General features: G+C 39.1%; 46 protein-coding genes, 1 rRNA gene and 1 other annotated feature. Of the genes, 43 read left to right on the plus strand and 4 right to left on the minus strand.

Features of this window, described 5'->3' with window-relative positions; all coding sequences use genetic code 11:
* Positions 1 to 147 precede the first annotated feature (147 nt).
* Positions 148 to 262: ribosomal RNA gene (rrf, locus tag CD138_RS10065) — 5S ribosomal RNA — on the plus strand.
* 100 nt (positions 263 to 362) lie between these two features.
* Complete coding sequence (locus CD138_RS10070; RefSeq protein WP_019169096.1) at positions 363 to 2,291, plus strand: FUSC family protein; 1,929 nt, start codon at positions 363 to 365, stop codon at positions 2,289 to 2,291.
* 64 nt (positions 2,292 to 2,355) lie between these two features.
* Here CD138_RS10070 and pdxR read toward each other — a convergent pair whose 3' ends face one another.
* Complete coding sequence (gene pdxR, locus CD138_RS10075; protein ID WP_019169095.1) at positions 2,356 to 3,756, minus strand: MocR-like pyridoxine biosynthesis transcription factor PdxR; 1,401 nt, start codon at positions 3,754 to 3,756, stop codon at positions 2,356 to 2,358.
* Positions 3,757 to 3,864: 108 nt separating this feature from the next.
* Here pdxR and pdxS point away from each other — a divergent pair, with 108 nt between their 5' ends.
* Both pdxS and pdxT read left to right on the plus strand, forming a co-directional pair.
* Positions 3,865 to 4,752, plus strand: coding sequence for a pyridoxal 5'-phosphate synthase lyase subunit PdxS (gene pdxS / locus CD138_RS10080; protein WP_019169094.1), 888 nt, complete (start codon positions 3,865 to 3,867; stop codon positions 4,750 to 4,752).
* 1 nt (position 4,753) lies between these two features.
* Positions 4,754 to 5,311 (plus strand): pyridoxal 5'-phosphate synthase glutaminase subunit PdxT, encoded by a 558-nt coding sequence (pdxT, locus tag CD138_RS10085; protein WP_019169093.1) that lies wholly within the window; start codon positions 4,754 to 4,756, stop codon positions 5,309 to 5,311.
* A 71-nt stretch (positions 5,312 to 5,382) separates the two neighbouring features.
* Here pdxT and CD138_RS10090 read toward each other — a convergent pair whose 3' ends face one another.
* Positions 5,383 to 6,588, minus strand: a complete 1,206-nt coding sequence (locus CD138_RS10090; RefSeq protein WP_019169092.1) for a NupC/NupG family nucleoside CNT transporter — start codon at positions 6,586 to 6,588, stop codon at positions 5,383 to 5,385.
* A gap of 164 nt (positions 6,589 to 6,752) precedes the next feature.
* On the opposite strand from CD138_RS10090, the gene CD138_RS10095 reads away from it, so the two are divergent.
* From CD138_RS10095 to tuf, 36 genes are all read left to right on the plus strand, one after another.
* Positions 6,753 to 7,214: a CtsR family transcriptional regulator gene (locus CD138_RS10095; protein WP_014614779.1), complete on the plus strand. Its 462-nt coding sequence runs from the start codon at positions 6,753 to 6,755 to the stop codon at positions 7,212 to 7,214.
* A gap of 14 nt (positions 7,215 to 7,228) precedes the next feature.
* Positions 7,229 to 7,759 (plus strand): UvrB/UvrC motif-containing protein, encoded by a 531-nt coding sequence (locus CD138_RS10100; RefSeq protein ID WP_019169091.1) that lies wholly within the window; start codon positions 7,229 to 7,231, stop codon positions 7,757 to 7,759.
* Complete coding sequence (locus CD138_RS10105; protein ID WP_019169090.1) at positions 7,749 to 8,753, plus strand: protein arginine kinase; 1,005 nt, start codon at positions 7,749 to 7,751, stop codon at positions 8,751 to 8,753. The genes CD138_RS10100 and CD138_RS10105 overlap by 11 nt, the downstream gene beginning before the upstream one ends.
* Positions 8,754 to 8,768: 15 nt before the next feature.
* On the plus strand, positions 8,769 to 11,228 hold the full coding sequence (locus CD138_RS10110) for an ATP-dependent Clp protease ATP-binding subunit (RefSeq protein ID WP_019169089.1): 2,460 nt from the start codon (positions 8,769 to 8,771) through the stop codon (positions 11,226 to 11,228).
* A 1,060-nt stretch (positions 11,229 to 12,288) separates the two neighbouring features.
* Complete coding sequence (locus CD138_RS10115) at positions 12,289 to 13,140, plus strand: hypothetical protein (RefSeq protein WP_019169088.1); 852 nt, start codon at positions 12,289 to 12,291, stop codon at positions 13,138 to 13,140.
* On the plus strand, positions 13,137 to 14,357 hold the full coding sequence (locus tag CD138_RS10120) for a YcaO-like family protein (protein WP_019169087.1): 1,221 nt from the start codon (positions 13,137 to 13,139) through the stop codon (positions 14,355 to 14,357). Before CD138_RS10115 ends, CD138_RS10120 begins: the two co-directional genes overlap by 4 nt.
* A 19-nt stretch (positions 14,358 to 14,376) precedes the next feature.
* Entirely contained in the window at positions 14,377 to 15,189 is an 813-nt protein-coding gene (locus CD138_RS10125) for a SagB family peptide dehydrogenase (RefSeq protein ID WP_019169086.1), read from the plus strand.
* On the plus strand, positions 15,186 to 16,145 hold the full coding sequence (locus CD138_RS10130) for a hypothetical protein (RefSeq protein WP_019169085.1): 960 nt from the start codon (positions 15,186 to 15,188) through the stop codon (positions 16,143 to 16,145). The genes CD138_RS10125 and CD138_RS10130 overlap by 4 nt, the downstream gene beginning before the upstream one ends.
* Before the next feature lie 11 nt (positions 16,146 to 16,156).
* Complete coding sequence (locus CD138_RS10135) at positions 16,157 to 16,864, plus strand: ABC transporter ATP-binding protein (RefSeq protein WP_019169084.1); 708 nt, start codon at positions 16,157 to 16,159, stop codon at positions 16,862 to 16,864.
* Positions 16,851 to 17,597, plus strand: a complete 747-nt coding sequence (locus CD138_RS10140; RefSeq protein WP_019169083.1) for an ABC transporter permease — start codon at positions 16,851 to 16,853, stop codon at positions 17,595 to 17,597. Before CD138_RS10135 ends, CD138_RS10140 begins: the two co-directional genes overlap by 14 nt.
* Positions 17,598 to 17,978: 381 nt before the next feature.
* The gene (radA, locus tag CD138_RS10145) at positions 17,979 to 19,349 is read left to right on the plus strand and encodes a DNA repair protein RadA (RefSeq protein WP_019169081.1); all 1,371 of its coding nucleotides are present in this window, start codon (positions 17,979 to 17,981) and stop codon (positions 19,347 to 19,349) included.
* 18 nt (positions 19,350 to 19,367) lie between these two features.
* A complete protein-coding gene (locus CD138_RS10150) occupies positions 19,368 to 20,429 on the plus strand; it encodes a PIN/TRAM domain-containing protein (protein ID WP_019169080.1) in 1,062 nt (353 codons plus the stop codon).
* Complete coding sequence (ispD, locus tag CD138_RS10155) at positions 20,430 to 21,128, plus strand: 2-C-methyl-D-erythritol 4-phosphate cytidylyltransferase (protein WP_019169079.1); 699 nt, start codon at positions 20,430 to 20,432, stop codon at positions 21,126 to 21,128.
* Entirely contained in the window at positions 21,121 to 21,612 is a 492-nt protein-coding gene (ispF, locus tag CD138_RS10160) for a 2-C-methyl-D-erythritol 2,4-cyclodiphosphate synthase (RefSeq protein WP_019169078.1), read from the plus strand. The genes ispD and ispF overlap by 8 nt, the downstream gene beginning before the upstream one ends.
* 64 nt (positions 21,613 to 21,676) lie before the next feature.
* Positions 21,677 to 23,131: a glutamate--tRNA ligase gene (gene gltX / locus CD138_RS10165; protein WP_019169077.1), complete on the plus strand. Its 1,455-nt coding sequence runs from the start codon at positions 21,677 to 21,679 to the stop codon at positions 23,129 to 23,131.
* Between the two features lie 383 nt (positions 23,132 to 23,514).
* Positions 23,515 to 24,180 (plus strand): serine O-acetyltransferase, encoded by a 666-nt coding sequence (gene cysE / locus CD138_RS10170; protein ID WP_172425792.1) that lies wholly within the window; start codon positions 23,515 to 23,517, stop codon positions 24,178 to 24,180.
* Complete coding sequence (gene cysS / locus CD138_RS10175) at positions 24,164 to 25,564, plus strand: cysteine--tRNA ligase (protein ID WP_019169076.1); 1,401 nt, start codon at positions 24,164 to 24,166, stop codon at positions 25,562 to 25,564. The genes cysE and cysS overlap by 17 nt, the downstream gene beginning before the upstream one ends.
* Positions 25,557 to 25,958 carry a Mini-ribonuclease 3 gene (locus CD138_RS10180; protein WP_019169075.1) on the plus strand — a complete coding sequence of 134 codons (402 nt, stop codon included), beginning with the start codon at positions 25,557 to 25,559 and terminating at the stop codon, positions 25,956 to 25,958. The genes cysS and CD138_RS10180 overlap by 8 nt, the downstream gene beginning before the upstream one ends.
* Positions 25,959 to 25,963: 5 nt before the next feature.
* Positions 25,964 to 26,713, plus strand: coding sequence for a 23S rRNA (guanosine(2251)-2'-O)-methyltransferase RlmB (gene rlmB, locus CD138_RS10185; protein ID WP_019169074.1), 750 nt, complete (start codon positions 25,964 to 25,966; stop codon positions 26,711 to 26,713).
* Between the two features lie 3 nt (positions 26,714 to 26,716).
* The gene (locus tag CD138_RS10190) at positions 26,717 to 27,241 is read left to right on the plus strand and encodes an NYN domain-containing protein (RefSeq protein WP_026066894.1); all 525 of its coding nucleotides are present in this window, start codon (positions 26,717 to 26,719) and stop codon (positions 27,239 to 27,241) included.
* Between the two features lie 76 nt (positions 27,242 to 27,317).
* The gene (locus tag CD138_RS10195) at positions 27,318 to 27,890 is read left to right on the plus strand and encodes a sigma-70 family RNA polymerase sigma factor (RefSeq protein WP_019169072.1); all 573 of its coding nucleotides are present in this window, start codon (positions 27,318 to 27,320) and stop codon (positions 27,888 to 27,890) included.
* A gap of 71 nt (positions 27,891 to 27,961) precedes the next feature.
* Positions 27,962 to 28,105 (plus strand): 50S ribosomal protein L33, encoded by a 144-nt coding sequence (gene rpmG / locus CD138_RS10200; protein ID WP_019166678.1) that lies wholly within the window; start codon positions 27,962 to 27,964, stop codon positions 28,103 to 28,105.
* A gap of 17 nt (positions 28,106 to 28,122) precedes the next feature.
* Entirely contained in the window at positions 28,123 to 28,302 is a 180-nt protein-coding gene (gene secE / locus CD138_RS10205; RefSeq protein ID WP_019169070.1) for a preprotein translocase subunit SecE, read from the plus strand.
* Positions 28,303 to 28,320: 18 nt separating this feature from the next.
* Positions 28,321 to 28,869, plus strand: a complete 549-nt coding sequence (gene nusG, locus CD138_RS10210; protein ID WP_019169069.1) for a transcription termination/antitermination protein NusG — start codon at positions 28,321 to 28,323, stop codon at positions 28,867 to 28,869.
* A 164-nt stretch (positions 28,870 to 29,033) separates the two neighbouring features.
* Entirely contained in the window at positions 29,034 to 29,456 is a 423-nt protein-coding gene (gene rplK / locus CD138_RS10215; protein ID WP_014614755.1) for a 50S ribosomal protein L11, read from the plus strand.
* Between the two features lie 191 nt (positions 29,457 to 29,647).
* Positions 29,648 to 30,343, plus strand: coding sequence for a 50S ribosomal protein L1 (rplA, locus tag CD138_RS10220; protein ID WP_019169068.1), 696 nt, complete (start codon positions 29,648 to 29,650; stop codon positions 30,341 to 30,343).
* A 98-nt stretch (positions 30,344 to 30,441) separates the two neighbouring features.
* Positions 30,442 to 30,584, plus strand: a sequence feature (ribosomal protein L10 leader region).
* A gap of 49 nt (positions 30,585 to 30,633) precedes the next feature.
* A complete protein-coding gene (rplJ, locus tag CD138_RS10225; RefSeq protein ID WP_019169067.1) occupies positions 30,634 to 31,134 on the plus strand; it encodes a 50S ribosomal protein L10 in 501 nt (166 codons plus the stop codon).
* Between the two features lie 39 nt (positions 31,135 to 31,173).
* Complete coding sequence (gene rplL, locus CD138_RS10230; RefSeq protein WP_019169066.1) at positions 31,174 to 31,539, plus strand: 50S ribosomal protein L7/L12; 366 nt, start codon at positions 31,174 to 31,176, stop codon at positions 31,537 to 31,539.
* A 78-nt stretch (positions 31,540 to 31,617) separates the two neighbouring features.
* Entirely contained in the window at positions 31,618 to 32,226 is a 609-nt protein-coding gene (locus CD138_RS10235; protein WP_019169065.1) for a class I SAM-dependent methyltransferase, read from the plus strand.
* Positions 32,227 to 32,438: 212 nt separating this feature from the next.
* Positions 32,439 to 35,990, plus strand: a complete 3,552-nt coding sequence (gene rpoB / locus CD138_RS10240) for a DNA-directed RNA polymerase subunit beta (protein WP_019169064.1) — start codon at positions 32,439 to 32,441, stop codon at positions 35,988 to 35,990.
* Positions 35,991 to 36,228: 238 nt separating this feature from the next.
* Positions 36,229 to 39,849: a DNA-directed RNA polymerase subunit beta' gene (gene rpoC, locus CD138_RS10245; RefSeq protein WP_019169063.1), complete on the plus strand. Its 3,621-nt coding sequence runs from the start codon at positions 36,229 to 36,231 to the stop codon at positions 39,847 to 39,849.
* A 177-nt stretch (positions 39,850 to 40,026) separates the two neighbouring features.
* Entirely contained in the window at positions 40,027 to 40,281 is a 255-nt protein-coding gene (locus CD138_RS10250; protein WP_019169062.1) for a ribosomal L7Ae/L30e/S12e/Gadd45 family protein, read from the plus strand.
* Positions 40,282 to 40,376: 95 nt separating this feature from the next.
* Positions 40,377 to 40,790, plus strand: coding sequence for a 30S ribosomal protein S12 (rpsL, locus tag CD138_RS10255; protein ID WP_014614747.1), 414 nt, complete (start codon positions 40,377 to 40,379; stop codon positions 40,788 to 40,790).
* A gap of 80 nt (positions 40,791 to 40,870) precedes the next feature.
* The gene (rpsG, locus tag CD138_RS10260; protein ID WP_014614746.1) at positions 40,871 to 41,341 is read left to right on the plus strand and encodes a 30S ribosomal protein S7; all 471 of its coding nucleotides are present in this window, start codon (positions 40,871 to 40,873) and stop codon (positions 41,339 to 41,341) included.
* Positions 41,342 to 41,483: 142 nt separating this feature from the next.
* Positions 41,484 to 43,565: an elongation factor G gene (gene fusA / locus CD138_RS10265; RefSeq protein ID WP_019169061.1), complete on the plus strand. Its 2,082-nt coding sequence runs from the start codon at positions 41,484 to 41,486 to the stop codon at positions 43,563 to 43,565.
* A 181-nt stretch (positions 43,566 to 43,746) separates the two neighbouring features.
* Positions 43,747 to 44,931, plus strand: a complete 1,185-nt coding sequence (gene tuf / locus CD138_RS10270; protein ID WP_019169060.1) for an elongation factor Tu — start codon at positions 43,747 to 43,749, stop codon at positions 44,929 to 44,931.
* Between the two features lie 68 nt (positions 44,932 to 44,999).
* On the opposite strand, the gene budA is transcribed toward tuf, so the two are convergent.
* Together budA and CD138_RS10280 are read right to left on the minus strand one after the other, a co-directional pair.
* Positions 45,000 to 45,704 (minus strand): acetolactate decarboxylase, encoded by a 705-nt coding sequence (budA, locus tag CD138_RS10275; protein WP_019169059.1) that lies wholly within the window; start codon positions 45,702 to 45,704, stop codon positions 45,000 to 45,002.
* An 84-nt stretch (positions 45,705 to 45,788) separates the two neighbouring features.
* Positions 45,789 to 46,961 carry an amidohydrolase gene (locus CD138_RS10280; RefSeq protein WP_019169058.1) on the minus strand — a complete coding sequence of 391 codons (1,173 nt, stop codon included), beginning with the start codon at positions 46,959 to 46,961 and terminating at the stop codon, positions 45,789 to 45,791.
* A gap of 110 nt (positions 46,962 to 47,071) precedes the next feature.
* Between CD138_RS10280 and CD138_RS10285 the strand changes: the two genes are divergently transcribed.
* The 3 genes from CD138_RS10285 (at position 47,072) to CD138_RS10295 (ending at position 50,709) form a co-directional block, all read left to right on the plus strand.
* Positions 47,072 to 48,262 carry a glycine C-acetyltransferase gene (locus CD138_RS10285; RefSeq protein ID WP_026066893.1) on the plus strand — a complete coding sequence of 397 codons (1,191 nt, stop codon included), beginning with the start codon at positions 47,072 to 47,074 and terminating at the stop codon, positions 48,260 to 48,262.
* A 193-nt stretch (positions 48,263 to 48,455) separates the two neighbouring features.
* Positions 48,456 to 49,415: an L-threonine 3-dehydrogenase gene (locus tag CD138_RS10290; RefSeq protein WP_026066892.1), complete on the plus strand. Its 960-nt coding sequence runs from the start codon at positions 48,456 to 48,458 to the stop codon at positions 49,413 to 49,415.
* Between the two features lie 211 nt (positions 49,416 to 49,626).
* On the plus strand, positions 49,627 to 50,709 hold the full coding sequence (locus CD138_RS10295; protein WP_019169055.1) for a branched-chain amino acid aminotransferase: 1,083 nt from the start codon (positions 49,627 to 49,629) through the stop codon (positions 50,707 to 50,709).
* The last annotated feature ends 150 nt before the right edge of the window (positions 50,710 to 50,859 follow it).

Below are 50,859 nucleotides of genomic sequence, written 5' to 3' on the forward strand. Positions count from 1 at the left end.
GGTTCGAGGTGGAAGCGTAGCGATACGTGGAGCTGACGAATACTAATCGATCGAAGACTTAATCAAAATAATTGTTCATAAGGTAATGCTTGTGATAAATATACTTACTATCTAGTTTTGAATGTATAACATTCAACTATATTTTTGTTTGGTGACTATGGCAAAGAGGTCACACCTGTTCCCATGCCGAACACAGAAGTTAAGCTCTTTAGCGCCGATGGTAGTCGGACTTACGTTCCGCGAGAGTAGGACGTTGCCAAACAGAAATTAAACGCATAGGATGCGATGAGCCGAATTGAGACCCTTAGGTCTCTTTTTTTTTTATTTGAACCTAGGATTATTTAACAAAGGTGGTGCGTATCATGTTGGCTTATTTTGAAAATGTTGCACATATCGATGTGGATAAAATTGATTTACAACGTGGTTTTCGTCAAGGGTTATTGATGTTTTTGCCCTTACTCTATGGTTTAATTTTTAATGATTTTTCAAGTGCTTTATTAGCAACGATTGGTACTTTTGCGAGTATTTATGTTTTTAAAGGGACGTTCAATTCACGTCTGCGTTCTGTCACTTTCGCAGCGATTGGTTTGGTTGTGACAATGATGATCGGAACATTAACCTCTAGTACACCCTTACTTTTTGGCATCTTTCTTTTAATTGTGGCTGTTGTGCCTTTTTATATTTTTAATACTTTAAATATTCCTGGCCCATCTTCTACGTTTTTTATCATTGCCTATAGCTTGGCAAGTGTGATGCCTTTAGATCCACATGCTTTCTTATGGAGAGGTGCTATCGTCGGTATCGGCGGTCTTCTTGCAATCATATTCGTCCTCATCGAAATCAAAGTGGGGAAAGAACATCCTGAATTTACTGCTGTATCTAAGGAATTCAAGCAAATTCAAGACCTCATACACCATTTTAATGATCAAGTGACGTTTAATGCGCTGACAAAAATGACAGTGCAAACGTTAATTTCAACATCTGAAATTCTTCAAGCTTCAAGATCGGTAGTGAAAAGAAAATCTGTAGAAGTTCAACGTTTGTCATTACTTCATCGTGCTGCTGAAGGGCTGTATTCAGAGCTACTCGAATTGAATGCGAAAGGTCATCGTCCAATCCCCCCTATTATTGATGAAATGATGACAGCTATTGTGCATCGTATGACACAGGGAAAAACGTCAAATCAGATTTGGCGAAAAGAAGTCACTGTTTCTAATGAATTTGAGGAACTGGTAGACTTAATTTTCAAAGTGGATGAAGTGATAGATGCGCCTGATGAACAAGTTAGAAAGAATGTAAAAAGACAGTCTCCACAATATTTAAGAAGATTGCGTTATCATTTAACCCCTGAATCCATGCATTTCATTTCAACTGCGAAATATTCTCTTATTATGGGGATTGCAATCTTTGTTGCATTGATGTTTAACTTTGAACGGGCTTATTGGATTCCGTTAAGTGCGCACACTGTTCTACTTGGTGGTACGACGATTGCGAGTATCGAACGTGCAGGTGCGAGATGGATTGGGACACTTGTGGGTATTGGCATTGTCATTGGTTTTTTACTCTTAGATCCGAATATTGTCATGGTCGTGATTGCGCTCAGCTTAAGTGGTGCGATTACTGAAATTTTAGTGGGTGCCAACTATGCGCTTGCGATGTTATCCATTACGGTCCAAGTCATTTTATTAAGTGGTTTAGCGCAAGGATCGTTATCCCTCGCAATTGCTGTTCCGCGTTTATTAGATACGACAGTGGGTGTGGGACTTGCAGTGATTGGCGTGATGATGATTGGTAGACGTCTTGCTTCTAAACGTTTGCCAGAATTTATAGCGGAAGTGACACGTATTGAAGCGCGACTCTTCCATGCGTTGTTCTCGAATGTAGATTACAATGTTGATCATTTTCGTCAAAGGGAACGATTGAGACTGAAAATTAATATTGAGAATATGCAAGTGATGTATCGTTATGCGTATGGTGAATTGTTATCGAATAAGAAAAGAACGCAATATTTCTATCCTGCAATGTTTATTCTTGAACAAATGAGTTTTAAATTAATGCAAGTGATGGAAGATCGAAAGCGTATGTTAATGAGTGAAGAGGCGATGGGACAATATTTGGTCGTATTTGAAAATATTGCTAAATTGTTAGAACAAGGTCAACGTCCAGAAAAGGTTACGGTACTCCCCGAACTGAATTATTATGCGCAACTTCGCCGTTCATTGATGCAACTTCAAGAAATTGAGTTGTATGATTATCAAAATGTGAGAAATCCGCACTTATTAAAAGATTAATTACAAAAAAGACATGTACGACTGAATGAAATGTTCAGTTTGACATGTCTTTTTTATGTGTTCACTATTCTTCATTAAAACAAGCAATGAGCCTCTCCATATGTGTTTCTAAATCTTCTATAGGAATCCCGCCGAATCCCACAACAAAACGTGGCGCTTGATGTTCTTGATGGTAGACATACTGAGAAAGAGGTTTCATATCGATGTCAAAACGTTGTAATTGATTGAGACACGTTTGCTCTGACCAACCGTTTTTAATCGTGATAATTAAATGCATGCCTGTTTTTTCACCCGAAACGTCAAAAATAGCAGGATACTGTTGCAGTTGGTGTAAAATAATGTCACGCTTTTGGCGATAAATTTTTCTCATTCGATTAAGATGTCGCTCAAATTGGTTTGTCTCCATAAAAGCTGTCACCATGTACTGTGTATGACGTGGTACGGTACCCCCTTCAATATTTTTTGTCGTCTGATAATGGCGTAATAGCGCTTCAGGCAAAACGGCGTAAGCAATTCGAATCGTTGGTGAAATGGATTTTGAAAAGGTGCTGACGTAAATGACACTGCCTGTTTGATCTAAACTTTGAAGGGCTGGAATCGGTTTGCCTTCATAACGAAATTCTGAATCATAGTCGTCTTCAATAATATAACGATGCGGGTGTGCACTTGCCCATTTCAGTAAACGCATCCGCTTTTTGAGACTCATCGTCACACCTGTCGGGAATTGGTGACTCGGTGTAATGTAAACGACGTGATGAGGCCCATTTTCAACTGTATTGATCGCAATCCCATCTTTTTCAACGGGCACAAAATGAAAGGGGATATGCTTCCGTTTTAAAACTTGATGGACTTGAGGATAAATCGGGTCTTCCAACATTATTCCAGTTTGCTCGGGAAGTAAATCGGTAATAATAGACAGCAACTGTTCAGTGGACGATGCGACAATCACTTGTTCAGGTGAGGATTGTACCCCGCGACTATGGAATAAATAGCGACTGATTTGCGCGCGTAAGGCATAATCGCCTTGTTTATGGCCTGGTTCGACGAGATGAAACTGCAATTCTTCAAACGCTTCTTTCGCATATTTACGAAATTGTTCGAACGGGAAATGCGCCTGATCAATCATCCCTAAGTTAAAAGCATATGCCGGTTCAGGAGACGTGATATGTTGTGAGGGAAAGGACTCTAACGGCGTCTTTTTCGTCAATGGTAGTGTTTCGATATCACTGATAAAAAAGCCAGACTTTGGTTGACTATAAATATAACCTTCATCCACCAGTTGAGCATAAGCATTTTCGACGGTCGTTTGACTGACGGATAAATATTGACTGAGTTGTCGCTTAGAAGGTAACTTTTCACCCTCATGCATACTTCCGTTAATAATACTTTGTTTAATATTTTCGTATAACTGTATATAAATGGGCTGACCATCTCTTTTATTAATATGAAACATCAACATTTCCATGAAAACACCCCATCTGACCCTTTGATATTTTATAATTCTGACACTTTAAGCGGTTCAGATTATAGTATAAGCTACTTGTGTAAATATTAAAAGGAGGTTTCATCACCTATGTCGAAACAAGTCGGATCAGAACGTGTTAAACGAGGAATGGCAGAAATGCAAAAAGGCGGCGTCATTATGGACGTTGTGAATGCAGAACAAGCGAAAATTGCGGAAGAAGCAGGTGCGGTTGCAGTCATGGCACTTGAACGTGTCCCATCTGATATCCGTGCAGCAGGTGGCGTTGCGCGTGCATGTAACCCATCTATTGTAGAAGAAGTGATGAATGCCGTATCAATTCCTGTTATGGCAAAATGTCGTATCGGTCATATTACAGAAGCAAGAGTATTAGAAGCAATGGGTGTGGACTATATTGATGAGTCTGAAGTATTAACGCCTGCAGATGAAGTCTTCCACTTGAAAAAAGATGAATATACAGTCCCATTCGTCTGTGGTTGCCGTAACTTAGGTGAAGCAGCGCGTCGTATCGGTGAAGGTGCAGCGATGTTACGTACGAAAGGTGAGCCGGGTACAGGAAATATCGTGGAAGCTGTACGTCATATGCGTCAAGTGAATCAAGAAGTCAAACGTATTACTGTGATGAGCGATGATGAGTTAATGACAGAAGCGAAAAACTTAGGTGCACCATATGAAATCTTAAAAGACATTAAAAAGCATGGTCGTTTACCAGTTGTGAACTTTGCGGCAGGCGGCGTGGCAACACCTCAAGATGCGGCATTAATGATGGAATTAGGTGCTGATGGTGTATTCGTAGGTTCAGGTATTTTTAAATCTGAAGACCCAGAAATGTTTGCGAAAGCGATTGTTCAAGCGACAACACATTACCAAGACTATAAATTAATTGGTGAGTTAGCGAAGAAATTAGGTACAGCAATGAAAGGTTTAGACATTAATCAACTTTCATTAGAAGAACGTATGCAAGAGCGTGGTTGGTAAGATGAAAATCGGTGTATTAGCTTTGCAAGGTGCGGTGCGTGAACATATCCGCCATATCGAACTTGCGGGTCATGAAGGTGTCGCAATCAAAAAAGTTGAGCAATTGGCAGAGATTGACGGCTTAATTATCCCAGGTGGTGAGTCGACTACTTTACGCCGTCTCATGAATTTATATGGTTTTAAAGAAGCGTTACGTGAATCGCAATTACCGATGTTCGGAACGTGCGCGGGCTTGATTGTCCTTGCGAAAGATATTGCAGGTGAAGAAGGCTATCTTCAAAAGTTGGATATTACAGTTGAACGTAACTCATTCGGACGACAAGTGGATAGTTTCGAATCTGAATTACACATTAAAGGCATTGATCAACCGATTGAAGGGGTCTTTATTCGTGCACCTCATATTCAATCCACAGAAGCAGCAGTAGATGTCTTAGGGACAATTGATGACAAAATTATCGCTGTACAACAAGGACGATATTTAGGTGTATCTTTCCACCCAGAATTAACCGATGATTATCGCATGACGCAATACTTTATTGAACATGTGATGCAGCAGTAGAAATAGATAAAAGTAGGCTAGGACTTCAAATGGTCCTAGCCTACTTTTATCTTTAAAGCGCATCATGCGGCTTACAAGAAAAATCCTGCGATCGCTGCTGAAACGAATGATACAAGTGTTGCACCAAATAATAATTTTAATCCGAAACGTGCAACCATGTCGCCTTTTTCATCATTTAATGATTTGATGGCACCTGAGATGATACCGATTGAGCTGAAGTTAGCAAATGAGACTAAGAATACCGACACAATACCTAATGTACGTGGTGATAAACCAGATGCTTTGCCGAGTTCCGTCATGGCTACGAATTCGTTTGATAATAATTTTGTTGCCATAATCGAACCTGCATCAACCGCATCACTCCAAGGAATCCCTGTTAAGAATGCGAGTGGTGCAAAGATAAAGCCGATTAATGTTTGGAAGTTCCAGTCTAATGCACCGCCAGAAACGAGGCTCACGAGACCGCCCACAAGTCCGTTAAGTAACGAAATTAAAGCGATATAACCGATTAACATCGCACCTACGATCACTGCAACTTTAAATCCGTCTAAAATGTATTCCCCTAACATTTCAAAGAAGGATTGTTGTTTCTTTTCTTCTTCAATTAATAACTTGTCGTCTTCTTCATTAACTTTATATGGATTGATAATTGAAGCAATGATGAAACCACCAAATAAGTTTAAAACAACGGCAGTTACAACATATTTCGGTTCTACTAATGTAAAGTATGCCCCGATGATAGATGCTGAAACTGTTGACATTGCTGAAGCTGTCAATGTGTATAAGCGTTGTTTCGAAATGTAAGGTAATTGCTTTTTAAGTGAAATGAAAACTTCTGATTGGCCTAAAATCGCTGCTGCAACGGCATTGTACGATTCTAAACGACCCATCCCATTAATTTTTGAAATTAGGAAACCTAACACGTTAATAATCAATGGTAAAATTTTCGTATATTGCAAAATACCGATTAACGCTGAAATGAAAACGATAGGTAATAAAACGTTTAAGAAGAATGACATCGCACCTTCATTCGCTAAACCACCGAATACGAAATCCACACCAACGCCCGCTTGTTTGAGCAAGTAGCCGAATCCATTGGCAATACCGCCAACAATCGTAATCCCAATGTTCGTTTTAAGTAAGAAGAACGCTAAGATGACTTGAATGGCTAACATGATGCCAATGTATTTCCAGCGTACATTCTTTTTGTCAGAACTTGCAATTAAAGCGAGGGCTAAGAAAACACCTATCCCAATAACCCCAATTAAAATATGCATGCGTGTTCCACCTCAATTTTTCTGATTAATTTTTTACTAAGACTATCATACAACAAAAATGTAAGCAGTAACATAACTATTTATGAAAATTAAAGTCAAATTGGTTGAAAAAGGTCAAAGTGGGTTCTATAATATAGTCAAAGATGGTCAAAAGGGGTGATACCATGCATAATATGTCTGACATCATAGAACAGTACATCAAGCAATTGTTTGAAGAGGCACAAGATGATGTTGTTGAAATTCAACGTGCCAATATTGCACAACGTTTTGATTGTGTACCATCTCAATTGAATTATGTGATTAAGACGCGTTTTACGAATGAACACGGTTATGAAATAGAAAGTAAACGCGGCGGTGGTGGTTATATTCGAATCACAAAAGTTGAAACGAAAGACCAAAACAATTACATTAAACGTTTAATGGAGTTGATTGGTCCGGCCCTTTCTCAACAACAAGCTTTGTATATTATTGATGGCTTGCGTGAAAACCAATTAATTACGGACCGAGAAGCAAAAATGATTGCGGCAGTCGTGGACCGGGAAACATTAAAAATGGATGTCGCGTCGAGAGATATTATCCGTGCGAATATTTTAAAACGGTTACTTCCCGTGATTAATTATTATTAGAAGGGTGATGTGCAATGAAAATCGATAAACATGAACTTGATAAACAGCAAAACAAGCACCTTGAACTTCATTCTGTTCAAGCTTACGATCAATCAGGTTATGGCCAATCTGATGAACAATGGCATGAAGGTGATGATGTTGAAGGCACATTCGTCATCCAACAAATTTTGCAACATTTGGCAGCAAAACATGGTCTGAATGTGGATCAAGTTGTTTATCGAGAGCAAAAGCGCTGTCCGAACTGTCAAATGACGTTGAAGGATATTGCACATGTCGGTAAATTCGGCTGCGCGCAATGTTACCAAACGTTTAAAGAAGACGTGTATGACATTGTGAGACGTGTCCAAGGTGGTCATATCGAACATTCAGGCAAATGTCCGAAGTCATCACAGCATAAACGCGCGCTGAAAAAGCAACTGGAAGAAAAACGTGCCCGCCTTGAATTATTAGTCGCGCAACAAGCTTTTGAAGAAGCGGCCATTGTCCGTGATGAAATTCAAGCACTTGAGCAACAAAGCGAGGTGTCCCAACAAGATGATGCATAATTTAGATCAACATATGAGTGAATGGATGAAAAAGGTCAATGCACAACCGGTGATCATGTCATCGCGTATTCGTTTAGCACGAAATCTTGAAAATTATGTGCATCCGCTTATGTTTCCATCCGAGTCTGAGGGACATCGCGTGATTAACGAAGTGCAAGATGTATTAACAGATTTAAAAGTACTCCGCTTAGATGAACTCGACCAATTGAGTAAGTATAAGCTAGTAGCCAAACACTTAATCAGTCCTGAGCTCACGAAACAACCAGCCTCTGCGGTATTGTTGAATGAAGATGAATCGGTCAGTGTGATGGTGAATGAAGAGGATCATATTCGTATTCAAGCGATGGGAAATGATTTGTCATTAAATGAACTTTATCAAAAAGCATCAGAAATCGATGATGTATTAGATCGCGCATTGCAAATCAGTTATGATGAACAACTCGGTTATTTGACGACTTGTCCAACGAATGTCGGTACAGGGATGCGTGCAAGTGTGATGTTGCATTTGCCGGGTTTATCGATTATGAAGCGGATGAATCGCATTGCGCAGACGATTAACCGTTTTGGCTTTACGATTCGCGGGATTTATGGTGAAGGGTCGCAAGTGTACGGCCATATTTATCAAGTTTCCAATCAATTGACATTGGGAAAAAGTGAGCAAGAAATTATTGATGCTTTAACAGAATTAGTGGACCAAATTATTCACGAAGAGTTAGCTTTACGCGATCGTTTGAATCAACACAATCATACTGAGACATTAGATAGAATTTATCGTTCTTTGGGTATATTGAAGTATAGTCGTTTAATTTCGGTGGAAGAAGCGTCCTATCGTTTAAGTGATATTAAGTTGGGCGTCGATTTAGGTATTTTAGAAATGGAAGATTTTCGATTTAATGAATTAATGGTTGCGATACAATCACCGTTTTTAATAGATGATACAGATGAACAATCTATTGAAGCAAAAAGAGCAGAGATTTTAAGAACATATATATAAATAGGAGGTTGGCATATGTTATTTGGAAGATTAACAGAACGCGCGCAACGTGTACTCGCGCATGCACAAGAAGAAGCAATCCGTTTAAACCATTCGAATATTGGGACGGAACATTTATTACTCGGGTTAATGAAAGAACCTGAAGGCATTGCAGCAAAAGTATTAGAAAGCTTCGACATTACTGAAGAAAAAGTGATTGAAGAAGTTGAAAAACTCATCGGTCACGGTCAAGAGCAAATGGGTGCTTTACATTACACACCACGTGCGAAAAAAGTGATCGAACTGTCTATGGACGAAGCGCGTAAGTTACAACACAATTTCGTTGGAACAGAGCATATTTTACTTGGCCTCATCCGTGAAAATGAAGGTGTGGCAGCGCGTGTATTTGCGAATTTAGACTTGAATATTACAAAAGCACGTGCCCAAGTGGTGAAAGCGTTAGGTAGCCCAGAAATGTCTAACAAAAATGCACAATCTGCAAAATCAAATCATACGCCAACATTAGACGGGCTAGCGCGTGATTTAACAGTGATTGCGAAAGACGGCACATTGGATCCAGTTGTTGGACGTAACAAAGAAATTACGCGTGTGATTGAAGTGTTGAGCCGTCGTACGAAAAACAACCCGGTATTAATCGGTGAACCAGGTGTCGGTAAAACGGCAATTGCTGAAGGTTTAGCGCAAGCGATTGTGAACAACGAAGTACCAGAAACGTTGAAAGGCAAACGTGTCATGTCATTAGATATGGGTACGGTTGTCGCTGGTACGAAATATCGTGGTGAATTTGAAGAACGTTTGAAAAAAGTGATGGAAGAAATTCATCAGGCAGGTAATGTCATTCTGTTCATCGACGAAATGCATACGCTCATTGGTGCAGGTGGTGCAGAAGGTGCGATTGACGCGTCTAACATTTTAAAACCCGCGCTTGCACGTGGCGAATTACAATGTATCGGTGCGACAACGTTAGACGAATACCGTAAGCATATCGAAAAAGATGCGGCACTTGAGCGTCGTTTCCAACCTGTTCAAGTGGATGAGCCAAGTGTAGAAGATACCATTGCAATCTTAAAAGGCTTACGTGACCGTTATGAAGCGCACCACAGAATTAACATTTCTGATGAAGCAGTAGAAGCAGCGGCAAAATTAAGTGACCGTTACGTACAAGACCGTTTCTTACCGGATAAAGCGATTGACTTGATTGATGAAGCAAGTTCAAAAGTGCGTTTGAAGAGCCATACAACACCAACGAACTTAAAAGAAATTGAACAACAAATCGAGCAAGTGAAAAAAGAAAAAGATGCAGCGGTTCATGCACAAGAATTCGAAAATGCTGCCAACTTACGCGATAAACAAACAAAACTTGAAAAGCAATATGAAGAAGCGAAAAATGAATGGAAAAATCATCAAGGTGGTCAACATACGACGCTTGTTGCTGAAGACATTGCAGAAGTCATTGCAGGTTGGACAGGTATTCCGTTAACACGTTTGAATGAAACTGAGTCTGAGCGTTTACTCAACTTAGAAGACACATTGCATGAACGTGTCATCGGACAAAATGATGCTGTTACAGCCATTTCTAAAGCCGTGCGTCGTGCGCGTGCAGGCTTGAAAAATCCGAAACGTCCAATCGGTAGCTTCATCTTCTTAGGACCAACAGGTGTCGGTAAAACAGAACTTGCCCGTGCGTTAGCAGAAGCGATGTTCGGTGAAGAAGATGCGATGATTCGTGTCGACATGAGTGAGTTCATGGAGAAACATGCAGTGAGCCGTCTTGTTGGGGCGCCTCCTGGATATGTAGGTCACGATGATGGCGGTCAATTGACTGAAAAAGTACGTCGTAAACCTTACTCTGTCATCTTATTTGATGAGATTGAAAAAGCACATCCAGATGTCTTTAACATTCTTTTACAAGTGTTAGATGATGGTCATTTAACAGATACAAAAGGCCGTCGTGTTGATTTCAGAAATACAGTGATTATTATGACATCAAACGTCGGTGCACAAGAACTTCAAGACCAACGTTTTGCTGGTTTCGGTGGTAGCGTAGAAGGTCAAGACTACGAAACAATTCGCAAAACAATGATGAAAGAATTGAAAAATGCATTCCGTCCTGAATTCTTGAACCGTGTAGATGATACGATTGTCTTCCATAAACTCAATAAAGATGAATTGAAAGAAATCGTAACAATGATGGTCGGTAAATTAACAGGTCGTTTATCTGAACAAAACATTAATGTCCGTGTGACAGAAGCGGCGAAAGATAAAATTGCCGAAGAAGGTTATGATCCAGAGTACGGTGCACGTCCATTGATTCGTGCGATCCAAAAAACTGTGGAAGATAACTTGAGTGAATTGATTTTGGAAGGTAAAGAGTTAGAAGGTAAAAATGTCACTGTTGATTATGACGGTGAAACATTCCAATATGACATTCATGACCGTGAAGCGGAAGAAGAAGCAGAAGTAACAGAATCATAGAAAACCCATTAAAGCAGTGGTGGTGTACTCTTTTTGAGACACCGTCACTGCTTTTTTAATGGAATCAAACCATTGATAAGGTTTTTAAATGCGCGCAATTGCTATCATAGACTCACCTTAATTTGGTTTGGTTGAGGTGCTCACGTGAAGAAAGTCGAATTGGATTTTCGAGAGCAATACAGAAACATGTGCAACAAAGATTTCGTTATATTGCCCTCGCAAGGCTAACTGTGGAATGGGACATTAAGTCATCTCAACCCATATCCTTATTGACCGACTTATATCCATTATTGATGATAAAATCGCCGAAAAATAAGGGTGAATTGGACATCTCAATTGGATGTTATGGGTTGTTTTTATTACAAAAACTTGCCCTAAGTGACTGCATTTGATATAAGATTGCCAGAAGGCTGAGACTCCTGAGAGATCAGCTGGTCCGGAAAATCCACTAACGCCTCAACAAATGTAACAGTTTAATCAAGCGTTAGTTAGTTGAAGGACCAGCCTCTAGGAACGCGAAGCCATGAAGGCAATCAAAAACACAATTCATAGCGAAAGGGCAAGTTAAACAACATAATGCGTCAATAGTGCCAAAAGACCAAAGTGCACACGAGATGTTGTCTTGTTTCTAAATAAAGTTAATCAATCATTACACAATTCTTAACAAATGATTAATATTGCAATTTAAGGTGCATAATACATTGTTTTTTCAGTAAAGTAGGAGTATTATAAAAATATAAAGATAATGAAATGAGGCGTTATCTTATGAAATTCAAAGAAAATAAAAAAGCATTTATTATTTTAGGCGCCTTGATTGTTGGATTGTTATACAGTTTCCTTTTTGTTTTTTAAATTTTGAAAAGGGGTGGTTACAATGTTAGCAAACGAATTACAAATCAAAAAATTGAATACTGAAGACTTTTTATCAAGTGAACAAATGAACTGGACAGTAACACTTTGTTGTTGCCCTTGTTGCTGTTGTTGTTAAAGTATAGGTTTTAAAGGAATTGAAGTTAATCATCACTTCAATTCCTTTTTTTAAAAATGGGAGGAACACATCATGAGAACGAACATCGATTACGTTTTTAAAGATAAAAAGATATACATCAAAAATGATGAACAGATTTATGAATTGAGCGGCATCTCTCGAGAGACCTTTATGAAAATATGGGACGAGATCAAGGAAGGCTATCTCCATTGCGATGAACAAGATGTGGTGAAGAAAAAAATAATAGAATTTCTCAAAACGATTCACGCATTTGAAAATGTCCATGACACCGCATCCTTTTTAGCGATGATCGGACTGAAAATGGAACAACAACCGATGGAGAAACATGTCATTGGCATTTGCGGAGATGCTGATTTAGTTGAACAGTATATTCAAAGTATACCTTCACAAAATATAGTGAATTTAAATGAAAAAGCGACGGATGATTACGATATTGGATTAATTGTAGTAAGAAAATTCAACAGAAAAAGTATCAAACACTATAATGAAATGATGTTTCACAAAGGAATTCCCTACAATAGCATCACGTTTGACAATGTTTCTTTCGAGATCACTTATACCATCCCCAAAGAAACAAGCTGTTTGAATTGCAAGCGATTACGAGAAACTGAAAATAATGTTTATGGCGATGTTTTTTCACTATTTAATGACTCATCTCATACAAGTAAAGAATATGTACCAGAAGAAACCATTCAATTGGCATACAGTTTTGTGAAAGTACACATGTTAAAAGAAGCGATGCAAATGAATGGATTGAGTGTTGAAAATGAACTGATTCAAACTGTGTATGCCTATTCTCTATTAAATGATGGATGGCGTACACACAATTTATTCAAGCACCCCCAATGTGAGTTGTGTTTCCCTCCAACAGTCAACAGACAGATTTTTGAGGTGAGCCTATGACAGTGAAATTAAATGCACAAGCTTTTGTTGACGAAAAATATGGCATTATCAAGAACATATATGACTTGCCGACGTATTACGGGCTGCCTAGAGTTTATGTGAAAATGGCCTTTGGGGGTCAGTATAATACGGCAGGTTTTAATGCAAGTGGTGCTGGAATCACAGAAGCGCAGGCTGAAAATTCGGCAGTAGGTGAGTATATCGAGCGCTATTCTTGCTTGCACCCGAATCGTGTCACGTCAGTCAGTGAAGAGATAGAAAAAATCGACCCACAAACCATCAATCCGTCTGCCAGTGCATACCTGGATGATTATCAGTGGATTCACGGCTATGACTTGATTCAAAAAAGAACGGTTGCGCTCCCATTAGATGCGGTGTACCTCACTTATAGAAGTAATGGGACGCAAAGTTGGATGACGACAGCGACTGGTGCGGCATGTGGTCCGAACTTAAAAGCATGTTTCTGGAAAGGTGTTGCAGAAATTTTTGAAAGAGATGCCTTCCAATATGTTTGGAGAAGACAACTGGCCTGTGAGGAAATCGGTATCCATGATCATAGCGAATTAAGCCGTTATTTTGAACGTTATATCCAGTCTGAAAATATTCAGTTTAAGCTCTATAAATTGGATATGGATTGGGATGTGCCGGCTGTTTTTGGCGTTGCTATTTTCCAGAATCAAGGATGTGTCGTCGCAGCAAGTGTGAGACCGACATGGATTGAGGCTTGTAAAAAAACTTTGTTGGAACTTGCCCAAAGTATTGTCGGATATGCTGCCATTATTTTTAATGAATCAGAAAACATTGAGATTGATAGTTATGATGATGTGAAAGAATATCAGGACCATTCTCTGTTGTATTTCAATGATAATATGGTGCAACATTTGTCATTTCTTGATGGTTATCAGCAGATTTTCAGAATTCCTGAAAACGAGACACAACCCAATGACGATGAGGCGATGGCGTTATTTATAGAAAAAATACAATCTATCGGTAAGGAAGTCTACTTTGTCGATGTGACGTCTGAAGAGATAAAAAATACGGATTGGAAAGTAGGTAAAACGATTATACCTGGCATGCTGGATATCGAGCCGCATTTTATTAAACATTTGAAAAGTCAACGTCTCGATGAAGCGGATGCACATCTGATTCAAATGAAAAAGAGACAGCCCCATGAGCTGCAAAATAGTCAACCGGTTGTCCCACATCCATTCCCATAAAAATTATAAGGAGTATGCCATGGAAAATTTTAAATCTATGATGATGAGTAATGAATATGCGCATCGATTAAGTTCAAAATGTGTATTGAGTCAGACGTATCATCAAAACACGAAGCATAGTCATCAGTATTTGATGCGAAATATGTATCAATCTAGAGTGTTGTTAAATAGTCCTAATTTTCTTAAAGCCACTCAAAAACCAGAACGCTATTTTCCAACACAACAACGGTTCAGATTGAATGCACATTCGACCTGTTTGTTAACGGAATACTTAGATAAGAGACGATCACAAGTACTTAACCCAGATAAAGATGCGTTTATTGATTTAAATGTCATTTCAGATTTGTTTTGGGCGGCTTATGGACAAAATAGTCAAAATAAGCGGGTCGTACCGTCAGCGGGCGCGTTATACCCGTTAGAGATATATGGCATTGTCTTTAATGATTACGAAAATTTAAAAAAAGGGCTGTATCATTACAATCCTTCGACACACGCGCTCAGTTTACTAGATAATCGTGCACATGTTTTTGATATTTCCAAGTATATTTTGCGGTATCAAAATATGGAGCATCCTTCCATTATATTTTTTATTACAGCCGTTTTTTCAAGAGCCACTTTTAAGTATGACGACAGAGCATACAGATACATTTTGCTAGAAGCAGGCGCTGTGGCTCAAAATATTGCGCTTATGGCGACACATTATAATTTAGTGAGTACGTCTATTGGCGGAACGGACGACTTTAAAGTAGAAGAAATGCTAAAAATTGACGGTCATCATGAGAGTATCGTGGACTGTGTATTTATTACAAAAGATAGAGAGGCGGTTTTATGATGAAGGAAATCATGTATTTTAAAAGAGAAACTGAAGTAAAGGGAATCGCGTTGTTTCTTCGACCAGCTGAACCAATGAACAGTGAATTCGCGCATGTTCTGGAACATGTTTTAACGACAAGATTGAAAAACGACAATTTTCATATTATCAATGCACATGCGACTGAAGATTACATCAAAATCACGTTGGAACACCACTTTGATATCCATCGCTTTAAGCCAATGGAATATTTATATGCATTGAATCAACAAGAATTGAATAGAGCGTTGAGTGAGATTAAACAAGAGCAATCCCTTGAAAATAAGGAAATCAAAACACTTATGCATCAAATAAGAGGGGAACAGGATACAACAGCGGACCAAAGTTTGGCACATTACAACGCAGTGCTGCAACATACAAAGGACACGTTCTCTTTCATCCTCATCAATAATGAGCTACAAAGCGACGAGAGATATGATGGTTTTTCAAAAAATGAAATGCGTGAAAACGAGAAACAGCAGCTGATTGCGAACAGTGGCACGCTATCACACAATAAAGTGGAATTTTTCTATAAATACGTGAACATACCAGTGCATACAATCCAAAAAGCATCTACCATTTATTACATTCAAAAATTAATCGATTTCATGAATAAGAAATTGGCAAGCTTAAGAAGTGAAGGTATCTATTACAGTATTGCATTTCCTCTATACAGTAGAAATCAAATTGAACTGTTTATATTGATTTCTTTTACTCAAGACGTGAAGCGCGATTTTAATTTAGAAATTGAAAAAATGTTATCGGCATATGATATTCATCATTTGATTGATATTAATGACGGAGAAAAAGTATATCCATACAAAGAGAATCTATCAGTGATTTATCTTTCTCCTAAATTTTTACTGAATTCCGTCCCTCCAGTAACAGAAGAATCTATTGAAATCACGCAACAAATCATTGAAAAGATGAGCCAATAAGGAGTTCGAATATGATGCAAAATATTTTTGAGATGAACCATGTGAGTCGCCATTTTGGAAAAAACAAAGTGTTAGATGATGTTGATTTTTCGGTAAAAAAAGGCGAGATTGTGGGACTTTTAGGGTTGAATGGCCAAGGTAAATCCACGCTCATCAAAATTTTGCTTGGTATTCTTAAGCAAAGTTCAGGGACAGTAACGAGAAATATTGAATTCAAACAACGATGCGGTGTCGTGTTACAAGAAGTGGCCATGCCTGAAAAAATGAAAGTGAAGGAATGGTTGGAACTATTGAAAAATGACGCGATGTATCCACAAGACCCGGATGACGTATTAAAAGAAGTCGATTTAGTTAATGTCAAAAATCAATATTGCACACGTTTATCAGGAGGACAAAAGAGACGATTACAATATGCTGCAGCTTTAATGAATAGTCCTGAATTTTTAGTGCTTGATGAACCTACGATAGGGATGGATGTTGCTTCAAAAGAGTTGTTTTGGGCGCATATGCGTTCGGAAGCTGAAGCAGAAAAAATAAGCGTGTTGTTGATTAGCCATGATTTAGAGGAAATAGCAGCATTCGCAACAAGAATTGTGATGCTTCATGAAGGTCAAATGGTGTTGAATGAGGAGGCACGCCATTTATTCAATGCTTCAGACCATAAAGGTGACAAATTGAAGAAAATTTTTAAGGAGAAAGTTGGATATGAAAAAAGCTAACTCATTTCTATACTTAACGCGATTAAACACGCAAAGAATATTTAGAGACTTCAAGTACGTCTTATTAATCATCGCATTACCCATGTTTTTTTATATCATCTATTCTGAAATTTTCCCACAAAATGCAGCTGTCAATGGTATCAGTTGGAAGGAATATTCGCTTATTCCACTCATCTGTTTTGGCATAATGGGGAACGCGATTAATCTATTAGGGACAAAGGTAGCGAATGAGAAAAGTGATAACTGGTATGCCTATCTGAAGGTGTCTGTGATCAATCCGAATGCGTATATGATGAGTTACTTATTTTCATATTTTCTCATCTCTTTCATCTTTTCTGTCGCCATGATTTTGTTAGGCTACTTTTATAACGACATTCATATCGCTTTCTATAAGCTTGCAGAAATCGTGATATTGTTGAATGTTTTCAGTTTTGCATTTTTGTTTTTAGCATTAATCATTGGCCAACTCGGTTCTGCCGCGCAACCCATAGGAACCATTGTATATTTACTGTTATCATTTCTAGGCGGATTATGGATTCCTGTTGATGCCATGCCGAAAAAAATGCAAACGTTTGCTGAAATCTTACCTTCGTATCGATATGGACATATTGGTTGGAGTATTTTAAGCGAGGGACGTATTCATATTGTGGACGTTGTGTATTTAATAGGTTACGCCATACTGTTCTTCATCATCTTTTTAGTGCTATCGAGGGTAAATGGTAAAAATCAATAAACGATTTAATGGCACGGGTGAAGCAGATTGGCTGCAATGTCCCGATGCTGTATTTAAAATAGGCACCAAAAATAGACGGTTACAAATGTTGTATAGCCTTTGCTATGTCAGATGTAACCGTCTTTTGTTTGGCTTTAGAGAGGAAAGTGCGTGCGCTATAGTTTATGACTACGTATGAGCGGGTTTTTGAGCTTTATTTTTCTTGCTTTGAGTTGCATAGGCTACATTTTTTCGAATTTGTTGTATATTATTTATAATTGGAAAGTGTGATTCTATGAGTGCGTCGATTTGAAGCACTTCAATGACAAAAGGCAACATTTGTCATAAATCTTTTTCAAGTATAAAATAAGGTGTGTTAAATGTAGAGACGGAGGTGTCTGAGTGGCAAAAACGAAAACAATTTTTGAATGTACGGCCTGTGGTTACCAATCACCTAAATGGATGGGAAAATGTCCGAACTGTGGTGCTTGGAATTCAATGGAAGAATCTTTTGAACAAAAAACTGCGAGTCCTAAACACGGTGTAAGAGCGCAAAATACGAGTTCGGCAAAAGTACAAAAGTTGAATGAAATTAAACAAGAACTTGCGCCTCGTATCCAAACAAATAGTGGTGAGTTGAACCGTGTGCTCGGTGGCGGTATTGTAGAAGGGTCACTCGTACTGATTGGTGGAGATCCAGGGATAGGGAAGTCGACATTGTTGCTACAAATGTGTGCGGCATTATCTCAAGAAAAAAAGGTGCTCTATATCACTGGGGAAGAATCGCTCAATCAAACAAAAATTAGAGCGGACCGTTTGGATGAAGATGCGAGCCAATTGAATGTGTTTGCAGAAACGGATTTAATGGTGATTCATGAAGTGGTGAAAAAGGTAGCGCCTGATTTGATTGTAGTGGACTCTATTCAAACGATTTATCACCCGGAAATTAGTTCGGCGCCTGGCTCTGTGTCGCAAGTTCGTGAAAGTACGCAAAGTTTGATGCATATCGCCAAGCAAATGAATGTTGCGACGTTTATCGTAGGTCATGTGACGAAAGAAGGCCAAATTGCAGGACCGCGTTTACTTGAACATATGGTGGATACAGTGTTGTATTTCGAAGGCGATGAACATCATGCGTATCGTATTTTAAGAGCGGTGAAAAACCGATTTGGCTCTACGAATGAAATGGGCATTTTCGAAATGAAGCAGTCAGGTTTAAAAAGTGTGCTCAATCCGTCAGAAATGTTTTTAGAAGAACGGACGACAAATGTTGCAGGTTCGACGATTGTCGCAACAATGGAAGGCACACGATCTCTGTTGATTGAAGTACAAGCGCTTGTGACACCGACGACGTTCAATAATCCAAGACGTATGGCGACAGGTATTGATCATAATCGCCTCAGTTTGTTGATGGCAGTGTTAGAGAAAAAAGAAGGCTATTTATTGCAACAACAAGATGCCTACATTAAAGTTGCAGGGGGCGTAAGGTTGTCTGAACCAGCAGTAGACTTAGGTATTGTCATTGCTACAGCTTCTAGTTTTAAAGACCAAGCCGTCGATGGCCTCGATTGTTATATTGGTGAGGTGGGCTTGACTGGTGAGGTCCGTCGTGTTTCAAGAATTGAGCAACGTGTGCAAGAAGCAGCAAAACTAGGCTTCAAGCGTGTGATTATCCCTAAAAACAATATAGGTGGATGGCAATTTCCAGAAGGTATTGAAGTGATAGGTGTGACTTCTGTAAATGAAGCATTGAAATACGCATTAAAAAAATAGAAAGGAGGGATGATAGAGATGAACTTTATTAAATTATTAGTGATTTTGTCTTATATTATTATCGGTAGTGTGTTAGGCATCCTCTTAATCCCTGCTGTCATGATTGATTTTAATGTCAGTCACCCTCCAATGTTAGAGAATAGTTACGCGACATCGTTAATCGGCATTGCCATTATGTTTTTGTTGTTTGGTTGGTTTATTCCCCGTATTGCATATGCGATGAAAGACTTAGAACAATTCATTTTAGGCTATAGTGCTATTGAAATCATCTTCGCTACGATTGGCTTGTTTATGGGGTTGCTCATATCGGTCATGATTTCCTTTATCCTTGAATTTATTGGGACAGATTTGATTAATCGTATCGTCCCTATCTTACTTACATTAAGTTTAAGTTATCTCGGTTTCCAATTTGGTCTGAAAAAGCGTGATGAAATGCTGTTGTTTTTACCAGAAAACATGGCACGTTCGATGGCGATTAATGCCCGCAATGCTGTGCCGAAAATTATCGATACGAGTGCAATTATTGATGGCCGTATTTTAAAAATTATGGAAGCGGGATTTATTGATGGTGAAATTCTTATCCCTCAAGGTGTCATTAATGAACTACAAGTGGTTGCAGATGCAAATGATAGCATTAAACGTGACAAAGGGCGACGTGGTTTGGAAATTTTGAATGCAATTCATCTATCGAAGCATCCGACGCGTATTATTCACCCACAGCGTACGCATCAAGACATTGATGATTTAATTGTGAGACTTGCGCAACATTATCGCGCGCACGTGATTACGACGGATTATAATTTGAACAAAGTATGTAGTATTCAGGGCATCAAAGTGTTAAATGTGAATGATTTATCTGATGCGATTCGACCTGAAGTGCATCAAGGTGATCGTTTTGATTTGATGATTACAAAAGTTGGGAAAGAACCAGGTCAAGGTGTCGGTTATTTTGATGATGGCACAATGGTAGTCGTGGATGATGCGAAACAATATGTGAATCAAATCATTACACTTGAAGTGATCAGCATGTTACAAACTGCATCCGGTCGAATTATTTTTGCGAAGAAGGTGGAAGCATAAATGTCAAGTTATCACGTGATTATACCAGCTGCAGGAACAGGCAGTCGCATGGGGCGTCCCTATAATAAATTGTTCATTGAAATTGCGGGGCGTCATGTATTAGCGCATACCCTTGCCGTTTTTCAATCCGATGTCCAATGTGAAGGGATTCATTTAGCGATACACGAGAGAGATCGGGAACAGCTTGAAATATTGACAGCGCCATTTTCAAAAGTAAAAAATCTAATTGTTGGTGGAGACACACGTCAAGATAGTATTCATCAAGTACTTCAAAACGTTGACTTTACAAATGATGAGATTATTCTCGTACATGATGGCGCGCGTCCATTCGTAACGCATGACACCGTTCATGAAGTAACGGCTGCTATTCAAACATATGGGGCCGCGATTGTCGGTGTGAAGGCGAAAGATACGATTAAACGCGTGTCCGACCAATTTGTCACAGAAACATTGGATCGTGCGACATTATGGCAAGTGCAGACGCCTCAAGGTGCGACATTTGAACGCCTTGCTTCAGCCTATGACCATGCCAAAGCGCAACAGATGATGGGGACGGATGATGCCTCATTAATCGAAGCGAATGGTCAACGCATTTATATGGTTGAAGGCGATTATGATAATATTAAATTAACGACGGAAGAAGATTTAACATACGCAGAAGCAATTTTAGAAAAAAGGAGTCGACATCATCATGTTTAGAGTTGGATTAGGATACGATGTGCACGCATTTGATGCGACACGCCCTTTAATTATTGGCGGGATTGAAGTGCCACACACGCATGGTTTGAAAGGACATAGTGATGCGGATGTATTACTACATGCGATTACTGATGCAATGTTAGGGGCATGTGCATTAGGTGATATTGGTAAACTATTTCCAGATACAGATCCACAGTTTAAAGATGCAGATTCAAAAAAGTTATTAACAGAAGCGTACGCAGAAGTTCAAAAAGAAGGTTATGTCATTAATAACGTTGATGCGACGATTATTGCAGAAAAGCCTAAATTCCGTCCATACATCGATCAAATGCGCGAAGTCATTGCAGGGCTTTTTGCTATCGATGTGAAGCGCGTGAATGTAAAAGCGACGACGAGCGAAAAGTTAGGTTTTACAGGACGTCAAGAAGGGATTGCCGCTCAAGCGATTGTGTCGTTATCGGCAACAACACCGTCTCAACTGTGATATGCATAAATGCGTATGACATGCTATAATATAACAATTGAACAATGAAACAGGAGTGAACGAAATGAGTAACCGAGTGAGAGTAAGATATGCGCCAAGTCCAACAGGCTACTTGCATATTGGTAACGCACGTACGGCATTATTTAACTATTTATTTGCGAAACATTATGATGGTGATTTTGTCATTCGTATTGAAGATACAGATTCTAAACGTAACTTAGCGGACGGTGAATCGTCACAGTTCGATAATTTGAAATGGCTAGGTCTAGATTGGGACGAATCTGTAGATAAAGACAAAGGCTATGGCCCTTATCGTCAATCAGAACGTGGCGAAATCTATCAACCATTAGTTGAGCAATTATTAGCAGAAGATAAAGCGTACAAATGTTATATGACTGAAGAAGAGTTAGAGGCAGAACGTCAGGAACAAATTGCACGTGGTGAGATGCCACGTTACGGTGGAAAACATGCGCACTTGACGGAAGAAGAACGTCAACAGTTTGAAGCGGAAGGACGTAAACCAGCGATTCGTTTCCGTGTGCCACAAAACAAAACATATACGTTCGATGATATGGTCAAAGGGCCTGTGTCATTCGAATCGGACAACTTCGGCGACTGGGTGATCGTGAAAAAAGATGGTGTGCCAACGTATAACTTTGCAGTTGCAGTGGATGATCATTATATGGAGATCTCTGATGTGATTCGTGGTGACGACCACATTTCGAACACACCGAAACAATTAATGATTTACGAAACGTTTGGTTGGGAACCACCACGTTTTGCGCATATGACTTTAATCGTCAATGAACAACGTAAAAAGTTAAGTAAACGTGACGGCCAAATTTTACAATTTATCGAGCAATATCGCGATTTAGGTTATTTACCAGAGGCATTATTTAACTTTATCGCATTGTTAGGTTGGTCTCCAGAAGGTGAAGAAGAGATTTTCTCTAAAGACGAGTTCATCAACATCTTTACTGAAAAGCGTTTATCGAAATCACCAGCATTTTTCGATAAACAAAAATTAGAGTGGATTAACAACCAATATATGAAAGAAAAAGATGCGGAAACGGTATTTGAAATGACATTACCACATATGATTAAAGCAGGTTTATTACCTGAATCACCATCAGAAGCGGAGTTAGATTGGGGCCGCAAATTGGTTGCACTTTATCAAGAACAAATGAGTTATGCGGGCGAAATTGTACCGCTATCAGAATTATTCTTCCGTGATGAAAAAGAGTTAGATGAAGCATCACAAGAAGTGTTGAACGGTGAACAAGTGCCACAATTGATGACAGCATTGTACGGTAAGTTAGAAGCTTTGGAAAACTTTGAAGCTGCTGAAATTAAAAAGATCATCAAAGAAGTGCAAAAAGAAACAGGCATTAAAGGAAAACAATTATTTATGCCGATTCGTGTAGCAGTTACAGGCCAAATGCATGGACCTGAGTTGCCAAATACAATGGAAGTATTAGGTAAGGATAAAGTGCTTCGTCGCATTCAAACCTTATTATAAAAAAGTGTGTGTGCGATTTTCATACTTGATATCGTTTTAAAAATCGACTACTATTAAAGTGGATTTGAATAGAATAAAGGACAAGTAGACAAATGGCGTGTCAATCAGAGAATGTACGGTTGGTGAGAGTACATCGCAAAATTTGTTGAATGCACCTTTAGGATACGAATTGAATAACCAATTGAGTGAGTATATGCATCAACAGTTTCAGCTTTGAACATATACTAATAAGAGTGGAACCGTGCACATTTCGCACCTCTGACATATTTCATGTTGGAGGTGCTTTTTTCAATGCACACCATCTTTTTATGAGGACAATGAAGCTAGGGGTGGGTTGTCCGAGAAAGTTGTTTTTCACTTAGATTACAAAAATAATGATTGTCATGCTGTTTGAAGGAGGGGTTAAAGTGTTCCGACGTATGATGGATGATGTCAAAATGGTATTTGAACAAGATCCAGCAGCACGCTCAACGATAGAAGTCATTACAACATATGCAGGTTTACATGCGGTTTGGAGTCATTTGATTGCACACCGTTTATATCAAAAGAAACGTTATGTACTTGCGAGAGCGATTTCTCAAGCTTCTCGATTTTTTACAGGCATTGAAATTCATCCAGGTGCTAAAATTGGTCGCCGCTTATTTATTGACCATGGTATGGGGGTGGTCATCGGTGAAACATGTACCATTGGTGATAATGTGACGATATATCAAGGTGTGACATTAGGTGGGACTGGTAAAGAAAAAGGGAAGCGCCATCCTGATATTGGTGATAATGTCCTCATCGCAGCGGGATCCAAAGTATTAGGTAACATTAAGGTGCATTCCAATGTCAATATCGGTGCCAATTCGGTCGTACTTCAAGATGTTCCGAGCTATTCTACTGTTGTAGGTATCCCAGGACGCATCGTGAAGCAAGATGGTAGACGTATCGGTAAGACATTTGATCATCTCAACTTACCGGACCCTATTTATGAACAACTTAAACAACTTGAACGACAACTTGAACAAACTAAAAATGGAGAGATCAAAGATGATTACATTATATAATACGTTAACACGTCAAAAAGAAGTGTTTCAGCCTATCGAACCCGGAAAAGTGAAGATGTATGTGTGTGGTCCAACGGTGTATAACTACATTCATATCGGAAACGCACGCCCAGCGATTAATTATGACGTGGTCCGCCGTTACTTTGAATATAAGGGCTATGAAGTGAATTACGTGTCTAACTTTACAGATGTGGATGATAAATTGATTAAACGTTCACAAGAGTTAGGTGAAACAGTACCAGAGATTGCGGACCGTTTCATTCAAGCCTTTTATGAGGATACAGAAGCCCTTAACGTTAAAAAAGCGACATCCAACCCACGCGTGATGGACCATATGGATGACATTATTAAATTTATTAAAAATTTAGTTGATGAAGGTTATGCATATGAAAGTGGTGGCGATGTTTATTTCAGAACACGCAAATTTGAAGATTATGGTAAATTAAGCCATCAGTCGATTGATGATTTGAAAGTCGGTGCCCGTATTGAGCAAGGTGAAAATAAAGAAGATGCGTTAGACTTCACACTTTGGAAAAAGGCGAAACCCGGCGAAATCAGTTGGAACAGTCCATTTGGTGAAGGGCGTCCAGGCTGGCATATCGAATGTTCGGTCATGGCTTTTGAAAAGTTAGGCCCAACAATCGATATTCATGCGGGGGGAAGCGACCTACAATTCCCGCACCATGAAAACGAGATTGCACAGTCAGAAGCACACAACCATGAGACATTTGCGAACTATTGGATGCATAACGGTTTCATCAATATCGATAATAAAAAAATGAGTAAATCGTTAGGAAACTTTATTTTAGTGCACGACATTATTAAAGAAGTAGATCCCGATGTGTTACGCTTCTTCATGATTAGTGTGCACTATCGAAGCCCAATCAACTACAATTTAGAGCTTGTAGAAGCGGCGAGAAGTGGGTTAGAGCGTATTCGTAACAGCTATCAAGCATTGAAAGAACGTGAAGCTGTCGCGACAGATTTAACAGATGACGACGCAATGTTAACGCAAATTGATGCGATTTTGACACAGTTTGAAACGGTGATGGATGATGACTTCAACACAGCAAACGCGATTACAGCTTGGTATGATTTAGTGAAGCTTGCGAATAAATATTTGTTAGAAGATAATACATCGACAAAAGTTATCCAACGTTTTAAAGAAGTGTTCGCAATCTTTAGTGATGTATTGGGTGTACCGTTAACTTCGAACAAAGAGGAAGGTTTACTCGACGAAGAAATTGAACAACTGATTGAAGAACGTAATGAAGCGCGTAAAGCGAAAGATTACGCACGTGCTGACGAAATTCGTGATCAATTAAAAGCACAAAACATCATTTTAGAAGATACGCCACAAGGTGTGAGATATAAACGTGGATAAGTCAACAAATGCCAAACTACTCAATCCGCTATCGCTCGCTTATGTCGGGGATGCGGTGCTTGACCAATATGTCCGTACTTATATTATTTTAAAGCTTCAAAGTAAACCGAATCGTCTGCACCAAGAGGCTAAAAGATTTGTATCAGCTAAAAGCCAGGCGGTGACACTGGAACATTTAATCGCGCAAGATTGGTTTAATGAAGAGGAGCTTGCGATTGTGAAGCGTGGACGGAATGCGAAAAGCTACACGAAAGCGAAAAATACAGATGTCCAGACTTATCGGAAAAGTTCAGGTTTAGAAGCGGTCATTGGATTTTTATATTTAGAGCACCAAGAAGAAAGATTGGAAGCATTGTTAAAAATGATTGTTGAAAATGTTGAAGAAAGGCGTTGAAATCCATGGACTCGGAAATTATTGTGGGGCGTCATGCAGTGAGAGAAGCAGTCGTGTCTGGGCATACGATTAATAAAATCTTAATTCAAGAAGGGATTAAGAAGCAGCAAATTGAAGAAATTTTAAAAGCTGCGAAATCATCAAAACTCGTGGTCCAAACGGTCCCAAAATCAAAATTAGATCAACTTGCGAATGCACCTCATCAAGGTGTTGCGGCATTCGTTGCACCATATGAATATGCAGATTTGAATCAATTTTTAACAGAACAAGCGCAAAAAGAAAGCTTGTCAACCGTGCTGATTTTAGATGGTTTAGAAGATCCACACAACTTAGGTTCAATTTTAAGAACAGCTGATGCGACAGGCGTGGATGGGATTATTATTCCTAAGCGTCGTTCGGTCAGTTTGACGCAAACAGTGGCGAAAGCTTCAACAGGTGCGATTCAGCATGTGCCTGTGATTCGCGTGACGAACTTGTCACAAACGATGGATGTGTTGAAAGATAAAGGTTATTGGATTGCAGGTGCAGAAGCGAGCAATGCGACAGACTACCGCCAAATGCAAGCGGATATGCCGTTAGCCATTGTTATCGGCAGTGAGGGCCAAGGGATGAGTCGGGTTGTGAAAGAGAAATGCGACTTTTATATTAAAATTCCTATGGTCGGTCATGTGAACAGTTTAAATGCGTCGGTCGCAGCGAGTTTGATGATGTATGAAGTATTTCGTCAGCGTCATCCTATCGGCGGTGACAAATAAATGATGAAGGACTATTACGTAATCATAGATGGATATAACATGATTGGTCAGTCCCAAACATTGAGTCGTGTCGCTAGAGAAAGTCTAGAAGAAGCGAGAGAACAATTGCTTATCGAAATTTCCAACTATAGTGCAGTGACAAAAGGTAAAATTGTCTGTGTGTTTGATGCTTATGATCGTGGCACCCCGCAATCTGAGTATGAGTATCATGGGGTACATGTCGTATTTACCAAAGAGCACGAAACAGCAGATAGTTTTATCGAGCGCTATGTCTATAATATTTATAATAAACATACGACCCATATTACAGTAGTGACGAGTGATATGAGTGAGCAACATGCTATTTTTGGTACAGGTGCTTACCGTTTATCCTCACGTGAAATGTGGCGCCATTTAAAAGAGAATAAAGACAGTGTGACCAAATCAATGGATGAATTTGGTGAAATGAAGCCACGTACACGTATTCAACTGTCAGAAGAGTTGCTTTCTGAATTTGAAAAAATAAGACGTGGCGAGTCTCAAGACTAATCCTTTTGCAAGTTGTAGATCAACACCTTTGACAGATATGATAAGACATCATTGATCGAAGGTGAGGGAAAGTTTCATGGCACAAAGCCCTAATCCAAACGAAATTGTTTCAGAAACGATACAACATGTGCAACAGCAACAACCCGAAGCGATTGAAAAATTGGTTCATTATGTGGAGTGTATCGCACGAAAAAGCTTTGATGATTTTAGTGTGGCGCAAGCAGATTGTGATGATTTAGTGCAAGACGTTGTCATCGCAATTTATCAAAAAATACAAAGCGAGGAATTTTATTTCGGTATTCCATTCGAGCATTACATTAACCGTACGATTCATCGGCGTAAACTCGATTATCGACGCAAAAAGCTGACGCATCAACGCATTTTTGAAAATTATGTCGATGGGTATGCAGTCGGTTATCGAACACAGCTAGCCGAGCAACAACGACATAGTCACGAATATCTTCATTATATTCAAGATACATTGCAACAGACGCTTCAACAGTTGAGTTCTTTTGAAATGCATGTGCTAGATTATCTCATTGCAGAATGGCGGCCTGCAGAAATTGCACGTGAATTGAATGTTTCAGATAAGAAAGTTTATAATGCGCTTTACCGAATTCGCCAAAAATTGAAAAGTCTTGTCACGTAAGAAAGTGGTTTGACAATTGAATATAAACTTATGTATAGTAAACTGGTATTATAGAAGCAAGGTGAGAGATGTTGAAAAAAGTGCCGTTAAATTGCGAAAAATGTGGCAATCGAAACTATCACGTACCGAAATCGCCGAACGTGACAGAACGATTAATACTGAAAAAGTTTTGTGCGAAATGTAATACGCATACACTTCATAAAGAATCCAAATAATTGGAGGGAAATTGATTATGCCGAAAAAAGAAAGCTTTTTCCAAGGCGTTAAATCTGAAATGGAAAAAACAAGTTGGCCAACAGGTCCAGAGCTTGTTAAGTATACAGCCATTGTAGTCATGACCGTATTGTTCTTCTTGTTGTTTTTCTGGGGTTTAGATATCGGAATTGGTCAGTTAATTGAAATGATAAAATAGGAATGAGGAGTTGTCAGCATGTCTGAAGAGCTAGGTGCAAAACGTTGGTATGCAGTACATACCTACTCTGGTTACGAAAACAAAGTTAAAAAGAATTTAGAAAAACGTGTCGAATCAATGAATATGACAGAGCAAATCTTTAGAGTCGTCATTCCAGAAGAGGAAGAAACACAAGTTAAAGATGGTAAAGCGAAAAAACAAATGAAAAAGACATTCCCAGGATATGTCTTAGTTGAACTTGTGATGACTGATGAATCTTGGTATGTTGTTAGAAATACACCGGGGGTAACAGGTTTTGTAGGATCTGCAGGCGCAGGTTCAAAGCCGAACCCATTACTACCAGATGAAATGCGTTTTATCCTTAAGCAAATGGGAATGAACGAAAAATCTATCGATGTAGAAGTTGAATTAGGTGAACAAGTGCGTATTACATCTGGACCGTTCGCAAGCCAAGTGGGTGAAATCCACGAAATTGAAGCAGATAAGTTTAAATTGACGGTGCTTGTAGACATGTTTGGAAGAGAGACACCAGTAGAAGTCGAATTCGATCAAATCGAAAAACTTTAATTGCAGTATAAAATGTTACAAAAAATGTGTTGTATTAAGTTAACGCAAATGTTATAATAACGAGGTCGCGCATTCAGAGCGCTACATTTCGTCACGAAATGTTAAGAGTGGGAGGGCAAAAATGAGCCCTGTGACCACATCACGATATCAAGGAGGTGCACATCGTGGCTAAAAAAGTAGAAAAAGTAGTTAAGTTACAAATTCCAGCAGGTAAAGCAAACCCAGCACCACCAGTTGGTCCTGCATTAGGTCAAGCCGGTGTGAACATTATGGCTTTCACAAAGGAATTTAACGCACGTACACAAGAACAAGTGGGTTTAATTATTCCGGTTGAAATTTATGTATATGAAGACCGTTCATTTACATTCATTACAAAAACACCACCTGCAGCAGTTTTACTTAAAAAAGCAGCAGGTATTGAAAAAGGTTCTGGTGAACCAAACAAAAACAAAGTTGCAACTGTAACTAAAGATCAAGTACGTGAAATTGCTAACACTAAAATGCCTGACTTAAACGCTGCTGACGAAGAAGCAGCTATGCGTATCGTTGAAGGTACTGCACGTAGTATGGGTATTGTTGTTGAGTAATTATCAACATATTGACAATTAACAAAATGATACGATAAATTTTCGAAAACGAACGCAGGTAGGCCTACGATTAATGACATATTTCATCATTCTATGCGTATTGACGCAAAGGGCTATCTGCGCTCAACTTGCTATTAAGGCAAGTTAACGTGGGAGGACATTCCGATAAAACCACTAAAGGAGGACAAAAAATGGCTAAAAAAGGTAAAAAGTATCAAGAAGCTTTAAATAAAGTTGATCGCCAAGCGCTTTACACTGTAGAAGAAGCAATTCGTTTAGCTCAAGAAACGTCTATCGCTAACTTCGATGCATCAGTAGAAGTTGCATTCCGTTTAGGTATCGATACACGTAAAAACGATCAACAAATCCGTGGTGCAGTTGTATTACCACACGGAACTGGTAAAACACAACGTGTATTAGTATTCGCTAAAGGTGATAAAATTGCTGAAGCAGAAGCAGCAGGTGCTGACTATGTAGGCGATGCTGAATACGTAAACAAAATCCAACAAGGTTGGTTCGACTTTGATGTTGTTGTTGCAACACCAGACATGATGGGTGAAGTTGGTAAATTAGGTCGTGTATTAGGACCTAAAGGTTTAATGCCAAACCCTAAAACTGGTACAGTAACAATGGACGTTAAAAAAGCTGTTGAAGAAATCAAAGCTGGTAAAGTTGAATACCGTGCTGAAAAAGCAGGTATCGTTCACGCTTCTATCGGTAAAGTTTCATTCGAAACTGAAAAATTAGTTGAAAACTTCAAAACTTTACAAGATGTGTTAACAAAAGCGAAACCATCTTCTGCTAAAGGTACTTATTTCAAATCTGTTGCAGTAACAACTACAATGGGTCCTGGTATCAAAGTAGATACTGCGACTTTCAAACTATAAATTCAATGCGCACTTAATGATTGACACTTCGTTTGATCATTAAGTGCATCATAAAATAGAAAAAAGGTTGACGAATGACACGAAAACCTTTATATTAAATTCTGTTGAATATTTTACCTAAGACAGTAGGAGTTCGAGAAAGAACTTAAAAACAACATCCTACCGAGGCTAAAATGGACTTGAACGTTAACGCATTCAAGCACTTTTTGCCGTGGGTAAAAAGTGTTTTTTTAATTTAAGTGAACACTTAATTATTAAAGCACCCAAAACTTATCTATGGAGGTGTCAAAATGTCTGGAATCATCGAAGCGAAAAAACAACAAGTTGATATCATTGCTGATCAACTTAAAAGTTCTGTTTCTACAGTAGTTGTTGACTACCGTGGTTTAACAGTAGCAGAAGTAACAGAATTACGTAAGCAATTACGTGAAGCAAATGTTCAGTACAAAGTGTACAAAAACACAATGTTACGTCGTGCAGCTGAGAAAGCTGGTATTGAAGGCTTAGACGAGTTCTTAACTGGTCCTACAGCAGTCGCATTCACAACTGAAGATGTGGTTGCACCAGCTAAAGTTATCGCTGGATTCGCTAAAGAACACGAAGCTTTAGAAATCAAATCAGGTATCATGGAAGGTAGTGTCATCACTGCTGATGAAGTGAAAACTGTTGGTTCATTACCATCACACGAAGGTCTTGTATCTATGCTTCTTTCTGTATTACAAGCACCAATGCGCAACTTCGCTTATGCGGTTAAAGCTGTTGGCGAAAGCAAAGAAGAGAACGCAGAATAATTAATCAATTAAAAATTAATCAATTGGAGGAAAATAAACATGGCTAATCAAGAGCAAATCATTGAAGCAATTAAAGAAATGTCAGTTTTAGAATTAAACGACTTAGTAAAAGCAATTGAAGAAGAATTTGGTGTAACTGCAGCAGCACCAGTTGCAGTAGCAGGTGCAGCAGGCGGAGACGCAGCAGCAGAAAAAACTGAATTCGACGTTGAATTAACTTCAGCTGGATCATCAAAAATCAAAGTTGTTAAAGCAGTTAAAGAAGCAACTGGTTTAGGCTTAAAAGACGCTAAAGAATTAGTTGACGGTGCACCAAGCATCATCAAAGAAGCTATGCCTAAAGAAGAAGCAGAAAAACTTAAAGAACAATTAGAAGAAGTTGGCGCTTCAGTAGAATTAAAATAATTCATTGATAAGTGAAAAACCCGCTATTTACGCAATAGCGGGTTTTTGAATATTAAACGATAAAGAGGTGCAACACCTATGAGTCATTACTATGATGCACATCCTGATGCAGCAACAGACGAAAAGGAAATTACATACGCATATCAACAACATCAACTCCATCTCACTACTGATGCAGGCGTTTTTTCTCGAGATCAAGTCGACTTTGGCTCTGATTTGCTCGTTCACACATTTTTGAACGCCCATCCGCCAGGTCAAATAAAGACAATTGTGGATGTAGGGTGTGGTTATGGACCAATCGGCTTAATGCTCGCTAAAGTGGCGCCACACGATCATGTTACGATGTTAGACGTCAATCATCGTGCACTTGGTTTAGCAGAGAAAAATGCACAGCGCAATCAACTATCAAATGTGACCATCAAAGAAAGTGATGGCTTATCACAAATAGCTGACGAGACGCAGCAATATGTTGTAACGAATCCGCCAATCCGTGCAGGCAAGCAAGTGGTTCACCAAATTTTCGTAGATGCGCATCGTGTTCTTGAAGCAAATGGTGAATTGTACGTCGTGATACAAAAGAAACAAGGCATGCCATCCGCGAAGAAAAAAATGGAAACGATTTTTGGCAATGTCGAATCAATTAAAAATAGCAAGGGCTATCACATTTTAAAAAGCGTTAAATCTTGATTTTAATGCTTGCTTATGGTATAGTCGTAAGATGAAATAATTATGTTCAATAAGTGTGTACTTTTACGGTTAAAGTTTCATTGTAACATTTCAAAATAAGACTTGTAGAATAGAAAATGGTGTCATCGTTTTATGTGCTACCGTTTTCTTTTTGTCTTGTTACATGATGAGGGCTGAAAAGTGTTCGCACAATTTTTGAGGGGTGAATCTGTTTGGCAGGTCAATTTGTCCAATATGGAAGACATCGTAAACGTAGAAACTACGCAAGAATTTCGGAAGTTTTAGAGTTACCAAACTTAATTGAAATTCAAACGAAATCGTATGATTGGTTCTTAAAAGAAGGTTTATTAGAAATGTTCCGTGATATTTCTCCTATTGAAGACTTCACGGGTAATCTTTCATTAGAATTTGTTGATTATAGATTAGGTGAACCAAAGTATGATTTAGAAGAATCAAAAAACCGTGATGCAACATACGCGGCACCATTACGTGTGAAAGTTCGTTTAATCATTAAAGAAACAGGCGAAGTGAAAGATCAAGAAGTATTTATGGGTGATTTCCCATTAATGACAGAAACAGGTACTTTTGTGATTAACGGGGCAGAACGTGTTATCGTATCACAATTAGTCCGTTCACCATCTGTATACTTCAATGAAAAATTAGATAAAAACGGATGCGTGAATTATGATGCGACAGTCATTCCTAACCGTGGTGCTTGGTTGGAATATGAAACAGATGCGAAAGATGTCGTTTATGTGCGTATCGATAGAACGAGAAAGTTACCATTAACAGTATTATTACGTGCGTTAGGTTATTCAACAGACCAAGAAATTATTGAATTAATTGGGGATAATGAATATTTACGTAATACATTAGAAAAAGATAGCACAGAAAATACAGAGCAAGCATTACTTGAAATTTATGAACGTTTACGTCCAGGTGAACCACCTACTGTAGAAAACGCAAAAAGCTTATTATACTCACGTTTCTTTGACCCTAAACGTTATGATTTAGCAAGCGTTGGACGTTATAAAGCAAACAAAAAGTTACATTTAAAACACCGCCTATTCAATCAAAAATTAGCTGAACCGATCGTTAATACAGAAACAGGCGAAATTGTTGCTGAAGAAGGCACTGTTTTAGATCGTCGTAAATTAGATGAAATTATGGACGTTCTTGAAACAAATGCGAATGCACAAGTTTATGAACTTCCAAACAGTATCATTGATGAGCCTGTAGAAATTCAGTCTATTAAAGTATATGTACCGAATGATGATGAAGAACGTACAACAACAGTTATTGGTAATGCATTCCCAGATTCAGAAGTGAAATGTATTACACCGGCTGATATTGTGGCATCTATGTCATACTTCTTCAACCTATTACATGGTATTGGTTACACAGACGATATTGACCACCTTGGTAACCGCCGTCTACGTTCAGTTGGTGAGTTGTTACAAAACCAATTCCGTATCGGTTTATCAAGAATGGAACGTGTGGTACGTGAAAGAATGTCTATTCAAGATACAGACTCTATCACACCGCAACAATTAATTAATATTCGTCCAGTGATTGCATCAATTAAAGAGTTCTTTGGTAGCTCGCAATTATCTCAATTCATGGACCAAGCGAACCCACTTGCTGAGTTGACTCACAAACGTCGTCTATCAGCATTAGGACCTGGTGGTTTAACGCGTGAACGTGCTCAAATGGAAGTGCGTGACGTACACTACTCTCACTATGGTCGTATGTGTCCAATCGAAACACCTGAGGGACCAAACATTGGTTTGATCAACTCATTATCTAGTTATGCACGTGTGAACGAATTTGGTTTTATCGAAACACCATATCGTAAAGTTGATATTGAAACAAATACGATTACTGACCAAATCGACTACTTAACTGCTGATGAAGAAGATAGTTATGTTGTCGCACAAGCGAACTCACGTCTTGATGAAAACGGTCGCTTTATTGATGATGAGATTGTATGTCGTTTCCGTGGTAACAACACAACGATGGCGAAAGAAAAAATGGACTACATGGACGTATCGCCGAAACAAGTTGTATCAGCTGCGACAGCGTGTATCCCATTCTTAGAAAACGATGACTCTAACCGTGCGTTAATGGGTGCGAACATGCAGCGTCAAGCGGTACCGTTGTTAAACCCTGAATCTCCATTTGTAGGTACAGGTATGGAACACGTTGCTGCACGTGACTCAGGTGCTGCTGTCATTTCTAAATATCGCGGTCGTGTTGAACATGTCCAATCTAGCGAGATTTTAGTCCGTCGTTTAGTTGAAGAAAACGGTCAAGAAGTAGATGGTACGTTAGATCGTTATCCATTAGCGAAATTTAAACGTTCGAACTCAGGTACATGTTATAACCAACGTCCAATCATCGCAAAAGGTGACATTGTGGAAAAAGGCGAAATCCTTGCTGATGGTCCTTCAATGGAACTTGGTGAAATGGCATTAGGTCGTAACGTTGTAGTTGGATTCATGACATGGGACGGTTATAACTATGAGGATGCCGTTATCATGAGTGAACGTTTGGTTAAAGATGATGTGTACACGTCTATTCATATTGAAGAATACGAATCAGAAGCGCGTGACACAAAACTTGGACCTGAAGAAATCACACGTGATATTCCTAACGTATCTGAAAATGCACTGAAAAACTTAGATGATCGCGGTATCGTTTATGTAGGTGCGGAAGTTAAAGACGGCGACATCTTAGTGGGTAAAGTAACGCCAAAAGGTGTAACAGAATTAACTGCAGAAGAACGTTTATTACATGCAATCTTTGGTGAAAAAGCACGTGAAGTACGTGATACATCATTACGTGTACCTCACGGCGCGGGCGGTATTGTACTTGATGTTAAAGTGTTCAATCGTGAAGAAGGCGATGATTCACTTTCACCAGGTGTGAACCAACTCGTACGTGTTTACATTGTTCAAAAACGTAAAATTCATGTAGGGGACAAAATGTGTGGTCGTCACGGTAACAAAGGTGTCATCTCTAAAATTGTTCCTGAAGAAGACATGCCGTACTTACCAGACGGTCGTCCAATCGACATCATGTTGAACCCACTCGGTGTACCATCTCGTATGAACATCGGACAAGTTTTAGAGCTCCACTTAGGTATGGCAGCTAAAAACTTAGGTATCCACGTTGCATCACCAGTATTCGATGGTGCGAACGATGATGACGTATGGTCTACAATTGAAGAAGCAGGTATGGCACGTGATGGTAAAACTGTCCTTTACGATGGACGTACAGGTGAACCATTCGACAACCGTATCTCTGTAGGTGTCATGTACATGCTGAAACTTGCACACATGGTTGATGACAAGCTTCACGCACGTTCTACAGGACCTTACTCACTTGTTACACAACAACCGCTTGGTGGTAAAGCACAGTTTGGTGGACAAAGATTTGGTGAGATGGAGGTATGGGCACTTGAAGCATACGGTGCAGCATACACATTACAAGAAATCCTCACATACAAATCAGATGACACAGTAGGTCGTGTGAAAACTTACGAAGCTATCGTTAAAGGTGAAAACATCTCAAGACCAAGTGTTCCTGAATCATTCCGCGTATTGATGAAAGAATTACAAAGTTTAGGTCTTGACGTTAAAGTGATGGACGAACAAGATAACGAAATTGAAATGCGTGACTTAGACGATGATGATATTCCAGATCGCAAAGTCAACATTCAACCATCAACTGTTCCTGAATCACAAAAAGAATTTAACGAATAATGATGAATTGTAGATAAGATTAAACGGAATAGAAACACTTGGTTAAGCTTGAGTTTGTGTTCAAATGTGACAGTTGAAATACAACAGATGTCATGTACGATTAATCTATTCGGAAATGTGATCGGAATCCAACGAGAGGGCTTGGGTTTCGATGCATATCCGATACTGCAACATTTTTAAGATAAATTGTAAATCAATCAACTAGCACAGTTAATTTAAACTAAAGGAGGTAGGCTCCTTGATTGATGTAAATAAATTCCATTACATGAAAATAGGACTCGCTTCACCTGAAAAAATTCGTTCTTGGTCATATGGTGAGGTCAAAAAGCCAGAAACAATTAACTACCGTACGTTAAAACCAGAAAAAGATGGTCTTTTCTGTGAAAGAATTTTCGGGCCAACAAAAGACTGGGAATGTAGTTGTGGGAAATACAAACGTGTACGCTATAAAGGTATGATTTGTGACCGTTGTGGTGTTGAAGTAACAAAATCAAAAGTACGTCGTGAACGTATGGGACATATCGAATTAGCGGCACCAGTGTCTCACATTTGGTACTTCAAAGGGATTCCAAGCCGTATGGGTCTCTTATTAGACATGTCACCACGTGCATTAGAAGAAGTCATTTACTTTGCTTCTTACGTTGTCGTTGATCCAGGTCCAACAGGCTTAGAAAAGAAAACATTACTATCAGAAGCAGAATTCCGTGATTACTATGACAAATTCCCGGGTCAATTCACTGCCAAAATGGGTGCAGAAGGGATCAAAGACTTATTAGAAGAAATCAACTTAGATGAAGAGTTGAAAATGCTTCGTGATGAGTTAGAATCTGCGACAGGTCAACGTTTAACACGTGCCATCAAACGTTTAGAAGTTGTGGAATCGTTCCGTAACTCAGGAAACAACCCAGCATGGATGATTTTAGATGTACTCCCAATCATCCCACCTGAAATCCGTCCAATGGTACAACTAGATGGTGGACGTTTTGCGACAAGTGACTTAAACGATTTATATCGTCGTGTTATCAACCGTAACAACCGTTTAAAACGTTTATTAGATCTAGGTGCGCCTGGTATCATCGTACAAAACGAAAAACGTATGTTACAAGAAGCTGTTGACGCATTAATCGATAATGGTCGTCGTGGTCGTCCAGTAACAGGTCCAGGTAACCGTCCACTTAAATCACTTTCACACATGTTGAAAGGTAAGCAAGGTCGTTTCCGTCAAAACTTACTTGGTAAACGTGTAGACTATTCTGGTCGTTCAGTTATCGCGGTAGGACCAAACTTGAAAATGTATCAATGTGGTCTGCCAAAAGAAATGGCATTAGAATTGTTCAAACCGTTTGTCATGAAAGAACTTGTACAACGTGAAATCGCAACAAACATCAAAAACGCGAAAAGTAAAATTGAGCGTACAGAAGATGAAGTTTGGGACGTATTAGAAGATGTAATTATCGAGCACCCAGTATTACTTAACCGTGCACCAACGTTACACAGATTGGGTATCCAAGCGTTCGAGCCAACTTTAGTTGAAGGCCGTGCGATTCGATTACACCCACTTGTAACTACAGCTTATAATGCCGACTTTGATGGTGACCAAATGGCGGTTCACGTACCGTTATCAAAAGAAGCACAAGCTGAAGCACGTATGTTAATGCTCGCTGCTCAAAACATCTTGAACCCTAAAGATGGTAAACCAGTTGTTACACCGTCTCAGGACATGGTTTTAGGTAACTACTATTTAACATTAGAGCGTAAAGATGCAGTCAATACGGGTATGATGTTCAATGATACGAATGAAGTCATTAAAGCTTATGCGAATGGACATGTTCACTTGCATACACGAATTGGTGTTCAAGCGTCATCATTTAACAACCCAACATTTACTGAAGAACAAAATCGCAAAATCTTAACAACTTCTGTCGGTAAAGTGATCTTTAACGAAATTATTCCTGATTCATTTGCATATATTAATGAACCGACAGCGACGAACTTAGAAAAGAATACGCCTGATAAATATTTCATTGATGCGTCTGAACTTGGAGAAGGTGGTTTAGCAGAGTACTTTGAAAACACTGAACTCGTACCACCATTCAACAAAAAATTCTTAGGAAACATTATCGCAGAAGTGTTCAATCGCTTCAGCATTACAGATACGTCGATGATGCTTGACTTAATGAAAGACTTAGGTTTCAAATACTCTTCTAAAGCAGGTATTACAGTTGGTGTAGCTGACATCGTTGTATTACCAGATAAAAAAGAGATTTTAGACGAGTCTGAGAAATTAGTTGAACGTGTACAAAAACAATTTAACCGTGGTTTATTAACAGAAGAAGAACGTTACAATGCGGTTATTGAAATTTGGACAAATGCGAAAGATAGAATTCAAGCGAAACTGATGAAGTCTCTTGATAAAACTAACCCTATCTTCATGATGAGTGACTCTGGTGCCCGTGGTAACGCGTCTAACTTTACGCAACTTGCCGGTATGCGTGGTTTAATGGCCGCTCCATCAGGTAAAATCATCGAGCTTCCAATCACATCATCATTCCGTGAAGGTTTAACAGTATTAGAGTACTTTATCTCGACTCACGGTGCGCGTAAAGGTCTTGCCGATACAGCACTTAAGACTGCCGATTCAGGTTACTTAACACGTCGTCTTGTTGACGTTGCTCAAGACGTTATTGTACGTGAAGAAGACTGTGGTACGGATCGTGGCTTACTCGTTTCAGATATCAAAGAAGGTACAGAAATGATCGAACCATTTATCGAACGTATTGAAGGTCGTTATTCTAAAGAAACAGTACGTCATCCAGAGACAGACAAAATCATCATTCGTCCGGATGAATTGATTACACCTGAAATTGCCAAAGAAATTACAGATGCAGGCATTGAAGAAATGTACATCCGCTCTGCATTTACATGTAACACACGTCACGGTGTATGTGAAAAATGTTACGGTAAAAACTTAGCAACAGGTGAAAAAGTCGAAGTCGGTGAAGCAGTCGGAACTATCGCTGCACAATCTATCGGTGAACCAGGTACACAGTTAACAATGCGTACGTTCCATACAGGTGGGGTAGCCGGAAGCGATATCACGCAAGGTTTACCGCGTATCCAAGAGATTTTCGAAGCACGTAACCCTAAAGGTCAAGCAGTGATCACTGAAATTGAAGGTGTCATTGATAACATCACAGTGGGTAAAGATAGACAACAAGAAATCGTTGTTAAAGGTGCTAATGAAACACGTTCTTACCTTGCATCAGGTACATCACGTCTGAAAGTCGAAATCGGCCAATCTGTTGCACGTGGTGAAGTCTTAACGGAAGGTTCAATCGAGCCGAAAAACTTCCTTTCTATCGCTGGTTTAACAGCTACAGAAGAGTACTTACTTAAAGAGGTACAAAAAGTTTACCGTATGCAAGGTGTAGAAATCGACGACAAACACGTTGAAGTGATGGTGCGTCAAATGTTACGTAAAGTACGTATCATTGAAGCTGGTGACACGAAATTATTACCAGGTTCACTTGTTGACATCCACAACTTCACAGATGCTAACCGTGAAGCATTCAAAGAGCGCAAACGTCCAGCAACTGCAAAACCAGTATTGCTCGGTATTACAAAAGCGTCTCTTGAAACAGAAAGCTTCTTATCTGCAGCATCATTCCAAGAAACAACACGTGTCTTAACTGACGCAGCGATTAAAGGTAAACGTGATGACCTTCTTGGTCTTAAAGAAAACGTTATTATCGGTAAGTTAATCCCTGCTGGTACAGGTATGAAACGTTACAGTAAAGTTGATATTGAAAAGGATGAAGTGACACAGCCAGGTCTTGAAAATCAAGTGACTGTGGAATAACATTTCATTTCCAGTGAGTTGAACAGAAGTCATCGTTATCGGTGACTTCTTGTTCGAACTGACTGTGAAAATATTGAACAAAATCACAGAATATTTTCGAATAACTGTTGACGAACGATTTGCTAAGATGATAATATAGTAAAGGTTGATGCAAGCAGTACTTTGGAGGATATGTAAATGTCTAATGAAAAAGTCACACGCTTTGACAAACAAGCCTACGTGGTTGGTCTGAAGGAGACGTTAAAAGCGCTTCGTGATCAACGCGTAAACAAATTGATTATAGGCGAAGATGTGAATGTGCATTTGCTCGCTCGCGTGTTAAGCTTTGCCAATCAAAATATGATACCTATCGAATTCTTTTCAAGTCAACAAGCACTTGGAGAATATGTTGGTATAAATGTAAAGGCAACAGTCGTTGCTTTGCTCAAGTGAGATTAGTAAGTACTTTACTTACTAAATTTTATTTAACCAAAAAATGAACCACCTGGATGTGTGGGATTAAGAATTGAAGAGAGGAGGAAACTTGAATGCCTACTATTAACCAATTAGTACGTAAACCAAGACAAAGCAAAACTAAGAAATCTGATTCACCAGCTTTAAATAGAGGTTTTAACAGTCAAAAGAAACAATTCACTAAATTGAATTCTCCACAAAAACGTGGCGTATGTACACGTGTGGGTACAATGACTCCTAAAAAACCAAACTCAGCGTTACGTAAATATGCACGTGTGCGTTTATCAAACAACATTGAAATCAACGCATACATCCCTGGTATCGGACACAACTTACAAGAACACAGTGTTGTACTTGTACGTGGTGGACGTGTAAAAGACTTACCTGGTGTGCGTTACCATATCGTTCGTGGTGCATTAGATACGTCAGGTGTTGACGGTCGTATGCAAAGCCGTTCATTATACGGTACTAAAAAACCTAAAAAATAAGATTAAAAGATTGTAAAAATCATATTTAATCATGATGAAAGAAAACAAATAGACTATAATAGGAAGGGAGGACTTGTATTATGCCTCGTAAAGGATCAGTACCTAAAAGAGATGTGTTACCAGATCCAATTCACAACTCTAAGTTAGTAACAAAATTAATCAACAAGATTATGTTAGATGGTAAACGTGGAACTGCTCAACGTATTCTTTACTCAGCATTCGACTTAGTTCAAGAACGTTCTGGTCGTGATGCAATGGAAGTTTTCGATGAAGCAATCAACAATATTATGCCAGTACTTGAAGTTAAAGCTCGCCGTGTAGGTGGTTCAAACTACCAAGTACCTGTAGAAGTTCGTCCAGAGCGTCGTACTACTTTAGGTTTACGTTGGTTAGTAAACTATGCGCGTCTTCGTGGTGAAAAAACTATGGAAGAGCGTTTAGCTAACGAAATCTTAGACGCAGCTAACAACACTGGTGGTGCAGTTAAGAAACGTGAGGACACTCACAAAATGGCTGAAGCGAACAAAGCATTCGCTCACTACCGCTGGTAAGATATTTGCGAATTCCCTGAGCAATTTCTGTATAGTGCCATCAACTTGCTTTTAAGCCGTTGATTGAACAGTTCTATACATGCTTAGGGTAAAGCTATATCTAACCATATAATCCTATATTCTGGAAGGAGAAAGAATACCCATGGGAAGAGATTTTTCTTTAAAGAACACTCGTAATATCGGTATCATGGCACACATCGATGCTGGTAAAACGACGACGACTGAACGTATTCTTTATTACACTGGACGTATCCACAAAATTGGTGAAACACATGAAGGTGCTTCACAAATGGACTGGATGGAACAAGAGCAAGACCGTGGTATTACGATCACTTCAGCGGCAACAACTGCTGAATGGAAAAATCACCGTGTAAACATCATCGATACACCTGGACACGTAGACTTCACTGTTGAAGTTGAACGTTCATTACGTGTACTTGATGGTGCGGTAACAGTTCTTGATGCGCAATCAGGTGTAGAACCTCAAACTGAAACAGTTTGGCGCCAAGCAACAACTTACGGTGTACCTCGTATCGTATTTGTAAACAAAATGGACAAAATCGGTGCTAACTTCGATTACGCTGTAAGCACTTTACATGATCGTTTACAAGCAAATGCTGCACCAATTCAATTACCAATCGGTGCTGAAGATGAATTCTCAGCTATCATCGACTTAGTAACAATGAAATGTTTCAAATACAATAATGACTTAGGAACTGAAATTGAAGAAGTTGAAATTCCTGAAGATTATCGTGAGCGCGCTGAAGAAGCACGTGAAGCATTGATTGAAGCTGTTGCTGAAACAAATGAAAGCTTAATGGAAAAAATCTTTGACGAACAAGAAATCACTGTTGATGAGCTTAAAGACGCTATCCGTCAAGCTACAACAGATGTTGAGTTCTACCCAGTACTTTGTGGTACAGCATTCAAAAACAAAGGTGTTCAATTAATGTTAGACGCAGTAATTGACTACCTTCCATCACCTTTAGACGTTAAACCAATCGTTGGTCATCGTGCGGATAACCCTGATGAAGAAGTGATTGCTAAAGCGGATGACGATGCAGAATTTGCTGCATTAGCATTTAAAGTTATGACTGACCCTTATGTTGGTAAATTAACTTTCTTCCGTGTTTACTCTGGTACTTTAACTTCAGGTTCATACGTTAAAAACTCAACTAAAGGTAAACGTGAACGTGTAGGTCGTATTTTACAAATGCACGCAAACTCACGTGAAGAAATCAGCAGCGTATATTCTGGTGATATCGCAGCAGCTGTAGGTCTTAAAGATACTGGTACAGGTGATACACTTTGTGGAGAGAAAAATGACATCATCCTTGAGTCAATGGAATTCCCAGAGCCAGTAATTCACTTATCAGTTGAACCTAAATCAAAAGCTGACCAAGATAAAATGACACAAGCGCTTGTAAAACTTCAAGAAGAAGACCCTACATTCAAAGCGCACACAGATGAAGAAACAGGTCAAGTTATCATTGGTGGTATGGGTGAGCTTCACCTTGACATCATTGTTGACCGTATGAAGAAAGAATTTAATGTAGAAGCAAACGTGGGTGCACCAATGGTATCTTACCGTGAAACATTCAAGACTTCTGCAGCCGTTCAAGGTAAATTCTCTCGTCAATCTGGTGGTCGTGGTCAATATGGTGATGTTCACATTGAATTCACACCAAACGAAACAGGCGCAGGTTTCGAATTCGAAAACGCTATCGTTGGTGGTGTTGTTCCTCGTGAATACATCCCATCAGTTGAACAAGGTCTTAAAGACGCTATGGAAAATGGTGTATTAGCTGGTTATCCATTAATTGATGTTAAAGCTAAATTATTTGATGGCTCATACCATGATGTCGATTCATCTGAAATGGCCTTCAAAATTGCTGCATCATTAGCACTTAAAGAAGCTGCTAAAAAATGTGATCCAGTTATCTTAGAACCGATGATGAAAGTAACTATCGAAATGCCTGAAGAATACATGGGTGACATCATGGGTGACGTTACTGCGCGTCGTGGACGTGTAGATGGTATGGAACCACGTGGTAACGCACAAGTTGTTAATGCTTATGTACCACTTTCAGAAATGTTCGGTTACGCAACTTCATTACGTTCTAACACGCAAGGTCGCGGTACTTACACAATGTACTTCGATCACTATGCAGAAGTACCTAAATCAATTTCTGAAGAAATCATTAAAAAGAACAAAGGTGAATAATTCCTCATCTAAGTTTGACGTGTCGCCCTTGAAGGTAACTCAAATAGCGACTGGTTTTTAAATTGATTTTTTTCAAGAAATGATTTATAAAGGAAATAACATTATCTATCTCATGTTGGTGAGTAACTTTCATGAGAGATATTAAAATTATAATTCTTAATCAAAGAGGAGAGATTTCATAATGGCAAAAGAAAAATTCGATCGCTCAAAAGAACATGCCAATATTGGTACTATCGGTCACGTTGACCATGGTAAAACTACTTTAACAGCTGCTATCGCAACTGTATTAGCAAAACATGGTGACTCAGTTGCACAATCATACGACATGATTGACAACGCTCCAGAAGAAAAAGAACGTGGTATCACAATCAATACTTCACACATCGAGTACCAAACTGACAAACGTCACTATGCACACGTTGACTGCCCAGGTCACGCTGACTATGTTAAAAACATGATCACTGGTGCTGCTCAAATGGACGGTGGTATCTTAGTAGTATCTGCTGCTGACGGTCCAATGCCACAAACTCGTGAGCACATTCTTTTATCACGTAACGTTGGTGTACCAGCATTAGTTGTATTCTTAAACAAAGTTGACATGGTAGACGACGAAGAATTATTAGAATTAGTAGAAATGGAAGTACGTGACTTATTATCTGAATACGACTTCCCAGGTGATGACGTACCTGTAATCGCTGGTTCAGCATTAAAAGCTTTAGAAGGCGATGCTAAATACGAAGAAAAAATCTTAGAATTAATGGAAGCTGTAGACACTTACATCCCAACTCCAGACCGTGACTCAGACAAACCATTCATGATGCCTGTTGAGGACGTATTCTCAATCACAGGTCGTGGTACAGTTGCTACTGGCCGTGTTGAACGTGGTCAAATCAAAGTTGGTGACGAAGTTGAAATCATCGGTTTAACTGAAGAATCTTCTAAAACAACTGTTACTGGTGTAGAAATGTTCCGTAAGTTATTAGACTACGCTGAAGCTGGTGACAACATTGGTGCTTTATTACGTGGTGTTGCACGTGAAGACATCAACCGTGGTCAAGTATTAGCAGCTCCTGGTTCAATCACACCACACACAAAATTTAAAGCGGAAGTTTACGTATTATCAAAAGACGAAGGTGGACGTCATACACCATTCTTCTCTAACTACCGCCCACAATTCTATTTCCGTACTACTGACGTAACTGGTGTTGTAAACTTACCAGAAGGTACTGAAATGGTAATGCCTGGCGATAACGTTGAAATGGAAGTTGAATTAATTTCTCCAATCGCTATCGAAGACGGTACACGTTTCTCAATTCGTGAAGGTGGACGTACTGTAGGATCAGGCGTTGTTACTAACATCGAATAATAATCTATCTTTAATCAAAGATAAAAAAGAGTTGGCCTCGGCCAACTCTTTTTGTTTGCTTTAAAACGTTACTCAGCTTCTTTAATATCCTCACTGATGTTTTCATAATCAATATGTGCCTCTGTAAACGAACGATGATCTATTGGAAAGTGTTGCGCTAACGTCTCAAAATCTTGAATTTCCACATCAGCCTCTTCAATATGAAAGTCTAACACATGACCACCGAATGTCCGTGCATCATCGACAAAGTGTATATGAAAACCACCTGCACCAATACCATGAAACAGTTCGGGTGTGTAAAAGCCAATCAATGTACCTGAAATGTTAGTGCGTGTATATTCGGGTTGTTGCTGCGCTGACTCAATTAAGCGACGGTATGGCGGTGTTTGCCCAGGCATCATTCGGACGTGCATGTGTTGAAATGATCCAGTAATTTTAACGGCTGAAAATGCATTTTGACTGCACATATGCGACCGTACAGTATCTAATACGTGTTGTGCGGATTGATGGGTCGCATGAAACGTATGATGTGCTTGAAAATGTGTAATGGTCGCAAAAGGGGTGAGTTCTTCTCCAGTGAGTTGTGTAAATTCGTTTTGTGCATTGGCGTGAAATGCTTGACCGTCTATAAAAATCACTTCACCATCTGAGCCTTCTAGCGTACCTAATCCTGAATCCCCGTGATCGAGTATATTTTGAATCGTTGTAGTACCTTCTAATAAGCCTGCCATAAGTGTGCCAAGTGTACCATGTTGATAAAGTGTATCTCTCATCGTAACATTCCTTTCATTGTGAATTGATTTAGAGAAAAAAACATCGCAGCAACTATGAAAAGAAACTGCGATGTGATTGTTAAGTTAATCTTTGAATATGCCTTCAAGTTCTAAAATCTTCATAAAAGTGCTCACGGCATATTTCATTGCATCTTCGTCAATATCAAAATGTGGGCTATGGTGTGGCCAGTCTGTTCCTTTTTGCGCGTTACCACAGCCAGTTAAGAAAAATGCGCCAGGTCTAGATTTTAAATAAAACGAAAAGTCTTCACCTACCATCATTAAATCAGACTCTTGATATCGGAAGTTTAATGCATGGGCCGCATTTTTAACGACATTTGCTGATGCTTCATGGTTATAGACAGGTAAATAGCCTTTAATGTAGTCAAACGTATAAGTGATGTCGTTGGCGAGCGCAAGTCCTTGGAGTAACAGATCCATCTTGTGATAAATATGAGCCTGGACCTCTGTTTCAAATGTACGCACAGTCCCACGACATGACGCTGTATCAGGGATGACGTTATCTGCTTCACCGGCTTCAATTTTACCGAATGAAATGACGGCTTGTTTCACAGGGTCTAACGTGCGAGAAACGATTTTTTGTGCGCTTAAAATAAACTCTGCAAGGATGACAATCGGATCAATCGTTTCGTGTGGCTTAGCACCATGGCCGCCTTTACCGTGAATGATAATGTTAAATTCATCGGGTTGTGCCATCATCGGACCTGGTCGTGTGTGAATCGTCCCAGTTGGATAACCACTCCATAAATGATTACCGTATATTTTGTCGACACCCATTAAGGCGTTGTCCGCAATCATTTCTTGTGCACCACCAGGCATCACTTCTTCACCATATTGGAATATTAAAACGACTGTTCCTTTTAACTGAGACTGATGCGCGTGAAGTAATTCAGCGACAGTCAATAAAATGGTTGTATGGCCGTCATGACCACACGCATGCATCACACCAGGAACTTGAGAACGATAAGGCACTTCTTTTAAATCTTCAATTGGGAGTGCATCAAAATCCGCACGTAATGCAATCGTTGGACCTGATTCATCTCCTGTTATTCGTGCAATGATACCGTTGCGACCGACTTTTTCATCAATTTCAAAATTTAATTGTTGCAGTCGTTGTAGAATATAAGCATGTGTTTTTGTTTCTTGAAATGACAATTCAGGATGTTGATGCAAATAACGCCGTGTTTGAACCATTTCCTGTTCTTTGTCATATGCCAATTGGAACCAATCCGTCACGATTACTCTCTCCTTAAATACGGTTATGGCATTTATTATACACCCGCTTTTAAGTTTGTTCAAAATGCGTTATGATTAAGAGGATTTAAAATGTGAAAGGGGAAATTCAGGTGGTACAACAATTAAACGACTTTCTAGATGAAAATTTGAACCATTTAAAAGAAAATGGGCTGTATAACGAAATTGATACAGTTGAAGGTGCGAATGGGCCAGAAATTCAAATCAATGGCAAGAAATATATCAATTTATCTTCAAACAACTATTTAGGTTTAGCGACAAATGAAGATTTAAAAACTGCAGCAAAAAATGCGATTGATACACATGGTGTCGGTGCTGGTGCGGTACGTTCAATCAACGGAACATTAGACTTACATGATGAGTTAGAAAAGACGTTAGCTGAGTTCAAAGGGACAGAAGCTGCAGTGGCGTATCAATCAGGCTTTAACTGTAACATGGCAGCTATTTCAGCTGTGATGAATAAAAATGATGCGATCTTATCTGATGAACTCAACCATGCGTCAATTATTGATGGGTGTCGTTTATCCAAAGCGAAAATTATTCGTGTGAACCATTCAGATATGGATGATTTGCGTCAAAAAGCAAAAGAAGCTGTAGAGTCAGGACAATACAATAAAGTAATGTACATTACTGACGGTGTCTTCAGTATGGACGGGGACGTTGCCAAATTACCTGAAATCGTCGAAATTTGTGAACAATATGGCATTATGGTGTATGTGGACGATGCACACGGTTCAGGTGTGATGGGTAAAGGTGCTGGTACGGTGAAACACTTTGGCTTACAAGATAAAGTTGACTTCCAAATCGGTACATTATCAAAAGCGATTGGTGTCGTCGGTGGTTATGTTGCCGGTTCACAAAAATTGATTGATTGGTTAAAAGCGCAATCACGTCCATTCTTATTCTCAACGTCATTAGCGCCTGGAGATACGAAGGCGATTACTGAAGCCGTGAAGAAATTAATGGCATCAACAGAATTGCATGATCGTTTATGGGAAAATGCAAATTATTTAAAAGAAGGCTTGTCACGTTTAGGCTTTGATACAGGTCAATCTGAAACACCGATTACACCTGTCATTATTGGTGATGAAAAGAAAACACAACAATTCAGTAAACGTCTCATGGAAGAGGGCATTTACGTGAAATCGATTGTGTTCCCAACTGTTCCACGTGGTACAGGTCGTGTACGTAACATGCCAACTGCTGCACATACAACAGAAATGTTAGATCAAGCATTAGAAGTGTATGCGCGTGTCGGTAAAGAACTCGGTATTATTGAATAGCATATGTAGTCGGGCAGTGCATCTTAGGGTGTGCTGCTTTTTTCATTTTTTGCTATGTCTACTGTATTTTAGTGTATGCTATACATGTACAAGAAAGCGCTTGAGTGATATAATCTGAGTGTATATGATATGAAATGACTGTACATAGAGTACATATGTCCGTGTGAGAGAAACAGATTGGAGATGGAAGATAATGAAAAGAATTATGATAACCGGTGCTTTAGGACAAATTGGAACGGAATTGGTTGCAAAATGTCGCGAAATTTATGGTAATGAAAATGTGTTAGCCACAGATATTCGTGAACCAGAAGCGGATTCCGTTGTGGCAGCGGGACCATTTGAAATTCTCGACGTCACAGATGCTGACAAAATGGTGCAATTAGTAGAATCATTTAAGCCTGATACATTGATGCACATGGCGGCATTGTTATCAGCGACATGTGAACAAAATCCGTTACTCGCGTGGAACTTGAACATGGGTGGTTTAGTGAACGCGTTAGAAGCAGCACGTGAGTACAACTTACAATTTTTCACGCCAAGTTCTATCGGTGCGTTTGGGCCAGACACACCTAAGAAAAACACAGCACAAGTGACGATTCAACGTCCGAATACAATGTACGGCGTCAACAAAGTATCAGGTGAATTGCTATGTGACTATTACTTCACGAAGTTTGGCGTAGATACGCGTAGTGTGCGCTTCCCAGGGCTCATTTCATATATTAAAGAACCGGGTGGTGGCACAACAGATTATGCGGTAGACATTTATTTCCAAGCAGTGAGAGAGGGCAAATATACAAGCTATATTCAAAAAGACACATATATGGATATGATGTTTATGGACGATGCGATTGACGCGATTATTCAATTAATGGAAGCAGACGGTGGTAAGCTTATCCATCGTAATGCTTATAATTTGAGTGCGATGAGCCTTGAACCTGAAATGATTAAAGAAGCGATTCAAGCACATATTCCAGATTTTGAATTAACGTATGATGTCGATCCAGTTCGTCAAGATATTGCGGAAAGTTGGCCGGATAGCATTGATACAAGTTGTGCACGTGGTGAATGGGGCTTTAATCCACAGTATGACTTAGAAAAAATGACAGTACGTATGCTTGAAGGTATCCGTGAAAAAGAAAGTCATAAAGCATAAATTATAAAAAAGTAGTGCGAGATGAAGACATGTTACCGTGTCACCATTTCGCACTATTTTTTGTGGTATCGCTCTCTTGTGTAAATGCAATTGATCATGCATATGTAAAAAAGAAAAGTCAATTATTTTAATTTTCGGAATACTCATTGAATTATAGGTCGGTCATTGCTATAATGGTTAATATTAAATTTTACATATTGGAGGAATAATCATGTCAGAAAACATCGAGTTAAAAGTGAGCCCGGAACTAAAGGAGAAACCTGATTTTAGTCAACTCACTTTTGGAGAAATCTTTACCGATTACATGTTGAGTTTTGAATATTCATTAGATCAAGGATGGCACGATTTAAAGATTATTCCTTATGGTCCAATTGAACTATCTCCAGCTGCACAAAGTATCCATTATGGACAAGCTGTTTTTGAAGGGTTAAAAGCTTATAAACATGATGGTGAGGTTGTCTTATTTAGACCTGAGGAAAACTTCAAACGTATTAATCAATCATTAGAGCGATTAAAGATGCCACAAATTGATGAGGCGTTATTATTAGAAGGATTAAAGCAATTAGTTGATGTCGATCGTGAGTGGGTGCCAGATGGTGAAGGTCAATCATTATATATCCGCCCAACTGTTTTCGCGACACAAGGTGTATTAGGTGTCCATCCTTCTCATGAGTATCGCCTATTAATCATCTTATCGCCATCAGGTTCTTATTATGGTGGAGACTCATTACGTACAACGAAAATTTACGTAGAAGATGAGTATGTACGTGCGGTACGTGGTGGTGTTGGTTTCGCCAAAGTAGCTGGAAACTATGCGGCAAGCTTACTCGCACAAGCCAATGCGAACCAACTCGGCTTTGACCAAGTGTTATGGTTAGATGGTGTTGAACAAAAATACGTTGAAGAAGTAGGGAGCATGAACATCTTCTTCGTTATTGACGGTAAAGTGGTGACGCCATCATTAAATGGTAGTATTTTACCAGGTATTACACGTAAAACTGTTTTAGAATTAGCCGAATCACTAGGTTATGAAACAGAAGAGCGTCGTATCTCTATTGAAGAATTGTATGAATTACATCAAAGTGGTGCACTTACAGAAGTGTTTGGTACAGGGACAGCGGCTGTTATCTCACCAGTAGGTACATTACAGTATAGAGACGAAGAAATTGTGATTAACAACAATGAAACAGGTCCAGTGACGCAAAAATTGTATGACCATTACACAGGCATTCAAAGTGGCAAATTGGAAGATCCACACGGTTGGCGCGTGGTTGTTCCTCGTTATGATAGATAATGAAAATCAAAAGCTAGAAATCCTGATTGAAAGGGTTTCTAGTTTTTAAATTTATTTTTGAAATTATTTTATATACTATTAATGAAATGGTATATAGGTGACGCTAGGATGATGGTACTTATTTGACTAAACGTGATAAAATACTAGAGA

It is taken from the genome of Staphylococcus intermedius NCTC 11048, from assembly GCF_002902385.1.
Lineage (GTDB): Bacteria > Bacillota > Bacilli > Staphylococcales > Staphylococcaceae > Staphylococcus > Staphylococcus intermedius.

Excerpts from the sequence above, each read along its gene's own strand:
- CD138_RS10070 (WP_019169096.1), top strand. The coding sequence starts at position 363 with ATGTTGGCTTATTTTGAAAATGTTGCACATATCGATGTGGATAAAATT.
- pdxR (WP_019169095.1), bottom strand. The coding sequence starts at position 3,756 with ATGGAAATGTTGATGTTTCATATTAATAAAAGAGATGGTCAGCCCATT.
- pdxS (WP_019169094.1), top strand. The coding sequence starts at position 3,865 with ATGTCGAAACAAGTCGGATCAGAACGTGTTAAACGAGGAATGGCAGAA.
- pdxT (WP_019169093.1), top strand. The coding sequence starts at position 4,754 with ATGAAAATCGGTGTATTAGCTTTGCAAGGTGCGGTGCGTGAACATATC.
- CD138_RS10090 (WP_019169092.1), bottom strand. The coding sequence starts at position 6,588 with ATGCATATTTTAATTGGGGTTATTGGGATAGGTGTTTTCTTAGCCCTC.
- CD138_RS10095 (WP_014614779.1), top strand. The coding sequence starts at position 6,753 with ATGCATAATATGTCTGACATCATAGAACAGTACATCAAGCAATTGTTT.
- CD138_RS10100 (WP_019169091.1), top strand. The coding sequence starts at position 7,229 with ATGAAAATCGATAAACATGAACTTGATAAACAGCAAAACAAGCACCTT.
- CD138_RS10105 (WP_019169090.1), top strand. The coding sequence starts at position 7,749 with ATGATGCATAATTTAGATCAACATATGAGTGAATGGATGAAAAAGGTC.
- CD138_RS10110 (WP_019169089.1), top strand. The coding sequence starts at position 8,769 with ATGTTATTTGGAAGATTAACAGAACGCGCGCAACGTGTACTCGCGCAT.
- CD138_RS10115 (WP_019169088.1), top strand. The coding sequence starts at position 12,289 with ATGAGAACGAACATCGATTACGTTTTTAAAGATAAAAAGATATACATC.
- CD138_RS10120 (WP_019169087.1), top strand. The coding sequence starts at position 13,137 with ATGACAGTGAAATTAAATGCACAAGCTTTTGTTGACGAAAAATATGGC.
- CD138_RS10125 (WP_019169086.1), top strand. The coding sequence starts at position 14,377 with ATGGAAAATTTTAAATCTATGATGATGAGTAATGAATATGCGCATCGA.
- CD138_RS10130 (WP_019169085.1), top strand. The coding sequence starts at position 15,186 with ATGATGAAGGAAATCATGTATTTTAAAAGAGAAACTGAAGTAAAGGGA.
- CD138_RS10135 (WP_019169084.1), top strand. The coding sequence starts at position 16,157 with ATGATGCAAAATATTTTTGAGATGAACCATGTGAGTCGCCATTTTGGA.
- CD138_RS10140 (WP_019169083.1), top strand. The coding sequence starts at position 16,851 with ATGAAAAAAGCTAACTCATTTCTATACTTAACGCGATTAAACACGCAA.
- CD138_RS10150 (WP_019169080.1), top strand. The coding sequence starts at position 19,368 with ATGAACTTTATTAAATTATTAGTGATTTTGTCTTATATTATTATCGGT.
- ispD (WP_019169079.1), top strand. The coding sequence starts at position 20,430 with ATGTCAAGTTATCACGTGATTATACCAGCTGCAGGAACAGGCAGTCGC.
- ispF (WP_019169078.1), top strand. The coding sequence starts at position 21,121 with ATGTTTAGAGTTGGATTAGGATACGATGTGCACGCATTTGATGCGACA.
- gltX (WP_019169077.1), top strand. The coding sequence starts at position 21,677 with ATGAGTAACCGAGTGAGAGTAAGATATGCGCCAAGTCCAACAGGCTAC.
- cysE (WP_172425792.1), top strand. The coding sequence starts at position 23,515 with ATGCTGTTTGAAGGAGGGGTTAAAGTGTTCCGACGTATGATGGATGAT.
- cysS (WP_019169076.1), top strand. The coding sequence starts at position 24,164 with ATGATTACATTATATAATACGTTAACACGTCAAAAAGAAGTGTTTCAG.
- rlmB (WP_019169074.1), top strand. The coding sequence starts at position 25,964 with ATGGACTCGGAAATTATTGTGGGGCGTCATGCAGTGAGAGAAGCAGTC.
- CD138_RS10190 (WP_026066894.1), top strand. The coding sequence starts at position 26,717 with ATGAAGGACTATTACGTAATCATAGATGGATATAACATGATTGGTCAG.
- CD138_RS10195 (WP_019169072.1), top strand. The coding sequence starts at position 27,318 with ATGGCACAAAGCCCTAATCCAAACGAAATTGTTTCAGAAACGATACAA.
- secE (WP_019169070.1), top strand. The coding sequence starts at position 28,123 with ATGCCGAAAAAAGAAAGCTTTTTCCAAGGCGTTAAATCTGAAATGGAA.
- nusG (WP_019169069.1), top strand. The coding sequence starts at position 28,321 with ATGTCTGAAGAGCTAGGTGCAAAACGTTGGTATGCAGTACATACCTAC.
- rplA (WP_019169068.1), top strand. The coding sequence starts at position 29,648 with ATGGCTAAAAAAGGTAAAAAGTATCAAGAAGCTTTAAATAAAGTTGAT.
- rplJ (WP_019169067.1), top strand. The coding sequence starts at position 30,634 with ATGTCTGGAATCATCGAAGCGAAAAAACAACAAGTTGATATCATTGCT.
- rplL (WP_019169066.1), top strand. The coding sequence starts at position 31,174 with ATGGCTAATCAAGAGCAAATCATTGAAGCAATTAAAGAAATGTCAGTT.
- CD138_RS10235 (WP_019169065.1), top strand. The coding sequence starts at position 31,618 with ATGAGTCATTACTATGATGCACATCCTGATGCAGCAACAGACGAAAAG.
- CD138_RS10250 (WP_019169062.1), top strand. The coding sequence starts at position 40,027 with ATGTCTAATGAAAAAGTCACACGCTTTGACAAACAAGCCTACGTGGTT.
- rpsL (WP_014614747.1), top strand. The coding sequence starts at position 40,377 with ATGCCTACTATTAACCAATTAGTACGTAAACCAAGACAAAGCAAAACT.
- rpsG (WP_014614746.1), top strand. The coding sequence starts at position 40,871 with ATGCCTCGTAAAGGATCAGTACCTAAAAGAGATGTGTTACCAGATCCA.
- fusA (WP_019169061.1), top strand. The coding sequence starts at position 41,484 with ATGGGAAGAGATTTTTCTTTAAAGAACACTCGTAATATCGGTATCATG.
- tuf (WP_019169060.1), top strand. The coding sequence starts at position 43,747 with ATGGCAAAAGAAAAATTCGATCGCTCAAAAGAACATGCCAATATTGGT.
- budA (WP_019169059.1), bottom strand. The coding sequence starts at position 45,704 with ATGAGAGATACACTTTATCAACATGGTACACTTGGCACACTTATGGCA.
- CD138_RS10290 (WP_026066892.1), top strand. The coding sequence starts at position 48,456 with ATGAAAAGAATTATGATAACCGGTGCTTTAGGACAAATTGGAACGGAA.
- CD138_RS10295 (WP_019169055.1), top strand. The coding sequence starts at position 49,627 with ATGTCAGAAAACATCGAGTTAAAAGTGAGCCCGGAACTAAAGGAGAAA.